Below are 57671 nucleotides of genomic sequence, written 5' to 3' on the forward strand. Positions count from 1 at the left end.
GCCTTCGCCATCGGGTTGCTGGTCGCCAACGTGCCGGAGGGGCTGCTGCCCACCATCACCCTCGCCCTGGCCGTGGGCGTGCGCCAACTGGCCCGCACCGGCGCGGTGGTGAAGCGGCTCAGCGCGGTGGAGACGCTGGGCTCCACCGACGTGATCTGCACCGACAAGACCGGCACGCTGACCGAGAACCGGATGCGGGTGGTCGCGGTCCGGGCCGCCGACACGCTGCACGACCCGGCGCCCGGGCCGGGCACCCGGCCGGAGCCGGCGCTGCACGCCTTGGCCGAGGCGGTGGCGGCGTGCAACAACGCCGACCCCGAGGGCGGCGACCCGACCGAGGTGGCGCCGCTGCGGTTCGCCGCCGACCTGGGCGTCACCGACACCGGGCATCCGGGCCGGCGCGCGCAGTTCACCTTCGACCCGAAGCTGCGGCTGATGTCCACGGTCGACGAGCGCGACGGGCGGCTCTGGCTGCACACCAAGGGGGCGCCCGAGGAGGTGCTGCGCCGGTGCGACCGGGTGCTCATCGCCGACGGCGCCGAGCGGCCGCTGGACGAGGCGTACCGCCGGGAGCTGGACGCGGCGGTGACCGCGCAGGCGGGTCAGGGCCGGCGGGTGCTCGGCGTGGCCCGCCGCCGGTTGGTCGCGGCGCCGGCGGGGCGCGCGGACGCCGAGCGGGAGCTGACCTTCCTCGGTTTCGTGGCGATGGTCGACCCGCCGCGGCCGGAGGTGCCGGAGGCGGTGGCCCGGTGCCACACCGCCGGCATCCGGATCATCATGGTGACCGGCGACCACGGGCTGACCGCCGCGGCGATCGCCCGGCAGGTCGGCATCGTCCGGGGCGAGCCCAGCGTGGTCACCGGCGACCGGCTCGACGCGATGTCCGGCGCGGAGCTGTCCCGGCTGCTCGGCGAGCGGCGGGAGGTGGTCTTCGCCCGGGTCTCCCCGGAGGCGAAGCTGCACATCGCCGAGGCGTTGCGGGCCAACCACGAGGTGGTGGCGATGACCGGGGACGGGGTGAACGACGCCCCCGCGCTGCGCCGGGCGGACATCGGGGTGGCGATGGGCCGCAGCGGCACCGACGTGACCCGCGAGGCCGGCACCATGATCCTCACCGACGACAACTTCGCCACCATCGTCGCGGCGGTCGCCGCCGGCCGGCGGGTCTACGACAACGTCCGCAAGTTCATCCTCTACATCTTCGCCCACGCCACCCCGGAGGTGGTGCCGTTCCTGATCTTCGCGCTCTCCGCCGGGGCGGTGCCGCTGCCGCTGACCGTGATGCAGATCCTCGCCATCGACCTGGGCACCGAGACGTTGCCGGCGCTCGCGCTGGGCCGGGAGCCGGCCGAGCCGGGGCTGATGGACCGGCCGCCGCGGCGGCGCAGCGACAAGGTGGTCAACGGGCCGATGCTGGCCCGGGCCTGGGGCTTCCTCGGGCTGATCTCGGCGGTGCTGGTGATGGCGGGCTTCTTCGCCGTCCTGCTGCGCGCCGGCTGGACGCCCGGCGCGCCGACCGGCCCGGGCAGCCCGCTGCACGACGCGTACCGGGAGGCCACCACGATGACATTCCTGGGGATCGTGGCCTGCCAGATCGGCACCGCGTTCGCCGCCCGCACCGAGCACGCGTCGCTGCGCCGGATCGGGGTGTTCAGCAACCGGCTGCTGCTCTGGGGCATCGCCTTCGAGCTGGCGTTCGCCGCGCTGATCGTCGGGCTGCCGCCGCTGGGGGAGGTCTTCGGCACCCGGCCGCCGGAGCCGGCGATGCTGGCGCTGCTGCTGGTCTTCCCACCGATCGTGTGGGGCGCCGACGAGCTGCGCCGGGCGGCACGCCGCCGACGCTGAGTGCTCGATTATATAAGCTGTGCCTGATATAACCGTGGGGTGCACGCCTTCGACGTACTCGGCGACCCGGTGCGCCGGCGGATCCTGGAGCTGCTCGCCCCCGGCGAGCTGACCGCCGGAGAGATCTGCGCCGCCGTCGGCGCCGAGTTCGGCATCACCCAGCCCGCCGTCTCGCAACACCTGCGGGTGCTGCGGGACAACGGTTTCACCACCGTCCGGCCGCAGGGCACCCGCCGGCTGTACGCGGTCGACCCCACCCCGCTGCGGGAGGTCGACCGCTGGCTGGACGGCTTCCGCCGGTTCTGGAGCCCGGCGCTGGACGCCCTGGCCACCGAGCTGGCCCGGGGCCGCCGCGAGCGGCGCGGCCGGCCCCCGACCGACGACTCCACCGACGACAGGAGAACACCATGACCGACGTGACGCACGAGATCAGCGCCGTCCGGCGCGCCCTGGGCCGCCGTACGCTGCCGGCCGGCGAGGCCCGGGTGCTGACCATCAGCCGCGTGTACGACGCGACGCTCGACGACATGTGGGACGCCTGCACCAACGCCGAACGCATCCCCCGCTGGTTCCTGCCGATCTCCGGTGACCTGCGGCTGGGCGGGCGGTACCAGTTCGAGGGCAACGCCGGTGGGGTCGTCGAGCGGTGCGACCCGCCGAAGAGCTTCGCCGCCACCTGGGAGATGGGTGACGACGTCAGCTGGATCGAGGTGCGGCTGCACCCGGTCGACGACGGGCGTACCCGGTTCGAGCTGGAGCACGTCGCCCACGTGGACGAGGAGCGGTGGGCGCAGTTCGGCCCCGGCGCGGTGGGCATCGGCTGGGAGATGGGCCTGTTCGGCCTCGGCAACCACTTCAAGGGCTCCGGCATCACGCCGGAGCAGGCCGCCGAGTGGATGGCGACCGAGGAGGCCCGGCAGTTCATCACCCGCTGCAGCGAGCAGTGGGTCGAGGCGGACATCGCCGCCGGCACCGACGAGGCGCAGGCGCGCGCGGCCGGGGCCCGCACCACTGCCGCGTACACCGGGCAGCCGGTGGAGTGAACGGCGTGGGCACGCCGACGGTGCGGCGTGCCCACGCGGCTCACGGCGCGTCACCGCCGTCCCGACCGGCCGTCTCCTCGCGCGAGGCTTTGCTCTGCTTCCGCGGACGCAACACCGCCCTGAACAGGGGCGATCCGCCGGGCGCGCACCCGGGGCGACCACCCCGGCGGCTACGGTGCGTGCCTGTTGCCGGGAGGGAAGCAGAGCAAAGGGCGCGCGGCCGGTGGTCGTCGCCGGACCGGCCCGCGCCCGACCCTGCTGGCCCCGGGACCACGCCCGGCCCGGCCCGCGCCCGACCCCGGCTCGCCCCCGGGACCACGCCGCCGGGCCGGCCCTCGCCCGACTCGGCTCACCCCGGGGCCACCGGTCCGGACCGCGCTCGACCCGGCTCACCCCGGGGCCACCCGTCCGGACCGCGCTCGACCCGGCTCACCCCGGGGTCACGCCGCCGGATCGGACCACGCCCGACCCGGCTCGTCCCCCGGGACCACGCCACCTAGCCGGCCCCGGGACCACGCCACCGAGCCGACCCCGGGACCATGCCGCCGGAGCCGCCGCGGGCGGGCGGACCGGGTGGTCAGCGGCGGCGGAGCGATGCGTCGAGCAGGGCGGGCGGTGCGTCGTTCTTCTCGTGCGCGGCGAGGTCGACGCCGGGGGCGACGATCCCGTCGATCGCGTCGAGCACGTCGGCGGGCAGCACGGTGTCCGCGGCGGCGAGCTGCGAGCGCAGATGGTCCAGGGTCCGGGGGCCGATGATCGCGCTGGTGACGGCGGGGTGGGCGGTGACGAACCCGAGCGCGAGCTGGATCATCGTCAGGCCGGCCTCGTCGGCGAGCGTCGCCAGCTTCTCGACGGCGTCGAGTTTGGCCCGGTTGGCGGGGACCTTGGTGTCGAAGCGCTGCGGCAGGAACGCCGAGCGGCTGGTGGTGACCTCCCGGCCCGCCCGGATCGCGCCGGACAGCCAGCCGGAGGCCAGCGGGCTCCAGGCCAGCACGCCCAGCCCGTACTGCTGGGTCACCGGCAGCACGTGGGCCTCGATCCCGCGCTGCAGGATCGAGTAGTTCGGCTGTTCGGTGACGTAGCGGCCCAGGTGGTGCTCCCGGGCGGCCCACTGCGCCTGCACGATCCGGTAGGCCGGGTAGGTCGAGGAGCCGAAGTAGCGGATCTTGCCCGCGCGTTGCAGGTCGGTGAGCGCGGACAGCGTCTCCTCGTCGTCGGTGCCCGGGTCCCACCGGTGGATCTGGTACAGGTCGATGTGGTCGACGCCCAGCCGGCGCAGGCTGCCGTCCAGGGCGGTGGTCAGCCAGCGACGCGAGGCGCCTCGACGGTGGGGCTCGTCGCCCATCGGCAGGCTCGCCTTGGTGGCCAGCACGACGTCGTCGCGGCGGCCGGCGACGGCCCGGCCGACCAGTTCCTCGGATTCGCCGCCGCTGTAGACGTCGGCGGTGTCGACCAGGTTGATCCCGGCGTCGAGGGCCGCGTCGACGATGGCGGTGACGTCGTCCTGGCCGGTACGCCCCAGCCGGCCGAAGTTCATCGCGCCGAGCGCCAGGGTGCTGGCCTGGACGCCGGTGCGGCCCAGGGTGCGGTATCGCATGACTGCTCCTTCGAGCGGGGTGGGAGCCCTGCGGCGTGGTGTCGCCGCGGGTGATCTGGCATCCTGAAAGCGGATCGCCGTTCCGTTACCAACATACGGAACATTGTTCCGCTTGCCAAGCCGAGTGACGGAGGTCGCCGAGCAGTGCCGCAGATCGACACCGGGTCGGGCTCACCCGCCCCGCGGAAACGGGCCGACGCCCGACGCAACGAGCAGAACCTGCTGGACGCGGCCGCCGCGGCCTTCGTCGCCGCCGGCGTCGACGTGCCGGTCCGCGACATCGCCGCCCGGGCCGGCGTCGGCGTCGGCACCATCTACCGCCACTTCCCCACCCGCGCCGACCTGATCGTCGCCGTCTACCGGCACCAGGTCGAAGCCTGCGCCGAGGCCGGCCCCGCCCTGCTGGCGGCCGTCGGCAGCCCGCACACCGCCCTGGCGCGCTGGCTCGACCAGTTCGTCGACTTCCTGGTCACCAAGCACGGCCTGGCCGAGGCGTTGCGGTCCGACGACCCCGCCTTCGAGGCGCTGCACGGCTACTTCGTCGACCGCCTCGTCCCGGTGTGTGCCGGGTTGCTCGACGCCGCGGTCGCGGCCGGTGAGATCCGGGCCGACACCGACGCCTACCAACTGCTGCGCGGCGTCGGCAATCTCTGCATCGGGGCGCGCGACGACGCCCGCTATGATCCGCGCCGCCTGGTCCAGCTCCTCGTCGCGGGGCTGCGCCGACGCCGGGACGAGCCCGCGACCAGGTAGCCTGGCGCGTCATGGCCGGCGTTGCGTACTCCCACTGCTCCTTCTGCGGCGTCGCCTACCCGGCGGGGGCGGCCTGGCCGCGGGTCTGCGTGGCCTGCGGGGAGACGGTCTGGCGAAATCCGCTGCCGGTCGCGGTGGCGCTGCTGCCGGTACGCACCGACGCCGGCCCCGGCCTGGTGGTGGTCCGCCGGGACATCGAGCCGGCGCGCGGCCAGCTCGCGCTGCCCGGCGGCTTCATCGAGTACGGCGAGGAGTGGTCCGACGCGCTGGTCCGGGAGCTGCGGGAGGAGACCGGCCTACGCGCGGACGCCGCCGACGCCCGACTGTTCGCGGTGCACGGGGCGCCGGCCGGCGGCACCATGATGATCTTCGGTGAGTTGCCGGAGCGGCCGGCGGCGGGGCTGCCGCCGTCGGCGCCGACCGAGGAGGCCACCGAGTGGCTGGTGCTCACCGCGCCGGTGGAGCTGGCCTTCTCCACCCACACCCGGGCGATGGCCGACTTCTTCGCCCGGCTGCCCTGACCCGGCCGGCCGCCCCACGAATCCGGCGGCCCTGACCCGGCCGGCCCGCCGCAAACCCGGCGGCTTTGACCTGCCGGCCGCCGCGGCCAGCGACCGGACGGCGGCCAGCTTGCCGGCCACCTGCGCGGGCGGTTCCCCCCAGGTCAGGTAGACGTCGCTGTGCCGCACCGCGACCGGCAGCGCGGCGGCCGACGAGCCGCCGAAGTAGACCGGCGGGACCGGGTCGGGCAGCCGGCTCAGCCGGGCCCCCTCGACCCGCAGGTGCGCGCCTTCGTGGTCGACCGTCTCGCCGTGCCACAGGGCGCGCACCACGTGCAGGAATTCGTCGGTGCGGGCGTACCGGGCGTCCTTGTCGAGGAAGTCGCCTTGACATCCTCCTCGTCCTAAAGGACGAGGATTCCCTCCACGCTGCGCGTGGGCCGCGCGACGTCCGGGTGGGTTACCGCTTCGCCGCGCGGTGCCGGGACGAGTCCCGGTCTTACCTGCGCTCCACGGTCGTTTGAGTTGTCCGCCTGTCCAGCGGCCAACACATTGATGGCGGCGTTGACGTCCCGGTCGTGGGCTGCCCCGCAGGAGCACTCCCACGCTCGGACCTTCAGGGCCATCTTGTCGTTGATGCGGCCACACCGCGAGCACATCCGGGTGGACGGGAAGAACCTGTCCACCCGGGCGAACGTGCGCCCGTAACGTGCCGCCTTGTACTCCAACATGTCGGTGAAGCTGGCCCAACCCGCGTCGTGCACGGACCTGGCGAGCCGGGTCCGGCCAAGACCGGCCACGCACAGGTCCTCGACGTACACCGCTTGGTTGTCGCGGATGATCCGTGTCGAGAGCTTGTGCTGCCAGTCTCGCCGGGTGTCGGCCACCCGGGCGTGCGCCATGGCGACCTTCACGACGGCCTTCTTGCGGTTGGCCGAGCCCTTCTGCTTGCGGGAGAGTGCCTGCTGCAATCGGCGAAGCGTGCGGGCCGCGCGGCGCAGGAACTTCGGCGCGGCCACCTTCGTGCCATCGGAGAGCACCGCGAAATGCGTCAGGCCCAGATCGATACCCACCTCGGACGCGGCCGGCGGCAACGGCCCGTCCGTGGTCTGCACGACGAACGAGGCGAAGTACCGCCCCGCCGCGTCCCGGATGATCGTCACGGACGACGGGTCCGACGGCAGCCTCCGGGACCAGCGGACCGCGAGATCACCGATCTTCGGCAGGCGCAGGCGGCCGTTGTCGAGGACTTTGAACCGGGAGTTCTTGGTAAACCGGATGGCCTGCCGGTTGTCCTTGCGCGACCGGAACCTCGGCGGAGCCGCCTTACGGCCTCTGCGCTTGCCCGAGATCGAGGCGAAGAAGTTGCGGTAGGCGGCATTCAGGTCCGCGAGGGCCTGCTGCAAGACCACGGCCGACACCTCGCCCAGCCACGCTCGCTCCGGGGTCGCCTTGGCCTGCGTGATGACCCGCTTGGACAGCTCAGCGTCCGAGACGTACTTCCCGCCCGCCTCACGGGCCCGCTGGCGCAGCCTGAGCCCGTCGTTGAACACCACCCGCGCGCACCCGAACGCCTTCGCCAGCGCCTCCTGCTGGCCGGGCGTCGGATAGACGCGGAACTGGTACCGAAGCTGCACATCGAACAGCCTCGCACTGCCCTATGACAGATTCCGGGAACGTCCATATCCGTCAGCCATGGCGCCTACACGCGGGCACTCGGACTGATATCCGACGTTGCCCTGCGGAGGCCGAAGAGGAGGATGGTGACATGGCGACGCGGACCGCGGGCGCCCTCGACCCGCTGACCCGGCTGCGGATGCGGGCGCTGCTGCGCCGGGTGCGCGCAAGCGCATCGCCGTCCCTCGCTCCCCCGCTCCCCCGACTTCGCCGCCCTGCGCCGCCGGCTGCTCGACCGCCTCGGCGTACCCGCCGCCTGACCACCGGAGCCCCCGATGACCCGTTGGACCCCCGACCCGACCTTCTATCCCTCACCCCGCGAGGCCGGCGCCGCGCCGGCCGAGAAGCTGGCCTACGTGGCCGCCTTCGACCGCACCGCCCAGCGCCCCGACGCCATCGCCGTGCTGGACACCGACCCCGACTCCCCCGACTACGGCCAGGTCGTCGGCTGGACCGAGCTGCCGTACCCCGGCGACGAGCTGCACCACTTCGGCTGGAACGCGTGCAGCAGCGCGCTCTGCCCGACCGCCCCGCACCCGCACGTGGAGCGGCGCTACCTGATCGTGCCGGGGCTGCGGTCGTCCCGCATCCACGTCATCGACACCCGGCCGGACCCGCGCGCCCCGCGGGTGGTCAAGGTGCTCGGGCCGGAGGAGCTGGCGAAGGGGGCCGGCTACTCGCGCCCGCACACCGTGCACTGCGGGCCGGACGGGATCTATCTCACCGCGCTGGGCGGCGCCGACGGGCAGGAGGGCCCCGGCGGGATCGCCATCCTGGACCACACCACGTTCGAGGTCCGCGGCGCCTGGGAGGCGGACCGGGGTCCGCAGTTCCTCGCGTACGACGCCTGGTGGCACCTCACCCAGGACGTGCTGGTCACCAGCGAGTGGGGCACCCCCGCCATGATCGAGGACGGCATCGTCGGCGAGCTGCTGCTCGGCCGGCGCTACGGTCACGCGATCCACTTCTGGGACCTGGCGAAGCGGCGGCACGTGCAGCGGGTCGACCTCGGCGACCAGTACCAGATGCCGCTGGAGCTGCGCCCGGCGCACGACCCGACGAAGTCGTACGGCTTCGTCGGCGTGGTGATCAGCGTCGAGGACCTGTCGGCGTCGGTGTGGCTGTGGCACCGCGACGGCGACGGCCCGGACGCCCCCTGGGCGGTGACCCGGGTGATCGACATCCCGGCCGAGCCGGCCGACCCGGCGGACCTGCCGGACCTGCTCAAGCCGTTCGGCGCGGTGCCGCCGCTGGTCACCGACATCGACCTGTCGGTGGACGACCGGTTCCTCTACGTCTCCTGCTGGGGCACCGGCGAGCTGCGCCAGTACGACGTGAGCGACCCGTTCCACCCGGTGCTCGTCGGCTCGGTGCGCCTCGGCGGCATCGTCGCGCGCACCGCCCACCCGGCCGCGCCGGACGAGCCGCTGGCCGGCGGCCCGCAGATGGTGGAGATCAGCCGGGACGGCCGCCGGGTGTACGTCAGCAACTCCCTCTACGGCTCCTGGGACGACCAGTTCTATCCCGACGGGGTGGGTGCCTGGCTGGCCAAGCTCGACGTCGACCCGGAGCGCGGCGGGCTCACCCCGGACCCGCGGTTCTTCCCCCGGGGCGAGCAGTTCCGCGGGTTGCGGGTGCACCAGACCCGGTTGCAGGGTGGCGACGCCAGCTCCGACTCGTACTGCTTCCCGTGACCGGGGCGACCCTGGCGACGCTGGCCGGGCTCGGCGCGTTCCACGGCCTGAACCCGGCGATGGGCTGGCTGCTGGCCACCGCCCGGGGGTTGCAGGAGCGCCGCCGGGCGGCGCTGCTGGCGGCCCTGCCGCCGATCGCCGTCGGGCACCTCGCCTCGGTGGCGGTGGTCGCGGCGCTGGTCACCGCCACCCGGTCGGTCACCGCCAGCCGGGCCCTCGCGGTGGCCGGTGGGGTGCTGCTGGTCGGGTACGGGCTGTGGCGGCTGCTCTCCGAACGGCACTTCCGCTGGGCCGGGATGCGGCTGTCGGCCGGGCAGCTGGTCGCCTGGTCGTTCCTGATGTCCTCGGCGCACGGCGCGGGCCTGATGCTGCTGCCGGTGCTGCTGGCCGGGCCGGCCCCGGCGGGCGGGCCGCACGCCGGGCACCTGGCCGCCGCCCCGGCCGGCGCCCTGCCCGGGTTGGCGGCGGCCGGGGTGCACACCGTCGCCATGCTCGCCGTCGCCACGGTGCTCGCCCTGGTGGTGTACGAGGTGCTCGGCGTGGGGGTGCTGCGCCGGGCCTGGTTCAACGTCGACCGGCTGTGGGCCGGGGTGCTGGTCGCCGCCGGGGTGGTGACGCTGATCGGCGCGAGCTGAGCTGCGGCGGGGACGCCCCGCCCGACCCGGCAACTCCCACTGGTTGAATAGGCGATGGCAGCGTCGCCGAACCGCAGGGAGGGCCGGGTGTCCCGTACGCCGTCGTGGGAGGAGGCCCGGCACGACGACCGGCGGGCCCGGCAGTGGCTCGCCGGCCGGGCCGACGGCCGGGGTGTGCCCCGGCAGGCGCTGCTGGAACTCGGCGCCGCGATGGGCGCGCTGGCCGCCGCCGCCCGGGAGCGCGAGCCGGTCGCCGTCACCGCGGACCCGGTCGGCGTCGACCCGGGCCCGGCGCCGATCGTCAAGCCGCTGCCCGAGGCGCTGTTCGACCGGCTGGACACCAACGCGGAGATGCGCTGGGCGGCGATGGCCGGCCAGGGGTACGTGGTCCCCACCGACCGGTTCTTCGTCCGCAACCACACCCGCACGCCCCGCATCGACCCGGACGACTGGCGGCTGAGCCTGTTCGGCAGCGGGCTGCGCGGCCGGCCCGGCCGGGACCGGCCGGTCGAGTTCGGCGTGGCCGACCTGCGGCGGCTGCCCGCCGAGCGGATCACCGCGCTGGTCGAGTGCGCCGGCAACGGCCGCCGGTTCTTCGACTCCCAGCAGGGCACGCCGGCGCCGGGGGTGGCCTGGGGCCTCGGCGGCGTCGGGGTGGCCCACTGGACCGGCGTACGCCTGTCGACCGTGCTGCGGCGGGCCGGGCTGACCGACGCCGCCGTCGACGTGCAGCCGGAGGGCCTCGACCCCGAGTACGTCACCGGCGGGGTGAACCTGGGCCGGGTCCGCCGCCCGCTGCCGCTGCGCAAGGCCCTCGACGACGTGCTGCTGGCGTACGCGATGAACGACGAGCCGCTGCCGGCCGACCACGGCTTCCCGGTGCGGCTGGTGGTGCCCGGCTGGATCGGCATCTCCTCGATCAAGTGGGTCGGCCCGGTGGAGGTCTCCGCCGCCCCGCTCTTCTCCCCCTGGAACACCCGGTTCTACCGGATGTTCGGGCCGGGCCACGCCGCCGCCGGGGACCCGCTCACCGCCCAGTCGGTGAAGAGCGCCTTCGCGCTGCCGTGGGACGCCCGCGTCCCGGTCGGCGCCGAGGTGCTGCTGCACGGCCGGTCGTGGTCGGGCAACGGCCCGATCCGCGAGGTGCGGGTCGACACCGGCGACGGCTGGCGCCCCGCCGACCTGGTCGCCGCCGACGCCGGCGGGCCGTGGCAGCGGTGGACGGCGGTGTGGCGGCCACCGGCGCCGGGTCGGCACCACCTGCGGGCCCGGGCCACCGACGTCACGGGCGCCGGCCAGCCGGACCGGGCCGCGCCCAACGCGCTGGGTTACCTCTTCGACGGCGTCGTCCGGCATCCGGTGACGGCGGTCTGACCCGGGCCCGGCCCGGGTCGGGTAAGGCCCGATGGGTGAGGGTGGTCATAACGACTGGACGATCACCGGGAAAGCTCCTAGATTTCTGGGCAGGTCATGAGCGCCAGCGCCAAGCCCCGGCTCGCTGGCCGGCAACCCTCCTCCACGGTGGGGTGCTCCGGGTGAGGACCAGGCATCGGCGGCACGCCGGTGCAAGCGTGGCCTGGTTCCCAGGTCAGCACAGCGACCACGGGAGAACCATGTCCAGCTTTGCTTTCCCGCCGTCCCGCGGCGTGGCCGCACCGCGCCCGGCTGATTTCACGCCGGTCAAGCGGCGGCACATCGACCTGATGCGGGTGTGCGGCGACGTCTGTCGTCGCCGCGCCGCACGCTAGTCGAACCCTCCCCTTCCTCGTACCGCTCGCAGCGGTGCGCCCTCGTCGGGCGCACCGTCGGTGGCGTGCGTCCGTGCGCCGCCCGATCATCCATCGGAGACACCCGTGCGATTCCTTCCTGCCCTGTCCAAGGTGGCCGCCCTCGGCGCCGCCGCCGTGCTCGCCGCCACCGCGCTGACCGCCTGCGGCGGTGACGACTCCGCCGCTTCCGCCGACAACCCGTACGGTCTGCTCCAGCCGGGCGTGCTGCGGGCCGGCACGCTCACCGACGCGCCGCCGAACGTGTACCTCAAGGACGGCAAGTTCACCGGCTTCGACAACGACCTGCTCACCGCCGTGGCCGGAAAGGTCGGCCTCAAGGTGGAGTTCGTCGGCACCGACTTCTCCGCGCTGCTGTCCCAGGTCAACAACCGCAAGTTCGACGTGGGCAGCTCGTCGATCACCATCACCGAGGCGCGGAAGAAGACCGTCGACTTCGGCAACGGCTACGACTTCGGCTACTTCGGGCTGGACGTGCCGGCCGGCTCGACCCTGACCGGCTTCGACCAGCTCGCCGGCAAGCGGGTGGTCGTGGTGCAGGGCACCGTGCAGGACGACTACGCCACCGGCAAGGGCTTGAACCCGGTGCGGGTGCCCGACTACAACGGCGCGCTCAACCAGCTCAAGGCGGGCACCGCGGACGCCTGGATCGCCCCGGCCGAGATCGGTGAGAAGTCCGCCGCGGACAGCGGCGGCAAGATCAAGGTGGCGGCGAAGGAGCTCAGCCCCGCCCCGACCGCGTACGCGGTGGCCAAGGGCAACGACAAGCTGCGCGAGGCGCTGAACAAGGGCCTGGACCAGGTGATCGCCGACGGCACCTGGACCAGGCTCCAGCAGCAGTACTACCCGGGCCGGCCGATCCCGGCCGACTTCACGCCGGGCAGCGGGACGGTGGCGGCGCCGTCGCCGTCGGCCGCTTCCTGAGGTACGGACGACACGAGCGGGGCGGTAGGAGAACACGATGGATCCGTTGAGCACCCTGTGGGAGACCTTCTTCGACTGGGACTCCATGCGCGAGGCGCTGCCCGAGATGCTGACGGTCGGGTTGCCGAACACGCTGATCCTGGCGCTCTCCGCCGCCCTGCTCGGTTCGGTGCTGGGGCTGCTGCTGGCGGTGGCCGGCATCTCTCGTACCCGGTGGTTGCGGTGGCCGGCGCGGGTCTACACGGACGTGTTCCGCGGCCTGCCGGCGGCGGCGACCATCCTGCTGATCGGGGTCGGCCTGGCGCCGTTCGGGATGCAGGTGTGGGGGCCGAACCCGTACCCGCTGGGCATCCTGGCGCTGTCGCTGATCGCGGCGGCGTACATCGGGGAGATCTTCCGCGCCGGCATCCAGAGCGTCGAGGCGGCGCAACTGGAGGGGGCGCGGGCGCTCGGCTTCTCCTGGGGCGAGGCGATGCGCCTGGTCATCGTCCCGCAGGGGGTGCGCCGGGTGCTGCCGGCCTGGGTCAACCAGCTGATCGCGCTGATCAAGGACTCCAGTCTGGTCTACTTCCTCGGCCTGCTGGCCAGCCAGCGGGAGCTGTTCCGGATCGGCCAGGACTACGCGGCCAACACCGGCAACCAGTCGGCGCTGCTGCTGGCCGGCCTCTGTTACCTGGCGCTGACCGTGCCGCTGACCCACGCGGTCAACGCGATCGACCGGCGGCTGCGGCAGGGCCGCGCGGTCACCGTCGCGGAGGAGGACGACGGTGGGCTGGCCGTGGCCGGCTCCACCGCGCTGCCGCCCGCCGCCCCGACCCGCAAGGAGCCGTGATGACCACCGCCACCACCGCCACCACCACGTCGGTCAGCCTCGCCGTCCGGGACGTGCACCTGGCCTTCGGCGCCAACAAGGTGCTGCGCGGCGCCAGCCTCGACGTCGCCCGGGGCGGCACGGCCTGCGTGATCGGGCCGTCGGGCTCCGGGAAGTCCACCCTGCTGCGGACCGTCAACCGGCTGATCGAGCCGGACGCCGGCGACGTGCTGCTGGACGGGCGCAGCGTGCTGGGCGACGACCCGGACGCGCTGCGCCAGCGCATCGGCATGGTGTTCCAGCAGTTCAACCTCTTTCCGCACATGACCGTGCTGGGCAACATCACGCTCGCCCTGCGGAAGCTGAAGAAGCTGGGCGAGGAGGAGGCGGTGCGGGTGGCCCGGGAGCAGTTGGAGCTGGTCGGGCTGGCCGCCAAGGCGGACTCCCGCCCCGGCCACCTCTCCGGTGGGCAGCAGCAACGGGTGGCGATCGCCCGCGCGCTGGCGCTGCGCCCCGAGGTGATGCTCTTCGACGAGGCCACCTCCGCGCTGGACCCGGAGTTGGTCAAGGGCGTACTCGGGGTGATGGCCGACCTGTCCGCCGCCGGGATGACGATGGTGGTGGTGACCCACGAGATGGGTTTCGCCCGGGAGGTCGCCGACACGGTCGCGTTCATGGACCGGGGCGTGGTGCTGGAGGCCGGTGAGCCGGCCGCCGTCTTCGAACGGCCGGAACACCCACGGCTGCGTCAGTTCCTGTCCCAGGTGCTCTGAGCGCCACCGCCTTCTATCCTCGTGGCGCGAGGGACAACCGACGGGGTGGTGACGATGGACCTGAGCGGCGTGGCGGCCCTGCTGCTGGACATGGACGGCACCCTCGTCGACTCCGACGCCGCCGTCGAACGGGCCTGGACGACCTGGGCCGGCGAGCACGACGTCGACCCGGCCGCCGCGCTGGCCGTCGCGCACGGCGCTCCGGCGCCGACCACGGTGCGTCGGCTGCGCCCGGACCTCGACGAGGCGGCCGTGGCGGTGGCCGCCGCCCGGCAGCTGGCGTTGCAGTACGACGACCTGACCGACGTGACCGCGCTGCCCGGGGCGGGCGACCTGCTCGCCGTCCTGGCCCGGCGGGGCCTGCCCTGGGCGGTGGTGACCAGCGCCGACACCCGGCTGGCCAAGGTGCGTCTGGCCGCCGCGGGCATCGACCCCCCGCTGCTGGTGACGGCCGACGACGTCGCGACCGGCAAGCCCGACCCGGAGCCGTACCTGGCCGCCGCCGCCCGGCTGGGCGTCCCGGCGACCCGCTGCCTGGTGGTGGAGGACTCGACGGCCGGGTTGGCCGCCGGGCGGGCGGCCGGTGCGCGCACCGCCGCGCTGCGCGGGCTCGACGGCGACCTGCGGCTGCGCGACCTGACCGAGCTGGCGCACCTGCTGTCCGGTGGCTGAGGAGATCGCGGTGCCGATCGACATCCGACCCCACTGGGTGCGGGTGCCGGAGGCCGACCTGATCGAGCTGCGGGGCCGGTTGGCCCGGACCCGCTGGCCCGAGGCGGCGCCCGCGCCGGGCTGGCGGCAGGGAATCCCGCTGCCGGTGGTGCGCGAGCTGTGCCGGTACTGGGCCGAGCAGTACGACTGGCGGGCCGCCGAGGCGCGGCTGAACGCCGTACCGCAGTACCTCGTCACGATCGACGGGCTGGCGGTGCACGTGCTGCACGCCCGCTCCCCGCACCCGGGGGCGTTGCCACTGGTCCTCACCCACGGCTGGCCCGGCTCCGTGCTGGAGCTGGTCGACCTGGTGGGGCCGCTGACCGACCCGGTGGCCCACGGTGGCACGCCCGAGGACGCCTTCCACGTGGTGCTCCCCGCCCTGCCCGGCTACGGCTTCAGCGGCAAGCCGGCCGAACCCGGCTGGGGCGTCGACCGCGTCGCCGGCGCGTGGGCCCGGTTGATGGCCGCCCTCGGCTACTCCCGCTACGGGGCGGCGGGCAGCGACTGGGGCACCAGCGTCTCCAGCGTGCTGGGGGCGGTGGACGCCGGGCACGTCGCCGGGGTCCACCTCGTACCCCCGCTGGCCGGTCCGGACCCGGCCGATGACCTCACCCCGGCGGAACGGCGGGCGGCGGTGGAGCTGCGGGAGCGGGCCCGGTCGTCGTCGGCGTACTCGGAGCTGCACCGCACCGCCCCGCAGACCCTCGGGTACGCGCTGCTCGACTCCCCCGCCGGGCTCTGCGCCTGGCTGGGCGAGAAGCTGCTCGGCTGGGCCGACCCGGCCGGCGGGCTCACCACCGACCAGGTCCTGGACCAGGTGACGCTGTACTGGCTGACCGGCACCGCGGCCTCCTCGGCGCGGCTGTACGCGGAGAGCATCGAGCAGGTCGCCGGCTGGATCAGTGGCGTTGACGCCGACCCGGTCCCGGTGCCGGTGGGCGCCTCGATATTCCCCGCCGAGCTGCCCCGGCCGTCGCGGCGGTGGGCCGCCCGCCGGTACCCGGACATCCGGTACTGGGCCGAGCACGCGCGGGGCGGTCACTTCCCGGCGCTCGAGGCACCCGACCTGCTGGTGGCGGACCTGCGGGCCTTCTTCCGGCTGGTGCGGTGAGCCGCCCCCGGCCGGGCCGGCTGTTGTGGCTGGCCGGCGCGGCGCAGGCGGCGGTGGGCTTCAGCGTGACGAGCCTCGGGGCGGTGCTGGTGCTGCTGGCGCGGGACGTGGGCGCGGCACCGGAGGACCTGGCCTGGCTGCCGTCCACCTTCGGGGCCGGTCTCGTCGCGGTCGCCGTGGCGGGTCCCTGGCTGTTGCGCGACGGGCACCGCCACTGCCTGTGGCTGGGCGGCGGCGCGCTCGGCACCGGCGCGGTGCTGCTGGCGCTGGCCGCGACCGTGCCGATGGCGGTCGCCGGGTCGGTGCTGCTCGGCCTCGGCGCGGCGGCCCTGGTGCTGGCCACCCCGGCACTGCTCAGCGGTCCGGACGCCGGCCGCCGGCTGAGCCTGGTGAGCGCCGTGGCCAGCACCGCCGCGCTGACCGCCCCACTGGCGCTGGCCGTGGCCGACCACGGTGGCGGGGACGGACGGCTGGCCCTGCTGGCGCTGACCCCGCTGGCCGCCCTGCTGCTCGCCGTCACGCCGCGGCACCACGGCACCCGTCCAGCCCGGGGCCGTCGGGCCGGCGCCAGGGGTCGGCGGCGCGGAGCAGCCGGACCACCAGCCGCGCGGGCCCGCCCGGCGGCGGGGCCCGGGGTTCCGCCCGGGGAAGGCCCCGCCGAGCCGCACCAACCCGCCGCGCGCGAGGTCCCGCCACCGGGACGCCCGGCCGGACCGTACGTCCGGGTGGCCGGGACCGCCCGGCGCGGGGACGTCGTCCGGCGGTGGAGCCAGGTGGTGCTCGCCGTGTCGGTCGAGTTCTGTTTCTCGGTGTGGGCCGTGGCACGGTTGCAGCAGACCGGCCTCGCCGTCGCGACGGCCGTGGCGTTGGCCACCTCGTTCCCGGCGGGGATGGCCCTCGGCCGGCTCGCCGCCTCCCGTGGGGCGCGTTCCGGCCCGCTGATCGCTGCCGGCGCGGCCGTCACCGCGCTGGGGGCCGTGACGGTCGCCGCCGCGGCGCGGCCTGGTTGGGCCGTGCTCGGGCTGGTCCTGGCCGGCCTCGGGGTGGCGGTGCTCTATCCGCTGACGCTGGCCGGGCTGATGGCCACCCCCGGGTTGTCCGCGCCGGTGGCGGCCTCGCTCGGGGCGCTGGCCTCCGGCACGGCGATCCTCGTCGCCCCCGCCGCGCTGGCCGCGCTCGGCCGCTCCGTCGGGCTCGGGGCCGCCTTCCTGGTCACGCCGGTCCTGCTGGCCCTGCTGCTCGGCCTGCGCCGGGCGGCGGGCGGGCCGACGACACCGGACCGGGCGGCCACCGGTCCTCGCCATTGACCCTGGTCCGACCGGTCGTCGCCACCGACTCCCGGTCCCACCGATCGTCGCGGCCGACGCCGGGCCGACCGGTCGTCGCCACCGGCCCCCCGGTCCCACCGGTCGTCGCACCGGCCCGCGCCGACCGGTCGTCGCCACCGGCCTTCGGTCCCACCGGCCGTCGGGGCCGACCGGTCGTCACCCGGGCCACCGGTCGGTGGCGGGTGCCCTAGGCTCGGCGGGTGCCCGCACGCCGGCACGGGGAGGACGGCATGGTGCGACGCGGCGCGGAGCCAGCACGGCGGGTGGCGGTGCTGCTGGCGCTGGCCGGCTCGGCGTTCCTGTTCAACACCACCGAGAACCTGCCGATCGGTCTGCTACCGCTGATCGCGGCCGACCTGGACGTGCCGCTGCCCTGGGTGGGTTGGCTGGTCGGCGGGTATGGGCTGACCGTTGCCGCCGTCTCGCTGCCGCTGGCCCGGCTGACCCGGGACGTGCCCCGGCGCGGGCTGCTCGCCGGGGTGCTCGCCGTGCTGGCCCTGTCCACCCTGGCCGGTGCGCTGGCCACCGCGTACCCGGTGCTGTTCGGCGCCCGGGTCGCCACGGCGCTGGCCCAGGCGCTGTTCTGGGCGGTGACCGCGCCGGTGGCGGTCGGTCTCTTCTCCCCCGCCGTGCGCGGGCGGGTGGTCGCGGTGATGTCGATCGGCGGCTCGCTGGCCGCCGTGGCGGGCGTGCCGGCCGGCACCTGGCTCGGCCAGCGCGACGGGTGGCGGCTGCCGTTCCTGCTGCTCGCCGGGGCCGCGCTGGCCGCCCTGCTGGTGGTGGGTGCGCTGCTGCCCGGCAGCGCCCCGGAGCGCAGCCACGGCGCGTACGCCTCGGCGCCGCACCGTGGCCGGTTCGCGCTGCTGCTGGTGGTCACGGCCGTCTCGGTGACCGGCATGTTCACCGCCTTCACGTACGTGACCCGGCTGCTCACCGGGGCCCCCGGGTTCGACGCCGGCGCGGTCGGCGCGCTGCTGGCCGTCTTCGGCGTCGCCGGCCTCGCCGGGGTGGCCCTGGTCGGCCGGATCGTCGACCGGCGGCCCCGGGCGGCGTTGGCGCTGACCGTGGGCGGGCAGGCGGCGGCACTGACCGGGCTCGGCCTGCTCGACCAGCGGGCCGCGGTGGTCGTGCTGCTGGCGCTGCTGGGCGGCACGGCGGTGCCGGTCTTCATGGTCACCCAGGCCCGGGTGCTGCACGTGACCCCGGGGCGCACCGAGCTGGGCTTCGCGGCCAACTCGGCGACCTTCAACGTCGGCATCGCGGCGGGCACGGTGCTCGGCGGGCTGATCCTGTCGGCCGTGGGCGTCGGGGCGGCCTTCGTCGTGGGCGGGCTGGTGTCGGCGCTCGCGCTGGCGGCGGTGCTGGCCGAGCCGGCGCTGACCGGCCGGCGGGCCGCCGTCGCCGCCGGCTGACCGACGCCCTGGCCGCAGGTCACGGGCACCCGCGAGGCGTCCGTCCTTTGTAGGGTGTCGGCACCTGATCACCTTCCCTGGAGCTGCCGTGGATCCCGCCGACACCCCGCCGTCCCGTCCCGCGCCGCCGCTGGGCGGTCCGCCCCGGCGGGTCGGCCGGCGCGCGTTGTTCGCCGGTGGCGCGGGCGCCGCGCTCGCCACCACCCTGCCCGGCCCGGCGGACGCGGCGGGTCCGCCGTCAGCAGCCGGCGTCGGCACGGGTGCGGCCGCCGTCGTGCGGGAGGCCCCGCTGAGTCTGCTGGACCCAGCGGTGGGCTGCCGCCTCGACGGCAGCGACGAGTGGGCGACGGTGACCACCGCGCTCACCACACTGCTGCCCGCCGGCGGCGGGGAGATCTATCACCCCGCCGGGCGGCTGGGGCTCGGCGCCGAACTGGTCCTGCCCAAGAACGTCACCTGGACCGGGGCGAACGTCGGCGGTTCGGTGATCTCGCCGGCCAACGGCTGGACCGGCCGGCTGGTCTCCACCGGCTTCCTCAACCACCTGCGCGGCGTGCAGTTCGACGGGCTGGGCACGTCCGGGGTGCTGCTGACCGTGCGCCGGGCCCGCACCCATCTCGGCAACCTCTACCTGACCAACTCGGGCAGCCACGGCCTGGAGTTCGTCGGCACCGACGCGAACAACAGCGCGCACGCCAACAAGGTCACCGACATCAACGTCATCGACTGCAAGGGCACCGGCGTGCTCGTCGCCGGCTGGGCGTACGACAACGAGTTCCTCAACACCTGGATCGGCCGGTGCCAGCGGGGCCTGCGGGTGCAGGACAGCGCGGGCTTCTTCGACAACCTGCACGTCTGGGGCTGCGTCGGCAACGGCGTCGAGCTGCGCAACAACGGCAGCCACAACCTGTTCCAGAACGTCTATCTGGAGAGCAACGGCGGCAACGGGCTGGACGCCTGGCAGGTCACCGGCACCCAGGTCGTCGGTGGGCGGCTGTGGCGCAACGCCGGCACCGGGGTCACCCTGGTGGCGGCGCCACGCACCCGGATCAGCGGGCTGGACTTCCACGAGAACACCCTGGAGGGGCTGCGCGGGTCGGACACCAGCCACTGCCAGGTGCTGGGTAACCAGTTCTACGACGAGCGGGCGGCGAGGAAGCAGACCCGACCGATCATCACCACGGGCAGCAGCAACCACTGGATCGTCAGCAACAACGTGATGCGGGCCGCCGACCACGCCGTCGGCGGGAAGTCGCTGGCCGGCGCGAACAACGTGGTGACCGGCAACATCGAGTGACCGGGGCCGCGTCGACCAGCCCCGGCAGCGCCGGGGCTCACTCCGGGGCGCCGGCCAGGTAGCCGCTGGCCTGCAACTCGAACAGCTCCCGGTAGAGGCCGTCGACGGCCATCAGCTCGTCGTGGGTGCCCCGCTGGACGAGCCGGCCGTGGTCCATCACGAAGATCTGGTCGGCGTGCCGGACGTTGGCCAGCCGGTGGGTGATCAGCACGACGGCCCGGTCGGGGCGGCGGCGCAGGTGCTGGAAGAGCGCGTGCTCGGCGCGGGCGTCCAGCGCGGCGGAGGGCTCGTCGCAGATCAGCAGCCGGGCGTCGCGGTAGAGGCCGCGGGCGGCGACCAGGCGCTGCCACTGGCCGCCGGAGAGCTCCTGGCCGTTCTTGAACTCGCGGTCGAGCAGGGTGTCGTAGCCGAACGGCAGGTCGGCGATCATGTCGTGCGCGGCGGCGGAGCGGGCGGCCCCCTCGACCGTGGGGCCCGGTTGTCCCTCGCGGCGGTCGTGCCGCCCGATGCGGATGTTCTGCCCGGCGGTGAAGGGGAACTTCCAGTATTCCTGGCTCATCACGGCGACCTGGGCGGCGATGGTGGCCGGGTCCAGCTCGGCGGTGTCGACGCCGTCCCACCGGATCGTCCCGCCGGTGGGACGGTAGAGGCCGGCGATGAGCTTGGCGAGGGTGGTCTTGCCGGAGCCGTTCTCGCCGACCAGGGCGACCACCTCGCCGCGCCGGATGGTGAGGCTCACCTCGTCCACCGCGGCGGTGTCGGTGTCCGGGTAGCGCAGGGTGACGGCGTCCAGCTCGATGGTGTCGAGGCCGCCGACCGGTCGGTCCGCGCCCTCGGGGACCCGTTCGGCGGCCCGGTCGAGGAAGTCCCGGTAGTCCTGGTAGTAGAGGGCGTCCTCGTAGAGGTTGTTGGTGGCGAACACCGCGATGCCGAGACTCGACCGGGCGGTCTGGAGGGCCAGCAGGGCGGTGGCCGCGGCGGCCAGCGCCACCACCCCGGTGAGCAGCAGCCCGGCCAGCACCGCGTAGAGGGCGAAGGCGGCGAGGCCGCCGATCGACATGCCGATCGCCCGGGTGACGCTCTGCTCGCGGGTCAGGCGCAGTTGCGCCCGGGTCTCGACGGCCATCATCCGGCGGTATTCGGCGAGCAGAAAGTCGCGCATCTGGTAGGCGCGGACCTCGGCGGCGGTGTGCCGGTTGGCCATCAGGTGCGCCAGCATCCACATCCGCCGGCGTCGGGTGATCCGGGCCAGCATGGCCAGGTATTGCCGGCGGGCCATCCGGACGGCGGTGACCGCCTCGGGCACCGCCGCGAGCAGCAGGCAGGGCAACAGCACCGGCTGGATCACGGTCACCGCCGCGGCGGTGGCGAGCACCCCGACCAGGCCGGTGATCAGGTTGACGGTGTGGTCGACGATGGACGCGGCCTCGGCCATCCCCCGGTCGCGGACCCGGTCCATCTCCTCGGCGAAGCCGGCGTCGTCGAAGGCGGCCAGCTCGACGGCCGTGGTGGCCTCGAAGAGCCGCAACTCCACCGCGTAGTTGATCTGCGGGATCAGCCGGGCCTGGGCCCATCCGGCGGCGACGGTGAGGGCGCCCTTGGCGGCCACCGCACCGGCGGCCAGCGCCAGCGCGGGCAGCGCGGCCCGGACCCGGTCCGGCGTGGGGCCGGCGGCGAACAGCTCCCGCAGCACCCCGGTGGTGGCCAGCAGGCCGAGGGTGGTCATCACCCCGGCGGCGAGGTTGAGCCCGATCGCCGCGGCGGTGTCCCGCCGGCTGGTCGCCCAGGCCAGGGTGACCGCCTCCCGGACCAGGTGCGGCAGGCGTCGGGCGACCGCGCGGAAGCTGGTGTGGGCGAACCGGGTGGCGTGGTGCATCCAGTGGCCGTCCTCCAGCTCGGGCAGCGCTATCCCGTCGTCCTCCGTGGGGGCGTCCGCGTCGGGGGCGCGGCGCGGGCCAATGACCGTCGCCATGGGTTCCTCCGGTGACCGAGGTGCGGGGCAGGGGCGAGCTTACTGTCCGCAGTCGAAGAGTGTCACCGGGTGAGCGGCGTGTCGTACAGGTGTCGCAACGGCGTGTCTCCGGCCACCCGGTGGGGCGGGTGCGCGGTGTCGCGTCGCGCCGGCCGCTGGCGGGTGGCAGGCTGGACGGCGAGCCGGTGGTGGAGCGCGAGGCGCCGCCGGCGACCCGTGGCGAAGGAGACGATCGACCCGATGGCCAGTGTGACCACCACCGACGAATGGCAGGCGCTGCGCAAGCACGCCGAGACGATGCGCGGCGCCCATCTGCGGGACCTGTTCGCCGCCGATCCGCGCCGGGGTGAGCGGCTCACCGGCGAGGTCGCCGACCTGCACGTGGACTACAGCAAGAACCTGGTCACCGACGAGACACTGGGCCTGCTCACCGGGCTGGCCGAGCGGGTCGGGCTGACCGACCGGATCGCGGCGATGTTCGCCGGGCGGCACATCAACTCCACCGAGGACCGGGCGGTGCTGCACACCGCGCTGCGGCTGCCCCGGGACGCGTCGCTGACCGTCGACGGGCAGGACGTGGTCGCCGACGTGCACGAGGTGCTGGACCGGATGTCGGCGTTCGCCGAGCGGGTGCGCTCGGGGCAGTGGCGCGGGCACACCGGGGAGCGGATCCGCACCGTGGTCAACATCGGCATCGGCGGCTCCGACCTGGGGCCGGTGATGGCGTACGAGGCGCTCAAGGCCTACCGGGACGCGGGGTTGAGCTGCCGGTTCGTCTCGAACATCGACCCGACCGACATCCACGACAAGACCCACGACCTCGATCCGGCGAGCACCCTGTTCGTGGTGGTCTCCAAGACCTTCTCCACCCAGGAGACGCTGGCCAACGCCGAGCAGGCCAAGACCTGGCTGCTGTCCGGGCTGGACGCCGACGACGACGCGGCCATCGCGAAGCACTTCGTCGCGGTGAGCACCAACGCGCAGCGGGTGGCCGACTTCGGCATCGACCCGGCGAACATGTTCGGCTTCTGGGACTGGGTGGGCGGCCGGTACTCGCTGCCCTCGGCGGTCGGGTTGTCGGTGATGCTGGCCGTCGGGCCGGACCGGTTCCGGGAGCTGCTGGCCGGCTACCACGCCGTGGACGAGCACTTCCGCAGCACGCCGGTGGAGCGCAACCTGCCGGCGCTGCTGGGGCTGCTGAACGTCTGGTACGTCGACTTCCTCGGCGCGCAGACCCACGCGGTGCTGCCGTACTCGCAGTATCTGCACCGGTTCCCGGCGTACCTGCAGCAGCTGACGATGGAGAGCAACGGCAAGTCGGTGACGCTGGACGGCACCCCGGTCGATTACGCCACCGGTGAGATCTTCTGGGGCGAGCCGGGCACCAACGGCCAGCACGCCTTCTATCAGCTGATCCACCAGGGCACGGTGCTGATCCCGGCCGACTTCATCGGGTTCAGCCGGCCCAACCACGACCTGGCCGACATGCACGACCTGTTCATGTCGAACTTCTTCGCGCAGACCGCCGCGCTGGCGTTCGGCCGGACGAAGGAGCAGGTGGAGGCCGAGGGCACCGACCCGGCGGTGGTGCCGCACCGGGTGATGCCGGGCAACCACCCGACCACCTCGATCATCGCGCCGAAGCTCACCCCGGCCACGCTCGGGCAGCTGATCGCCCTCTACGAGCACATCGTGTTCACCGAGGGCGCGATCTGGGACATCAACCCGTTCGACCAGTGGGGCGTGGAGCTGGGCAAGGTGATGGCGAACCAGCTCGCCCCGAAGCTCACCGGCGCGGCGCCGGACCTGTCGGATGTGGACTCGTCGACCGCGGCGCTGATCCGCCGCTACCGGGCCGAGCGCGGCCGGTCCTGAGCCACGCGCGACGGCGGCCGGGTCCTCGCGACCCGGCCGCCGTTTCGTGCGTACGAAAAGCTGGTCCAACCAGTTGACGGGTTGACGTGTCGGCCGTCACACTGCTGGCGTGGCCTTCGCCCCCGTCCCCCGCGCCTCCGTCTCCGACCACGTCTTCGCCCAGCTGCGCGACGCGATCGTCAGCGGCCGCTACCGCCCCGACGACCCGCTCCCCGGCGAGCGGGAGCTGGCCGGCGCCTTCGCGGTGAACCGGCACGCGGTGCGCGAGGCGCTGCGCCGCCTCCAGCAGCTCGGGCTGCTGCGGGTCAGCCAGGGCGGCGCCACCCGGGTCCTCGACTGGCGGGTGCACGCCGGCCTCGACCTGGCCCTGTCGCTGGCCCAGTCCGGCGACGTGCTGCCGGTGGAGAACCTGGTCCGCGACATGCTGGAGATGCGCGCCTGCATCGGCGTCGACGCGGCCCGGCTCTGCGCCGAACGCGCGCCGGACGAGCTGCGGCGCGGCCTCGTCGCGGTGGTCGAGGAGTTCGCCGCGCTCGCCCCCGACCTGCCCGCCATGGGCGAGGCGAACATCGCGCTCTGGCGCACGATCGTCAACGGCTCCGGCAACACCGCGTACCTGCTGGCGTTCAACAGCCTGGTCGCCGGGGCGGTGGCCGTCGGCGACGTGCCGCCGGAGCGCCGCGCCGCCGAGCTGCTGGACGTCGCCGGGCACCGCCGCCTGGCCGAGGCCATCGCCACCGGGCGCGGCGCGGACGCCGGCCGGGAGGCGTACGACCTGCTCACCGCCGCCCTCACCACCCCCACCACCTGAAGGAAGGCCGAGCATGATCCCCGCCGTGCTCTATGCCGTACCGGCGTTCCTGCTGCTCGTCGTCGTCGAGGCGCTGTCCTACCGGTTCGCGCCGGACGACGACGAACGCGGCTACGAACTGCGCGACACCGCCACCAGCCTCACCATGGGCGCCGGCAGCCAGGTGATCGGCTTCCCCTGGAAGCTGCTCACCATCGGCCTGTACGCCGGGCTCTGGTCGATCGCCCCGGTGCAGCTCTCCCCCACCAGCGTGTGGACCTGGGTGCTGCTGTTCTTCGCCGACGACCTGGCCTACTACTGGTTCCACCGGGTCCACCACGAGGTGCGCTTCTTCTGGGCCAGCCACGTGGTGCACCACTCCAGCACCTTCTACAACTTCTCCACGGCGCTGCGCCAGAGCTGGACGCCGATGACCTCGCTGCCGTTCTGGCTCGGCCTGACCCTGCTCGGCATCCCCCCGTGGATGATCTTCCTCCAGCAGTCGATCAGCCTGCTCTACCAGTTCTTCCTGCACACCGAGCGGGTCGGCCGGCTGCCCCGGCCGATCGAGTGGATGTTCAACACGCCGTCGCACCACCGGGTGCACCACGGCTCCAACCGGGAATACCTGGACCGCAACTACGGCGGCATCCTGATCGTCTGGGACCGGCTCTTCGGCACCTTCGAGCCGGAGGGCGCCACCGTCCGGTACGGGCTGACGAAGAACATCGGCAGTTACAACCCGCTGCGCGTGGCCACCCACGAGTACGCGGCGATCTGGGCCGACGTGCGCCGCACCCCGTCGTGGCGGCACCGGCTCGGCTACCTGTTCGGCCGTCCCGGCTGGCAGCCGGCCCGATGAGGCGGGCCTGGCCGGTGCTGTTCGGGCTGGTCGTCGCGGTCGAGCTGGCCGGCGTCGCGCTCGACCAGCCGGCGTTGCAGTGGGCGGCCAAGCCGCTGCTCGCGCCGCTGCTGCTGGTCCGGCTGCTCGCCGTACGCCGGCACTGGGACCTGGTGGCGACGGGCCTGGTGTTCGCCACGGCCGGTGACGTGGCGCTGCTGCTGCCCGGCACGACCGCGTTCCTGGCCGGGATGGGGTGCTTCCTCGGCACCCAGCTCTGCCTGCTGGCGGCGTTCCTGCGGCACCGGCGGCCGCCCGTTCCGGCCGTGGCCGGCTACCTGGCGCTGTGGGTCGCGGCGAACGCGCTGCTCTGGCCGCGGCTGGGCGAGCTGCGGCTGCCGGTGCTCGGCTACAGCCTGGCGCTGAGCCTGATGGCCGCCGCGGCGGCCGGGGTCTCCCGGCGGGCGGCGGCCGGTGGGGCGCTCTTCCTGCTCTCCGACGCGCTGATCGGCGCGGGCGCGGCCGGGCTGGCGCTGCCCGGGCGGGGGTTGGCGGTGATGATCAGCTACGTCGCGGCGCTGTACCTGTTGACCACCGCGTGGGCCGGGCGTGACACGCCTCGGCCGGTGGACGCGGCGTCGGCCTGGCAAGACGCCGAGCGCGACGACGTCCAGCGGGTCGTCAACGGTGCCAGGACGGAGTGACCGCGCCGCCGACCGATCCGCCGTCGACCGACCGGGACCGGTCCACGGCTCCGCCACGCGTCAGCTCAGCACCGTCGCGCGTCTACCGGGTTACCCTGGGCCACATGGACCCGATCCGTGCACTCCGCAGCTCGCGGGCGCCCTACGAGGCCCGCCCCGGGCGTCGAGCGGTCGTGGTCGATGACCTGAACGAGTTGCGGGGTCCCGTCACCGGGATCGTCGAGTTGCCCCACCGCCTGTTCTGGCAGCCCGACCGGCATGTCGACCTCGACCAACCAGGACTGCTGGCGTGGATGTACGAAACGGTTCTCACCGAGGCCGTCCACCCCGACGAACTACGCACCTGGCTGCACGGGTCCACCCTCACCCGACTCTGGCCCCAGCTGCACCTTCCTCGCGGCGTCCGGCGCACCTGGCAGGAGCGCCATCCGGGGCTACGCGGCCGGGACATCGCCGCCTGATGCCGCCCGCACCGGACCCGTTCCAAACCGCTGTGGCCCGTGTCGCGCTGGCCGCCGCCAGCCGTCACGGCTTCGCCCTGGCCGGCGGCCAGGCCCTCATCGCCCACGGCGTCGGCACCCGGCCCACCGAAGACGTTGACCTGTTCACCGACGTCGCCGGCGGCGTCCGCGCCGCCGCCGACGTGGTCCGCGTCGCCCTACTCGTCGCAGGCTTCGAGGTCGACACCATCGCCGACCCCAGCGAGCTGGACGAGGTCTTCTACGGCTTCGACCAGGAGATGACCGAGTTCGAGGTCCGGCGGGACGCGCAGGTCGTACGCCTGCAACTCGTACGCTTCGCCCGCACCACCAGCCCTGTCGTGCTCGACATCGGGCCGGTGCTGCACCTCGACGACGTCATCGGAACCAAGGTCGCGGCCATGATCACCCGGGCCCAGCCGCGCGACTACGTTGACGTCGCAGCAGTCCTCGACCGCTACAACCGGGGTGACCTGCTCACACTCGGCCGGCGCGCCGACCCCGATCTCACGGATGAAGAGATCCTCGACGCGACCCGACGGCTTGATCGGCTGCCCGACACCGCTTCACGCTCTACCGCCTCACCCCGGCGCAGATCGGCGTGGTGCGCAGCGCCTTCGCGGACTGGCCCCGGTGAGCCGACCCGTCGGCGACGATAGAAACCTATCAGCGCCGGCGTCGCCGCACCATCGGGTGGCCGGCCGACTGCGCAGCCGGGGGCCGATGGCCTAGCTTCGCCGGATGCCTGCACACGATGTCACCGCCGGCGCGGCGGGTGAGTGGACCCTCGGCGACACGACCGTACGCCGGATCGGCTTCGGCGCGATGCGACTGACCGCGAAGCCCGACGGCTCCCCCAGTGACCGGGACACCGCGATCGGCGTGCTGCGCCGGGCGCGGGAGCTCGGGGTGAACCACGTCGACACGGCCGCCTTCTATTTCTCCGCGCTGCGCTCGGCCAACGAACTGATCAACCGCGCGTTCGCGCCGTACCCGGACGACCTGGTGGTGACCACGAAGGTGGGGCCGGGCCGGGACCCGTCCGGCGAGTGGTTGCCGCTGGCCCGGCCGGAGCAGTTGCGCGGGCAGGTGGAGGAGAACCTGCGCCAGCTCGGGCGCGACCACCTGGACGTGGTGAACCTGCGACAGGCCGGCCTGGACTCGATCGCGGAGCACTTCGGGGCCCTCGCGGAGCTGCGCGCGGCCGGACTGATCCGGCACCTCGGCCTGTCCAACGTCCGGCCCGAGCACCTGACGCAGGCCCTTCAGATCGCCCCGGTGGTCTGCGTGCAGAACCGGTACGGCCTGGACCAGCGCCGCTCCGCGCCGCTGCTGCGCCGCTGCGGCGAGCTGGGCATCGCCTTCGTGCCGTTCTTCGCCATCACCGGCGAGGGACGGGAGGGCGGCGGGGTCGCCGACGACGCCGCGGTGCGCGCGGTGGCGGACGCGCGCGGGGCGACGCCGGCCCAGGTGCGGCTGGCCTGGACCCTGCACCAGGGGCGGCACGTGCTGGCCATTCCCGGCACCGGCAACCCGGAGCACCTGGCGCAGAACATCGCCGCGGGGGCGCTGCGCCTGTCGGAGGCGGACCTGGCCCGGCTGGACGAGGCGGAGGCTGGGCGCGCGGGAGCATGAGCCAGTCCTGCCGGGTGATGTCGCGGCCCCGCCAGCGGGGCTGCGGGAAGGGTCGGTCGGCGGCGATCACGGGTGGCGGCTAGCCCGCCTCCGCCGGTCGGGCCGACCCGGGTGGCAGGTCCCGCAGCAGGTCGGCGTGGGCGGCGCGGAGCCGGTCCAGCGCCGGATCACCGCCGGGGCGGGACCGGCGGTCCAGCTCGGCCCAGGCCTCGGCCAGGGCCGCGGTGACCGCGCGCAGCTCGGCGGCGTGCCGGCGGGCGCTCTGCCGGTGGGCCTGGTCGAGGCGGCGGGCCCAGCCGGCGGTGACGGCGGCGACCCGGTCGGCGTCGGCGCGGGCCTGTGCGCCGGTGCGGGCGGCGCCGGCGGGGACGATCGCGGCGACCGGCCGGTGATCGCGGTCGCGGGTGAGCACGGTGACCGTGTCGGTCAGCTCGGCGAGGGCGACGAGTTGGGTGAGCCGGGTGCGGGCCTCGCGCAGCGGCACGGAGCGAGGCTGGTCGGCGTGGTCGAGGGGGGCGGAGGCAACCATGCCGTCATGCTGCCCGAGGGGTACGACAATCGATGCCCGACCGTCCGGAGGGGACGGACCGCGTGGCCCGTCCCCTCCGGCGCGGGTCAGCTCGCCTGCAGGGTCACGTCGTCGATGACGAAGCTGGTCTGCAGGGAGGCGTCCTCCACCCCGGTGAACTTCAGGGTGACGGTCTGGCCGGCGTACGCGGCGGCGTTGAACGTGCGCAGCTGGTAGCCGCTGGCCCGGTTGAGGTTCGAGTAGGTGGCCAGGGTGGTGGTGCCGAGCTGCACGGTGAGTTTGTCGTAGGCGGTGGTGCTGGTCGTCTCGGCGCTGTCGATGTGCAGGTAGAAGGCGAGGGTGTAGGTCGCGCAGCCGGCCGGGACGGTCAGCGACTGGGACAGCGTGTCGGTGCGGCTGGTGCCGTACCCGTTCAGCCAGGCCTTGTAGGAGCCGGTGCGGGCCGGCTGGCTGGCCGAGTTGGTGATGACGCCCGAGCTGGCGGTCCACGGGGCGGTGCCGGACTCGAAGCTGCTGTTGCCGACGACCTGGCCGCCGGCGCAGCCGCCGGTGCCGGTGACGGTGAGGCTGTAGGTGGCGGTCCGGGTGACCGAGCCGGTGCCGGTGACCGTGAGGGTGAAGGTGCCGGTGGTGGCCGTGGACGAGGCGCTGACGGTCATGGTGGAGGTGCCGCCGGAGGTCACCGACGACGGGCTGAAGGAGACCGTCACGCCGCTGGGCGCGCCGCTGGCGGACAGGCTCACGGTCTGGGCGCTGCCGCTGGTGGTGGCGGTGCTGACCGTGGCGGTGGTGGCGGCGCCCCGGGCGACGCTGCCGGAGGTCGGGCTGACCGACACCGAGAAGTCGTTGGTGGGGGTGCCGGTGCCGACGGCGAGCTGCCAGATGGCGTACGCGATGCCGTCCGCGCTGCGGTTGAGGATTGTGGTGTTGATGTTGCTGGTGGTGTCGCAGGCGCGGTGGTAGCAGCCGTCGTACGCCGCCCCGGCGGTGCCGCCCCACTTGCTGGCCTGGGCGGAGGTCTTGGTGTAGCTGGCGCCGGCGGCGTACCCGGAGGTGGGGATGCCGGCGTTGTTGAACGAGTAGTCGTCGGAGCGGCCGGCGCCCTCGGTGTTCTCCTCCGGCTGGAGCCCGAAGGAGTCCCAGTACGCCTTCAGCGGGGCCGCCGTGGTGGAGGTGATCCGGTTGATGAAGTAGCCGCCGTTGGGCGAGCCCACCATGTCGAAGTTGTAGTAGCCCTTGATGTAGCCGCGCTGGGTGGTCGACAGCGAGTTGACGTAGTGCTTCGAGCCCTGCAGGCCCTGCTCCTCGCCGTTCCACCAGGCGAACCGCACCCGCTTGGTCATGCTCGGGTTCTGGCTGGCCAGCACCAGCGCGTTCTCCAGCAGGCTGGCCGAGCCGGACCCGTTGTCGTTGATGCCCGGGCCGGCGGCGACGCCGTCGAGGTGGGCGCCGAACATCACCACCTGGTCGGCGGGGCCCTGCGGCCACTCGGCGATCAGGTTGCTGCCGGGGTAGGTGCAGGAGGTGCAGTTCTGCTCGGTCACCGTGTAGCCGGCGGCCTGGAGCTTGCCCTTCACGTACGCGACGGAGGCGGTGTAGCCGGCGGAGCCGGCCCGCCGGTTGCCGCCGTTGCTGGTGGCGATGCTGTTGAACTGGGTCAGGTGGGCCTGGACGTTGGTGATCGAGATGTCCGGGGCGGCCAGGGCGGCCAGCGGTGCGGCCGCGGTGACCGGTTTCGCCGCGATGGTCGCGGAGGCTTGCGGCGCGGCCAGCGTCACCGTGGTGGTGGCGGCGACGACGGCGAGCGTGACACCCGCGGTCAACGTTGTGCGTCTCATGGGGCTCCTCGGTGCGGGGGTGGGTGTCCGGGTCCGACGATCCCGTTCCCGGGTGACGGGGCGGGTGGGGGTCGCCGCGGCTCGGGGGCGGCCACGGCGGTCGACCCGGGAAGCACACACTGACATGCATCGATCTGCGGGGTCAACAGTGGATTTTCCGGCCGCGCGCCGGCCACCACGGCAACCGGTAGACCCCGGCGGCCGCCACCGTCGTGACCGGTTAGGACCATCCCCCACCTGGGTAGATGTGCGGGCACGAACCGGTGCGGCACGGCACCCGGCGCGTCACCGGTCAACGACGAACCGACAAGGGAGCCAGGGGTGCCGAGGGTGCGGGAGTGGTGGCGGTCTGCGCGTGACCGGCTGCGGGGAAACTGGCGACCGATCGTGGAGGCGACGGTGGCGGCCACCGTCGCCTGGGTGCTCGCGGCCCGGGTGATCGGGCACCCCGACCCGTTCTTCGCCCCGAGCGCCGCGCTGGTGGTGCTCGGTGAGGCCCGGGGGCAGCGGGTCCGGCAGACGGTGGAGATGGTGCTCGGGGTCGCCGCCGGGGTGCTCGTCGCCGAACTGGTGGTGCACGCGCTCGGGCCCGGCTACACCACCATCTTCCTCGTCCTGCTGGCCACCATCGGGCTGATGGTGGCGCTCGGGGCGAGCAGCACCCTCACCGTGCAGGCGGCCATCTCCGCGCTGTACCTGGTGGTGGTCGCCGCGCCCAAGGGCGACTTCATGCCGTTCCGGTTCGTCGACGCGCTGATCGGTGGCGCGGTCGCGCTGGCCGTGAGCCAGCTCGTGTCGGTCCGCGACCCGATCGCCCCGCTGGCCACCGAGGCCCGCCAGGCGTACGCCGACCTGGCCGGCGTGGTCGACGACGTGGCGGCGGCGCTGGAGCGGTGCGACGAGACGGCCGCGCGGGCCGCGCTGGACCGCGCGCGGGAGGTCGACGGCTGCGTGGAACGGCTGCGGATCGCCGTGCGGGCCTGCGGCGAGGCGCTGCGGCTGCGGGTGCGCGGCCGCCGGCAGCTCGACCGGATCGACGAGGTCGAGACGACCGCCCGGCAGCTCGACTACGCGGCCCGCAACATCCGGGTGCTGGCCCGCGCCGGCGCCACCCTGACCCGCCGGCACACCGCCACCCCGGCCGAGCTCAGCGCCGCCATCCGGGCGCTCGCCGACGCGGTCCGCGCCGCCGGCGAGGCGCTCGCCACCGACCTGGCCGGTGAGGCGGCGGCGGAGCGGCACGCCGGGCGGGCCGACGACGCGGCGCTGGAGGCGGTGCGGATCGGCGCGCGGCTGCTGGCGGCGCACCCACCGCTGCCGCTCGCCATGATCGTCGGGCAGATCCGGGCGACCGCGATCGACCTGCTGCGCGGCACGCTGGGCGACGACGCGGCGGTGCTGGACCGGGTGGACGAGGCCCTCGGCCTGCCCAGCGCCGACCAGCCCACCCCGTTGCCGTGCCCGCCGGCCGACGAGCCGGACCGGGACGGCACCTGCCCTCAGCCCGCCGGGCAGCGGTCGGACAGCGCGTAGCGCACCAGCACCACGTCGTCGATCTGGCGTACCTCGGCCACCCGGGCGCGGCGGCCCGGATGCCACGGGAACCGCCCGTCGCCGACGAACCGGGGCGCCCGGCCGTCGCCGACGAAGAACGGCGCGAGCACCAGGTGCAGCTCGTCGGCGAGGCCGGCGGCGAGGAACTGGGCGTGCACCTGCGCGCCGCCCTCCACCATCAGCCGGCCCACCCCCCGGCCGGCCAGGTCGGCGAGCACCCGGGCGGGGTCGACCGGCTCACCGCCGTCGACCACCGTCGCCAGGTGCCCCAGGCGCTCCCGGGTCTTGTCCCACGCCGCGGAGCCGCAGTAGACGATCCGGTCGGCGTCGCCGACGGTGAAGAACCGGGCCGCCGGGTCCAGGTCGCCGCTGCCGGTCACGGTCACCTTGGTCGGCGACGGCGGCAGCCCGCGCGCCACCCGCAGCTCCCGGTGCCGGGGCGAGCGGACCAGCAGCCGCGGGTCGTCCCGGCGGACGGTGGCGGCCCCGACCAGGATCGCGTCGGCCTCCGCCCGGACCGCGTCCACCCGGTCGAGGTCGGAGTCGTTGGACAGCAACAGCCGCTCGTCGGTGGCGTCGTCGATGTAACCGTCGATCGACATGGCGCAGCTGAGCAGCACGTACGGGCGGCGGCCCACGGCGGACACCGCCGCTCAGCCGACGGTGGGCAGGTCGGCCACGTGCGCCCCGCGGCTGGCCTTCGCGGCCAGGTAGCCGGCGTTGGCCGGGGACAGGAACACCCCGGTCGGCACCTGACCGGTGACCGTCACCCCGTACCGGCGCAGCTGCTCGGACTTGTCCGGGTTGTTGGTCAGCAGCGCCGCCCGGCGCACGTCCAGCGCGGCCAGCATCTGCGCGGCCACCGCGTAGTCCCGCTCGTCCTCCTGGTGCCCCAGGGCCACGTTGGCCTCGTAGGTGTCCAGACCGGCGTCCTGCAACGCGTACGCGTCGAGCTTCGGGTAGAGGCCGATGCCCCGCCCCTCCTGACGCAGGTAGAGCAGGAAACCGCCGGCGTCGGCGATCCGCTCCACCGCCTCCCGCAGCTGCGGCCCGCAGTCGCAGCGCTGGCTGCCGAAGACGTCGCCGGTCAGGCACTCGCTGTGCGGGCGGACCAGCGGCGGCTCGCCGGTCCCCTGCCGCCGCACCGCGGCCGCGAAGTCACCCAGGCCGACCGCGAGGTGCTCCCGGGCGTCGACCAGCCCGTCGAAGGTGAAGACCCGACCGGTGGTGGCGTACCCGTCGGGAAACCGCAGAGGCACCGAGACCTGGGTACGGATGGTGGCAAGGGGCAGCGTGTGGTCCATGTGTCTCCTCCGTGCGGCGCCGGTGGCGGGGTCACCCGGCGCAAGGTCACATACCCACTCAACCACCGTTTCGCGCCTGTTGCCCGCCCCGCCCGCGACGGGGCCGCCAGCGGGTGGCCAGCACCACGGCGCCGGGCAGGCTCGCCACCAGCACCAGCGCCCCGTACACGGTGGCGGTGGCCACACCCTGGGCGGCGCTGAGGCCGGCGGCGCCGAACGCCCACGCCGCCACCCCCTCGCGCGGCCCGAACCCGCCGACGTTCGCCGGCACCGCCATGGCCAGCAGCGCCAGCAGGGTCAGCGGCAGCAGCTCGGCCAGCGGCGCGGTGGCCCCGGCGGTGCGCGCCGCCACCAGGAAGGTGACCAGATGCCCGCCGACCGCCACCGCGGAGGCCAGCACCACCCCGGCCCAGGTGCGCCGGGCGAGCACCCCGGCGCGCAGGTCGGCGGCGGCCACCCGCAGCGGCCGCAGCCAGCGGGCCGGGGCGCGCGACGGCGCCGCCCGGGCCAGCAGCACCGCGCCGAGCAGGACCACGGCCAGCAGCCCCAACACCACCGGCAGCAGCGGCCGCACCGGCGACGGGAAGGCCAGCAACACCGCCGCGGCCAGCGCCACCTGCACCACCTGCCCCGCAGTGCGCTCCCACACCACGGCCCGGACGCCCCGGCCGACGTCGCCCGCGTCGCGCCCGCTGCGCACCGCCCGGTGCACGTCCCCGAGCACCCCGCCGGGCAGGGTGGCGTTCAGGAACACCGCCCGGTAGCACTGCGCCACCGCCCCGACCAGCGGCAGCGGCACGCCGAGGCCGCCCGCGACCAGTCGCCACCGCCAGGCGCAGCAGACGGTGGTCAGCGCGCCGATGCCGAGCGCCGCGGCGACCGCCGGGGCGTCGATCAGGCGCAGGCCGTGCAGGAACGGGCCGACGCCCACCCCCCACAGCAGCCCGGCGAGCAGCACCAGCCCGGCGAGCGGGCGGACCGCGACGCGCAGGGCCCGCCCGATCCCGGGCCGCGCCGTGGTGGCGGGCACGAGCGCGGCGCACGTCGCTTCCAACAGGTCCTCCCCCAGCCGTACCGTCTCACCTACCGGTACGGGCCGGGACGCCGCCCGGTTCAGCCCAGGCCGACAAGAAGATCGTCGTGGCCCAGCTCCACCCGCAGCCGGCCGGCCGCGATTTGGTCCAGCCGCCGCCGGGCGTACGCCCGCGCGGGCCCGGCCAGCTCGGGCCGCTGCTCGCCGGCGGCGGCCAGCCAGCCGGTGAGCCAGGCGGTGATCAGTTCGCCGTCGTCCGGGCCCAGCCGCCACGGGCTGGGTCGGCGGCGCACGTCGACGCCCCGCCGGTCGAAGGCCGCCACGGCGGCGTCCACCGCGTCCGGGCCGAGCAGCCGGCGCCCGTCGACGGTGCGCCGCTGGTGGTCGTTGAACGCGGCGGCGAGCTCGGCGTCCAGCGGTTCCGCCGGGGTGAACGCCACCCGGCCGGTCACCGAGACCATCAGCAGCGTGGGGCAGCCGGCGCCGACGCACGCGTCGACCATCCGGTCCAGCTCCTCGGCGGTGAGCATGTCCAGCAGCGCGGAGGCGGTGATCAGGCCGGCGCCGGCCAGGTCGGCGGCGGTGAGCCGGGTCAGGTCGGCGCGTCGGGTGCGCACCTGGACCGGCGCGCCGTCGTCCGCGCGCAGCTCACCGGTGCCGGCGGCCCGGGCCAGCAGGGCGGCGTCCCGGTCGTACAGGGTCCACCGTTGCGCCCCGGGCAGCTGTGGAGCCAGCCAGCGCACCACCGACCCGACGCCGCAGCCCAGGTCGTGCACCGCCAGCGGGCCGGCGGCGGGCCGGTCCCGCAGCAGCGCCACGAACTCCGGTGCCCGGGCGGCCGCATCGGCGGCCTCCCGCAACCGCAGCCACGCCGCGAACTCGGCGGGATCGTCGTCGGTCATGCCGGTGCCACCTCCGTCAGGGCGTCCGCCAGGGACGCCGTGGTGACCGTCCAGTCGGTCAGGGTGCCGCGCCGGCCGCGCGCGGCGGCCCGCAGCGAGCGGCGCAGTGCGGCGTCGCCCAGCCAGTCGCGCAGCGCCCCGGCCAGCGCCGCCGGGTCCGCCGGAGGCACCAGCAGGCCCGGTCGCCGCCCGTCCGGGGCGTGGCCCACCGCCTCCGGCACACCGCCGACCGCGCTGGTCAGCACCGGCACGCCGCGGGCCAGGGCCTCGGTGAGGACCATCCCGTACGTCTCGGCGTGCGACGGCAGCACCAGCAGGTCGGCGGCGGCGTACGCGGCGGCGAGCCGCTCGCCGACCAGCGGGCCGGCCAGCCGCACCCGGTCGGCCAGTCCCGCCCCGGCCAGGCGCACGCGCAGCCGGTCGACGAACTCCGGCGCCCGGGTCAGCGCCCCCACCCAGGTGCACCGCCAGTCCAGCCCGGCCAGCTCGGCCAGCGCCTCGACCAGCACGTCGTGCCCCTTGTGCGGGGTGACCGCGGCGACGCAGAGCAGTTCCGTCCCGGCCGGCGAGCCGGGCGCCACCGCCGCCGGGTCGACCCCCGGGCGGGCCACCCGCACCCGGTCACCGCCCAGCCCGTACGCCTCGACGAGCCGGCGCCGGGTCCACTCGCTGGTGGCGACCACCACGGTGGCCGCCGCCAGGACCCGGGCCTCGGCCTCGTCGTCGCGCGGCAGGTGCACCAGCACCACCAGCCGCAGCCGGCCGGCGTGCGGGGTGAGCTGCGCCGGCGACACCGAGGCGAGCAGGCCGTCGAGCAGCACGGTCGCCCCGTCGGGCAGCGCGGCCAGCACCCCGGCCAGCGCCGCCCGGTCGGCGGGCGAGGGCCGGGGCCAGTCGCCGGGCACCGGGTGCTCCCGCACCGACCAGCCAGCCGCCGCCAGCCCCGCGCAGACCCGCCGGTCGTACGTGTTGCCGCCGCTGGGCATGGCCGGATCGTCCACCCCGGCCGGCAGCACGACGTGTACCCCCCGCGTCATAGGGTCCGGTCGTAGCTGGCCCAGGCGACGTGCGACTCGTGCAGGGTGACGGTGATGCCGGTCAGCCCCTGCGCCCCCGGGCCCAGGTCACCCGCGTCGATCCGGTCGGCGAGCCGGTCGGCGATGACCCGGGACAGCACCTCGGTGGTGGTGTTCACCCCGGCGAACGCCGGTTCCTCGTCGAGGTTGCGGTAGGTGAGCTCGCCCAGCACCGCCTTGAGCTGGTCGGTGGCCAGGCCGATGTCGACCACGATGCCGTTCTCGTCGAGGTCCGGCCGGCGGAACGTGGCGTCGACGACGAAGGTCGCCCCGTGCAGTCGCTGGGCCGGGCCGAACACCTCGCCTTGGAAACTGTGGGCGATCATGATGTGGTCACGCACCGTCACGCTGAACAAGGATCACTCTCCGTCGTAGGTGATGAGGTGGCAGAGCGCGGGCAGGCTGCCCGCGGTGAGCCGGGGAAGCACGTCGGGCAGCTCGCGGAACGCGGACCGGCCGGTGATGAGCGCGTCGAACACCGGGTCGGCGAGCAGCTCCAGGGCCAACGCCAGCCGGTCGCCGTACGTGCGGGAGGAGCGGCGGGCCGGCGCGACCATGCCGACCTGGCTGCTGCGTACGGTCAGCCGTCCCGAGTGGAAGGCGCCGCCCAGCGACACCTGCACCGGGCGGTCGCCGTACCAGCTCAGTTCCAGCACGGTGCCCTCCGGCGCGAGCAGGTCCAGGGCCTGCTGCAGACCGGCGGAGCTGGCGCTGGCGTGCACCACCAGGTCCCGCCCGCCGGCGGCGTCGGCCGGGGCGGCGAAGTCCACGCCGAGCGCGGCGGCGACCGTCGCCCGCTCCGGGTCGGTGTCCACCAGCTGCACCCGGACGCCGGGGAAGCGGGCCAGCAGGGCGGCCACCGAGCAGCCCACCATGCCGGCGCCGATGACGGTGACCCGGTCACCGACCAGGGGTGGCGCGTCCCACAGCGCGTTCACCGCGGTCTCCACCGTGCCGGCCAGCACCGCCCGCGCCGCCGGCACCGATTCGGGTACGGGGGTCACGGCGTCGGCCGGCACCACGTACGCGCTCTGGTGCGGGTGCAGGCAGAAGACCGTCCGGCCGCGCAGTTCGGCCGGGCCCGCCTCGACCTCGCCCACGCTCAGGTAGCCGTACTTGACCGGGGCCGGGAAGTCGCCGTCCTGGAACGGGGCGCGCATGGCCGCGTACTGGCTCGGCGGGACCGCGCCGGCGAAGACCAGGGTCTCGGTGCCCCGGCTCACCCCCGAGTAGCGGGCCCGGACCAGCACCTCGTCCGGGCCGGGCTCGGGCAGCCGCACCGGCCGGATCTCGCCCGCTCCGGGCGAGCGGAGCCAGAAGGCCTCGGCCTGTCGCGTCACCGCGCGTTCCTCCCTCGTCGGCATCCCGTCCGGGCCTTCGGGTTTCAGACCGAACCGTTCGGTCACGTTTCCCGTGTTGATGGTCAGGGTTTGTCGATCATAGTCACGGAGGAAGTGTGCGCACGGTTCGAAACAGCCCGGTCACCGGCCTGGCCGGCCAGTTCGTCCTGCTGGCGGTGCTCGCCGCGACGGTGGGGCTCGGCGTGGTGGGCTGGCTGGTCGGGCTCGCGCACGGCCTGGCGCAGTACGGGCTGCTGCGCCGCGGCCTGCGCCTCGACGGCGCCCCGGGGCTGCGACCGGCCGACCGGGTGACCCTCGCCCGGGCCGTCCTGGTCGGCGGGGTGACGGCGCTGGCCGCGGACGTCCTCGCCGGCGGTCAGGTGCCGGCCGCCGTGCCGGTGTCGCTGGCCGGGGTGGCGCTCGCGCTGGACTGGGTGGACGGCCAGGTGGCCCGGCGCACCGGCACCGCCAGCGCGTTCGGCGCCCGCTTCGACATGGAGGTCGACGCCTTCCTGATCCTGGTGCTCAGCGCGTACGTGGCACCGGCCGTCGGCGGCTGGGCCCTGGCGATCGGCGCCATGCGGTACGCCTTCGTCGCGGCGAGCTGGCCGCTGCCCTGGCTGCGCGGTTCGCTGCCGGCGCGGCAGTGGCGCAAGGTGGTGGCCGCCGTGCAGGGTGTCGCCCTGGTCGGGGCCGCCGCCGGCGTGCTGCCCGGCCCGCTGGACACGGTGCTGGTGGCGGCGGCGCTGGCGCTGCTCGTCGAGTCGTTCACCCGCGACGTGTGGTGGCTGTGGCGGCACCGCGCGGGCGCCGGTTCGCTCCCCCGCCCCGGTCACCCCGCACGGCCGCTCCCCCACTCGGCGACGGCCACCGGCCGACCGGCGACGTCCGCTGACCGGCCGGTACCGTCGGCGCCCCGGCCCAGTGCGCCAGCTGGCCGGCCCGGGGCGGTGGCGCCGGCCGCGCCCGGCACTCCGGCGCGGCACCCCGCGCGGCAGGCCGCCTGACCAAGCACACCCCTGCGACCAGGAAGAAGGCCGTGCGCCCCGACGCGACATCCGACACCCCCGAGGTTCCGGGACCGACCGACCGGGACACTGCCCCGGCGCCCGCAGCACGCCGTCCGGCCGACGTGGACGCCGACGGCCCGGACGGCGACGCGGAGCAGGCCGACCCGCACCACGACGCGGAACCGGCCGACCCGCACCACGACGCGGAACCGGCCGACCCGCACCGGGACACGGGAGAGGTCAGCCCGAGCGGCGGGACGGAGCACGCCGGGCGAAGCGGCGACTCGCAGCGGGCCGGCCGTGGTCGGCGCGTCGTGGCGGTGGTGACCACGGTGCTGGCCGCGCTGCTCGTGCTGGCCGCGCTCACCGCGCCGAACCGGATCGACGCGCTGCGTCCCGCCGCGTTCGTCCGTATCCCGCTCGAGGCGCTGCTCGCCGCCGCGCTGCTGCTCGCCCTGCCCCGCCGGGCCGGCCGGGTGGTGGCCGCGCTGGTCGGCGCGGCGCTCGGCCTGCTGGCCGTGCTCAAGCTGCTCGACATGGGGTTCTTCGCGGCCCGGGCCCGGCCGTTCGATCCGGTGCTGGACTGGGCGATGCTGGACGACGCGCTGAGCTTCCTGGGCGACTCCGTCGGCCGGCCCGGCGCGATCGCCGCCGCCGTGGCGGCGGTGCTGCTCGCCGCCGGGCTGCTGCTGGCCAGCGCCCGTTCGGTGCTGCGGCTGACCCGATTGGCCCGCCGGCATCGCGCCGCCGCCACCCGGGTGGTGGCGACGCTGACCGTCGTGTGGACGGTCTGCGCCCTGTTCGGTGTGCGGACCGCGCCCGGGGTCGCGGTGGCCGACGCCAGCGCCGCCGCCCTCGTCCAGGATCGCGTCACCGGTGTGTGGGCGGGCCTGCACGACCGGGCGGATTTCGCCGCCCGGATCGGGGTGGACGCCTTCCGGGACGTCCCGGACGACCGGCTGCTGGCCGGGCTGCGCGGCAAGGACGTGGTCGTCTCGTTCGTGGAGAGCTACGGGCGGGTGGCGGTGGAGGACCCGCGGATCGGCCCGGGCGTGAACCGGGTGCTCGACGACGGCACCGCGCGGCTACGCGCCGCCGGCTTCGCCGCGCGCAGCGGGTGGCTGACCTCGCCGACGGCCGGCGGTGGTAGTTGGCTGGCGCACGCCACCCTGCTGTCCGGGTTGTGGGTCGACAACGAGCAGCGGCACACCGATCTGCTCGCCACCGACCGACTCACCCTCAACGGGGCGTTCCAGCGGGCCGGCTGGCAGACCGTCGGGGTGTTGCCGGCCGCCACCCAGCCCTGGCCGCAGAAGCGGTTCTACACCTACGACCGTTACTACGACGCGGAGCGCCTCGGCTACCAGGGGCCCAAGTTCAGCTACGCGCCGATGCCCGACCAGTACACGCTGGCAACCTTCCAGCGGCTGGAACGGGGCCGGCCGGGACACGCTCCGCTGATGGCGGAGATCCCGCTGGTGTCCAGCCACACCCCGTGGGCGCCGCTGCCCCGCCCGCTGGACTGGGCGCAGGCCGGTGACGGCGCGGCGTACGTGGGCATGCCGGCGCACGGCGAGTCGCCGGAGGCGGTGTGGCAGGACCCGGCGCGGGTCCGGTCGGCGTACGGCCGGTCGATCGAGTACTCGGTGGGCGTGCTGATCTCCTGGATGCAGCGGTACGGCGACGACGACCTGGTGCTGGTCTTCCTCGGCGACCACCAGCCGGCGCCGATCGTCACCGGCCCGGACGCCGGCCACGACGTGCCGATCACCGTGGTCGCCCGCGATCCGGCGGTGCTGGACCGGATCGCCGGTTGGGGTTGGCAGGACGGCCTGCGGCCCGGGCCGGACGCGCCGGTCTGGCCGATGGACACCTTCCGGGACCGCTTCCTCACCGCGTTCGCCCGCTGAGCAACGGTCGTCGGAGCCGATCGGCGCCGGCAGCCCGCGCGGCCTCGACCGCCCCGGGCCCGACGGTGCCCCAGACTGGCCGGCTGCCGGTACCCCCTCGCGTGCCCTGCCAACTTGATGTCGTAAACGAATCAGGCGGCCACGCTCGAACGCGTCGAGACGGGCAATGACCCTTCGCGTCAGCACGTATGCGCAGGTCACGAGGCAGGCCCGAGCACCGCCCGATGCCATCGACAACCATCGTGATTCGTTTACGACAGCAAGTTGGTAGGGCGCGCGAGGCACCGGCCCCCCGGAGTGACATCGACCGCAATCGTTGAGCTTGGCGCGATCATTGTCGTCAGGGCCGGGGAGGCACCGGCAGCGCTCGGGCGCACAGCGGCCAGCGATGTGCTTGCCGGCACCCACCGGAGCAGGCCCCACGCCCGCGGCACGGCCAGGTCTCACCGGCGGGTCAGCCGGCGAGCAGGGCGTCGGCGCGGACCAGGCGCTCCAGGTCCGGCGTGGGGCGCACCCCCAGCTCGCGGTCCAGGGTCGCCCGGAACACCTCCAGCCGGCGCACCGCCTCGGCGTAGTTGTGTTCGCCGAGGTGCGCGGTGATCAGCGCCCGGGTGGCGCTCTCCCGCAGCGGCTCCAGGTGCACGGCGGTCAGCGCCACCTGAATCGCCTCGCCGAAGCGACGTTCGGCGGTGAGCCGGGTGGCGAGCGCCTCCAGCGCGGACAGCCGCAGGTGTCGCAGCCGTTCCCGCTCGGCGAGGACCCAGTCGTCGTACCAGCCGGGCAGCAGTTCGCCGCCGAGGACATGGCCGGCGCGCAGGTCGACGGCCGTACCGTCGACCAGCCGGCCGGCGGTGGCGGCGAGCACCGCGACGTCGGTCTCCACCGTGTCGGAGAGCGCCAGCCGTTCCTCGCCGGTGACCAGCGGCACCGGGGTCAGCCGGTGCAGCCGCCACAGCGCGGTACGCAGGTTGGCGCGGGCCCGTTCCTCGCCGGAGTCCGGCCAGAGCAGGCCCGCCGCCTCGGCCCGGGCACGTTGCGGGTGCACGGCCAGCAGGGCGAGCAGTCGGCGCACGCTGTGCGGGGTGGGCAGCGACCGGCCGTCACGGTCGAGCGCGAAGCCGCCCAGCAGCCGCAGGTGGTACGGGACACGTTGCGTCGCAACCATGGGGAGCCCTTCGGTGATCCCGCCTCGGGCCTCCCACGTTCCGCCGAGCGCCGACCGCCGGTCAACGCTGTGTCGCGACCATGACCCGGGCTGCACCCGAACAGGTGCGCCGGCTCACCCGTTCAGCGCAGCCGGGTGAGGGTCTGCGCGTACGCCGTCCACTCCGCCGCGTCGCCCATGGTGGCGCCGACCTGGTTCTCCTTCATGATGGAGACCAGCTTCTCCGAGGATGTCTTGGCCAGCGCCCCGATGGTGTTGATCCCGGCCTTGACCAGCGCCTGCCGGGCCCGGGTGGGTACCGCGGTGAGGGTGGCGACGTCGCCGTCGGCGACGCTCTGCAGCGTGGTGTCGACGCCGAGCGCGGCGGCCACCGCGGCCGGTGCGCCGGTGGTGGTGCGCACCATCGCCGCCTCCCGCTCGCCCAGCTCCAGGACCATCCGGTCGAGGTTGTCGTAGACCCCGTCGGCGGGCAGCGTCCGCAGCACGTCGCGCACGGTCCGCCCGTCGGTGAGGATCTCGTCGCCGAAGACCCGGACGAACTCGTCGACCCGCACCTGCTGGGGAAAACGCCGCCGCGGGTCGTCGCGCTCGAACAGGTAGCGGTTGAGTTGGGCGGCGCCCTTGAGCTTGGTGCCGGCGACCGCGTCGACCCCGACGGTCTCCACCGCCGGCAGCACGACGGTGCCCTGTTTGGTCTGCCAGACGCTCACCTTCTTGTCGAGGAACATGGTGGTGCCCATGTAGCGGCCGAAGTCCAGCGCCGCGAGGGGGTAGTTCGGGTACCTGTCGACGACCAGCGGCCCGCCGGTGATGGGGCCGGAGTCGTGCGTGGCGGCGTTGAGCCGGTTCAGTTCGGCGCGGATCTCGTCGAGCAGCTTGCGCAGGCTGACCCGCATGGCGGCCAGGCAGGAGAACGCCTTGGCCACGTCGGTGCCGAGGTGGTCCAGGTCGTGTTCGATGCGGTGGAAGCGCTCGTTGAAGCCCAGCTCCCCGGTGGTCTGCCCGGCCTGCACCACGTCCTCGCCGTCCACCCAGTCGGTGTGGGTGAACGTCCGGACGAACGGCGGCGGCGCGCAGGACGGCTCGACGGCCGGGAACGACTCGGCGTAGTTGAAGACCCGCTTGGCGCTGCCGACGTTCTCGAAGATCCAGGAGGAGACCAGGACGCTGGCCTCGGACTTGTCGATCCCGGCCTTGGTGAAGGTCTCGTAGAGCTGGCCGACGGTCAGCCCGTCGTAGTTGATCTCGATGGCCATGGTGGTCCTCTCAGAGCTGGTCGTACACGCCGCGCTGTCGGCGCTGCCGGTACTGGCGGAAGGTGCGGGCCACGGCCGGGCGCAGCGGCTCGGCCGCCCCGTCGCCGTCGAGGTCGACGTGGTCGCGGCGCAGGGCGTACGTGTTGACCTCCACCCCGAGCGGGCAGACCCGGGTGAGGACGTTCATCAGCCGCTCGTACTGGGCCAGGGTGAGCGCCACCCCGTCGGGCAGTTCCACCCGGAACTCGTACGGGTCGGTCAGGCCGGTACGCACGTAGGAGAGCGCCACCACGGCGACCAGGCCGGGCGCGGTCGGCCGGAGCACGGTGCGGCTGCCCACCGCCTTGATCTCGCCCGCTCCCCCGCCCAGCCCGACGGTGTACCAGCGGAAGCCGGTGGCCCGCCGCTCGGACAGGTTGATCCCGGCCTCCGGCAGACCGATCACGCTCACCACCAGCAGCACCCGGTTGCCGCTGTCGACAAGCGGCAGCACGGCGGCGAGCCGGTTGTCCCGCAGCACCCCGACCAGCCGGGCCAGCCGGTCCACCGCGGCCGGCTGGTTGGCGACCAGGCCGGCGGCGAGGGCGGCGGGCAGCTCGACGGTCTCCACCAGTTCGTCCGGCAGTTGGTTCAGCGCGGCCACCACCGGCCCGGGGTCGCCGACGGCGGGCAGCCCGGCGGCGGCGAGGGCCAGCAGCACCGGCTGGCCCGCCGGTCGGGTGGGCACGGTGGCCCAGCGGGTCCGGGCCTGCGCGTCGGTCAGCCCGGCCCAGGCGGTCTCGCCGGCCCCGGTCCAGGCCGCTGCCGCGTCGGCCAGCCCGCCGAGCAGCAGCGCGTTGCCGCCCGGGTCGCCGGGGGCGTGGAACCGGGCCTGCACCGGCGTGGCGGCCTGCACGGCGGCGGTGGTCGGGGCGGTGACGGCCAGCCCCCGGGTGGGCAGGTGGGACAGGTAGAGGGTGGCGCTGTCGACCCGGTGCGCGGTGGGCAGCCCGCAGGCGCGCCACAGCCAGGCCGCCTCGGGGTCGGCCGCGGCGGTGGGCACCCCGGCCGCCCGGGCGGCGACGATCAGCGCCTCGGCGGTGGCGTCGGTCGTCACCGCCCGGCCGGTGTTCAGGATCCGGCCGCGCAGGTCGGCCAGTTGGGCGGCGGTGGGTGGGGTGACGTTCACCCCGAGGCCGAGCTCGTAGCGGCTGCCGCCGGCGTCGTCCTGGGCCCGCTTGACCTGCCAGGTCACGCTCGCGCCGAGCGCCCGGCAGACCCGGCCGGCCCGGTCCAGCGCGACCGCCAGCGGCGGCGCGACGCCGTGCGCGCTGTCGAAGGCGTACGACTGGCGCAGGCTGGCCCGCAGCGCGGTGATCTCGGCCAGCCGCCGGGCGGGCAGCGCCCGGGCGGCGTGGGTGGTGTTGTTGGGCGGGGTGTTGGCCGGCAGGATCAGCCGGTCCCGGCGCAGCTGGGCGAGGAAGTTGGTGCGGTGCTGGGCGCCGCCGACGGCGACCAGGGCCACCGCCACGGCGAACTGGTCGTCCTCCTCGCGCAGGGTGAACCGGGCGCCGCCGGGCAGGTCGGCGAAGAGCCCGGTGTTCGGGTCGGTCGGCGCGCCGGGGCCGTTCAGCAGCCGGCGTACGGCGCCGGGGGTGGGCAGCAGGAACCGGCGGTACAGGCCGAGCCGGGCGGCGTACGCGGCGTCGGGTTCCCGGCCCGGGTCGGGCAGCCGGCGGGCGTAGACCTCGCCGGTGGCGACGTCGTGCACCAGCTCGTCGATGAACCGGGGCACCCCGACGTCGGCGCCGATGCGGTCCAGCGCGTCGCGCCGGGCGTGCCCGAGCGTCCGGTAGGCGTGCACCTCGCGCAGCGCGCGGCGCAGCCGGTTCTTCTCGTACGTGGCCGCGTACAGCAGCCGGCCCAGGTTGCCCTCGACGACGGCCAGCTCCACCAGGTCGCGGGCGGCGGTGCCGGTGACCGCGGTGAAGGCGCCGTTCTCGGCGGCCCGCTCCACCCGCACGGTCACCCGGAAGGCGGGCACCAGCGGTTCGGCGGCGGTGTCCGGGGCGAGCACGGGCACCGACGCGCCGGCCGCCGACCAGGGGGCGAACACCCCGGCGGGCAGTTCGCCGCCGCCGTCGGGGGTGACCCGGACCCGGACGGTCTCCTCGCCGAGGTCGCGGCGCAGCACGGCGGTCAGCAGCGGGTGCCGGCTGGTCCAGTCGACGTCGGCGGTGCCGTCGGCGCCCAACGGCACCACCACCCGCCGCACGGTGCCCGCCCAGGGGCCCTCCAGCTGGTCGACGAGGTTGCGGTCGACGGACGGGTCCGCCCCGTCGACCGGTACCCGCAGGTCCGTCATGCTCACCTCACACGATCCGGAACGGCCGGGGGGCGTCCCGGTCGACGTAGACGGGCACCTGGTTGGCGGCGAGCACGGCGTTGGCCCCGACGGCCAGCCGCTGCACGCCGTCGCCGGCGGGCGCGGTGGCGGTGACCACGCTGGCCGAGTCGGCGGGGAACCGGACCAGCCGCAGGTCCCGTACGTCGGCGACGCCGGGCTCGTTCATCAGCGTCCAGATCACCTCGGCCACCCGGACCGGTTCGCCGAACGGCAGCTCGTCGACGTAGCGGCGCAGCCGGGCGTGCAGCCGGGCCCGCAGCTCGGCGGCGGCGGTGGAGGCGTTCACCGCCTCCTTCGAGCCGGTGGGCAGCGGCAGACCCCGGATCACCAGGTCCGCCTCGACCCCGATGTCCACCTCGTCGGCGCGTTCCACGGCGGCGAAGACGCCGACCGGGCGCAGGTCCTCGATGACCGACTCGACGGCGGCCTGCAACCCGTCCGGGCCTTCCCAGATCGCCGCGGCGGTGGGCGCGACCAGCACCGAGAAGTAGTACGGATTGCCCAGGTCACGTTCGGTGCTGAAGACCCGTTCGATGAAGTTGAAGTTGCCGAAGATGGACTGGTTGAGGTCCAGCCCGCCGCGGCCGTCGAAGACCTGCACCTGCCGTACGCCGGGCACGGTGGTCACGGCCAGGCCGATCGCCTCGGAGGTCCACACCGAGCGGGGCGCGGCCAGCAGCAGCTGCCGGTAGCGGGCGTCGCTGACCTGGAGTTCGCCGCCGGTGAGCGGGGTGGTGTGGGTGATCTGGACGAGTTCGGCGCCGGCGGCCTGCTCGGCGTCGTCGAGGTCGGTCAGCAGGGTGTCGGCCCGGTTCCACCGGTCGATGCGCTGCTCGGGGCGGGCCGGGTCGAGGTTGTGCGAGGGGCCGGGGTGGAAGGCGGCGACGGCGGGGCTGCGCTGCGGGGCGGCGGCGGTGAGCACCACCGTCTCGTCCAGCGCCACGTGGTGCCCGCCGGGGGTGGACAGCCGGGCGCCGCGGGGCAGGGTGATCCCGGTCCGGCCGGTCGGCAGCGCCCCGGCCAGCTTCAGCGTGACGGTGCCGCGGGCCTGCAGGTGGGGCCGGGGGATGCCGAGGTCCTCGCCGAGCCGGGTCAGCCCGTCGCCGACGGCGGACACCGCGTAGGTGTTGTCGTAGACGGCGCCGCAGGTGGCCCAGAGCCGGGCGTCCTCCAGGGCGGTGAGTTCGAAGACCTTGCGCAGCACCGAGCCGGTGGTGAGGTCGACGTCGTCGCCGAAGAGCAGCCGGGCGGTGGCCAGCTTCTCGGCGAGCAGCCGGGCGAAGGACTTGGGTACGAAGCCGGTGTCGACGATGCCGAAGCCGGCGGAGCCGGTGGTGCGCAGCGCCTCGGCGTCGACGGCGAGCACGTCGGCCGGTTCGGTGGGCAGGATGGGCTCAGACACTGGGCAGCTCCCCGAGTCGCACCGCGAGCCGGTCGTCGGTGATGGTTTCGAACTGGACCTCCACCCGCAGGGTCCGGGAGGCGCGCAGCGCCGGGTCGGCGGTGGCGCCGAGCCGGCCGTCGTCGAGGTTCACGTCGACGATGCGGCGGATCCGGGGGTCGCGGTGCAGCAGGGTGATGACGGCGACCCGGACCTGCTCGCGGATCAGCACCGGTTCGAGGTTCTCGGCGAGGGCGTTGAGGCCGTCGAAGCCGTACTCGGCGTCGAAGACGTTGGCGCCGCGCAGGGTGGTGAGCGCGACCGCGAGGGCCTGGCTGACGTTGTCCGGGCCGCGGACCAGGTCCAGGGTGCGCCCGTCGGGTCCGGTGGTGAAGGAGATGTCGCGGGCGATGTCGATGCCGGGCAGGGTCTCGGTGAAGGCGAGTCCCCAGCCGAGGTAGCGGTTGCGGGCGGTCTCCCGTTCGCGTTCGGTGCGGTCCATCTCAGACCGCCGTCAGCTTGCTCTGCCCGGCGCTGAAGGACAGCTTGGGTTGGCTGCCGGCGGTGCTGCCGGTGCTGGTGTCCAGCGCGACCCCGACGCCGTCGACCTTCAGTTTGCCGGCGGGGCCGCCGACGGAGGCGACCGCGAGGCACTTCACGCTGGAGGTGTTCGGGTCGTCCGGGGTGGTGCAGGCGGAGACCGACTTGCCGCTGATGCCGTCGAGCCGGACCACCGGGACCCCGTCGACGGTGAGCCGGGGCCGGCCGGCGGGGCTGACCTTGCCCTGCCCCGGGCAGGTGATGCCGCTCGAGGTGATGAGGACCTTTGCCACGGCTGCTCCTCAGTGGACGTTCATTGATCCGCTGACGTGGACGTCCACGTTCGCGGCGGTGAGGTTGATGTTTCCGCTGCCGGCGTCCAGGTCGATCTGTTTGCCGGTGATGGTGATCGACCCGTCCTGCTTGAGGACGATCTTCGAGCCGCCGCCGGCGTGCTCGATGGTGATGCTGTCCGCGTCGCCGGCCCGGGCCGGCCGGTGGCCGCGGCCCTGGAGTTTGGCCCGGCCCACCCGGACGGTCAGCTCGCCGAGCTCGATCACCCGGTTGCCGTCGCCGTCGGTGAGGTCGTGGGCCACCTTGCCGGCGTGGTCGGCGGGGACCGCGCCGTCGGCCACCGACGACCGGTCGCCGGTGGCCACCCCGACGGGCAGCGAGAGCCACCAGTCCCCCGGTTCGGAGACCGGCGCGTGGCCGGAGGGCCAGAGCGCGCCCACGTCGACCGGGTCGTCGGGCCGTCCGTTGCGGTAGGCCAGCGCCACCCGGGTGCCCGGGTAGCGGGGCAGGACCAGGCCGCAGCCGCCCCAGGCGAACGGGGTGAGGTAGCTGACGCCGGGCAGTGGGGTGGGTTGTTCCCGGCGGGGCGGCAACCGGCGGGCGCCGTTGGGCCGGCCGTCGGGGCGGACCAGCCCCTCCCACACGGTCTCGGTCTGGGCGGGCGGCTCGACCGCGCCGGAGGCGTTGGTGGCCACCGCCCGTACCTCGCCGACCTCCAGGCCGCGGGCCTCGCCGGTGGCGGCGCGGGCGGCCCGGCGGACCGCCTCGGCGGCGGCGGTGCCGGGTGACCCGGCGCCGGCGGCCGGTTCCGCGCCGGCCGCCGGGGTGGCGTCGGACCAGGTGTCCCAGGCGCCCGCGCCGGTCGCCGGGATCTGGACGCCGTGCACCTCGGTGGCGAAGCCGGCGGTCTTGGACAGTTGGTGGCGCACCGAGCTGACGTAGAGCAGCTTGGCGCCGGGCCCCAGCTCGCCGGTGGACGGGGCGAACGGGGCGGCGAACGAGCCGAGCAGCGCGGCGCCGACGGTGCCCAGCGTGGTGGCCTCGTTGCCGGGCGGCGGGTCGAAGCGGACCACGTCGCCGGGCTTCAGGTCGGGGCGGCCCTTGCAGGTGAGCGTCCACGCCGGCTTGGCCGGGGCGGCGCCGCCGGCGGTCTCGGTGGCGGCGTACGGGTCGGCGCCGCGCGGCTCGTCCTCGGTGCACTCCAGCAGGCCGGTGGCGAGGGTGAGTGGCTTCGGTTCGCCCTCCGGGTACGGGATGGGCCGCGCGCCGACGTGCACGGTGCCGTCCCGGATGAGCAGCATGGACCGGCCGAACCGGTTGCGGGCGTGGGCGAGCGCCTCGCCGATGCGCTCCAGCGCGGCGGTGTAGAGCAGGCCCTGGCCGAGGACGACCCGTTCCGCGCCGGTCGCCTCGCCGGTCGGGCGGGTCATGGTGCCGTCCGGGTTGGCCTCCCAGGTGGTGAGCGACACCCGGGTCCGCTGGCCGATGGCGGTGACCGCCGCGGTGAAGTTCTCCGCCTCGAAGCGGGTGGCGACCCGCTGCCCGAGCCGGGCGTACGCCTGCTCGACGAGGGTCAGCTCGGTGTCGTACGTCTTGTCGCCGGAGATCCGGCGGATCTTCTTGACCCGCAGCACGGCGACGAGCGACTCGTGGAGTTCCTCGGCGGACGGTCCGGCGTTGAGGCCGACCAGGTTGGTGAAGAACGCGCCGACGCTGGTGTTGGCGTCCCGCCAGTACAGGTGCAGCTTGGCGACCAGCGGGGCGTCGCCGGCGCGCAGCAGGGCGAAGTGCTCGTCGGTCAGCCCCTCGATGGTGATCTTGTAGGCGCCGGGCCGGAGCCCCTCCTCCAGGGTGGCGTCGATGGCGGCGTAGTAGCTGCTGCTGGAGAGGGTCAGCGGCAGCGGCGCCAGGCCGGCCGGCGTCTGCCGGTGGAACTCCAGGGTCCAGCCCGCGTCGTTGCCGACCGCGCCCTGCTTGACCTGGCTCGACTGGAACGGGGTGAGTGTCATCGCACGACCCTCCGCAGCTTCTTGTCCAGCAACAGGTGGTGGTACCGAAGCCGGGCGGCGCCCTGCTCGGACTCGATGCGCTGGGCCGGTGGCCGCCGGCGCCAGACGAACACGTTTATCGGCGAAGGGCCGAACTGGTCGACCGCGACGTCGGCCGCCCGCCAGCCGATCGCCAGCCAGGAGCCGTAGTCACCGGAGCCGCGTACCGTCCCGGCGGTGAGGTGCCAGCCCAGCACCACCACCTCCAGCGGGCCGCAGCGGCGGCGCAGGCCGGCCGCGAGCGGCACCGACCCGAGGATGCGGGTGCCCTGGCGGACGACCAGCCGCAGCGGCACCCGGGCCCCGAGCGCCGGCAGCGGCCGGGGGGTCGGGACCGGTCGGGGGGCCGACTCGTCGGCGGAGGTGGTGACCACGGCGAGCGGGTCGGCGGCCAGCCACTGCCGGGCCAGTCCGGTGGGCAGGATCAGCACGGCGTGCGCGCCGACGCCCAGGTCGATCCGCTGCGGCAGGCCGGCGGTGAGCGGCCGGCGGACCTCGGTGAAGCCGGCGGGCAGCCCGGCCGGCGCCTCCGGCAGCAGGTAGCGCTCGATCGGGAAGCTCATCACGACCCCAGTCCGTCGGCGAGGGCGCCGACCCCGATGCTGGCCACGTCGAGCAGCTTGCCGAGCAGGCTGGGTCGCGGCACGTGGGCCATGGTGAGGCTGACGTCGAGCACGTCGCGGCGGGCGGCCGAGGCGGAGACGGTCAGCGACTGCACCTGCATGTCGGTGCGGATGGTCATCGAGGTGACCAGGATCAGCCCGCCGAACCGGCCGCCCGAGTACGCGGCCAGCGCGGTGCCCCGCTTGCTCGCCTCGGCCATCGTCTCCAGGGCGAGCTTCCAGGCGTACCGCTCGCCGCCGACGAAGACGCCGGTGAGGGTGACGGTGTCGTCGTGGGTGGCCACGATCGCCTTGTGCGCGGTCGAGCCGATCGGCGGCAGGTGGTAGGTCTGGGACAGCGATATCGCGGTGACCGCCCAGAGCGGGACGGGTAGCACACCGTCGCTGATCACCGCCGACGGCACCGTGCCGTACTTCATGAAGCTGCTGGTGAAGCCCATCGTCAGCGCCCTCCGGGGTTGGGCCATGGCACGGCGGTGCCGGTCGGTTCGACGGCCATGCCCAGGTCGCGCAGTGCCTTGGTGAGTTCGGTGACCTGGCCGGCGGCGCTTGTCACCCGCAGCCGCAGCCGCCGGTCCTCCAACGCCTGGGCGATCCGGGCCGGTCGGCCCGCCGCCGGGCCGGTGCGGTTGATCCGGTCGATCTCCGCGGCGGCGTCGGCCATCCGTTGGATGGCGTCGAGCACCCGCGGGTCGGGGACGAACGCCGGGTCGCGGGCGCGCAGGTCGTCCAGGACACCGCGGAAGGTGGCCGCGTCGGTGCGCAGGTTGGTGGCCAGGTTGTCGGTGAGCGAGGTGACCGAGGAGACCCCGCTGGCCCGGTGCGACTTGTCGTCGATGAGCCACAGCCAGCCGTCGTGACCGATACCGATCAGGTCGATGCCGCGCTCCCGGACCTGGGCGTCGGGGCCGCGCAGGAAAGCCTCGACGCTGCTCAGCGAGAAGGCGGCGGTGTACTCGCCGACCGCGGCCCGCCCGTAGTGGGTCATCTCGTGCCGCACGTACGCCCGGAAGGCGCCCGCGTCGTCGGCGGCGCCGCCGCCGCGCCGGAAGTTGCGCCACAGCTCGGTCAGCGCCGCCGGGTTGTGCGCGGCGACCTGCTGGATGAGCCAGACGTCGCCGTTGGCCACCACCGCCCGCAGGTCGGCGTCGTCGATGCGGGCCAGCGCCTCGGCGAGCCGGGTCGCGTTCATCTGCGCCGCGGTGTTGCGGGCCCGCCCCAGCTCGTCGAGCGCCCCGCGCAGCCGGGCCAGTTCCTCGGCGGTCATCCGGCCGGCGAGGGCGGTCTCCAGTTGCGCGGTGGCCTGCCGGGCGGTGGCCTCGGACTCGGCGGACACCCGCTGCCACACCCGCCGGGGGTCGAGTTCGGACGCGCGGCGCAGCGCCGCCGCCTGCTCCGGGGGCAGCCGGCGGAACGCCGCGGCCAGTTCCGCCGCGGGTTCGACGTGCCGGCCGCCGGCGCCGCCGTCCGGCATGCCCTCGAACTCGCGCAGCAGCGACCGGGCGTAGGACGCGGCGTCGTCGTACAGCGGCAGCGGGCCGTCCCCGACGATCGCCTCCCGAGGGCCGGACAGCTCCCGCATCTCGGTGTTGAGCTGCTCGAAGTACTCCCCCAGGGTCTCCATCCGGACGCCCTCGGGCAGGTCGCCGCCGTCGAGCACGTGGTCGAGGATGGCGGCGATGTTGTCCCGCAGCACCTGGATGCGTTCCAGCCGGGCGGTGGCGTTGCCGATGTGTAGGTCGCCCACGTCGTCGACGACCCGCCGGATCATGAACTCCAGCAGGGCGCGGGAGCGGGGCTCGCCGCGCTCGCTGTGCTCGGCCAGGGTGCGCATGAACCCGCGCAGCCGGGGGTGGGCGTCGGCCGCGGCGCGCACCGCCGACGCGTCCAGCATCCGGCCCACCCGGTACCGGCGCGGCGGGGTCACGGTCGCACCACCGGGGCGCGGACCGCCCCGGCCGGGCCGCTGGCGGCCCGCTCCTGGTCGAGCACCATCAGGATGAACCGGGCGCCCTCCGGCCCGCCGACGGACTGGGTAAGCATGGCCTCCCGCTCGATGTGGGCGAGCACCGGTTCGAGGGCCTTCTGGATGATCCGGCCCAGCACCTCGGTCATCAGGATCTCGGTGATGAACGCCTGGAGCAGGTCGCGGGAGGCGGCCTCGATGATCTGCCGGCTGATCCGCCGGGCCACGTACCCGCGGGCGGCGCGCAGGCCGGAGCGGAGCCCGGCGCGCAGGGCGACCCGGCCGCCGCGCGCGACCGCGCCGCCGATGGTGCCGGCCTCGGGCACCAGGGACAGCGCCAGCCCGAGGTACGCGGCGAACAGCTCCGCCTCCACCTCGGCGCGGGTCAGCACCAGCTCCGGGTCGAGCATCGAGCCGTAGAGGCGTTCCCGTTCCCTGGCGTGCCGCACCTCGTTGGCGGCCACCGCCACGCCGGCCAGGAAGCCGAGTGGCGGGCAGAGCACCGACAGCAGCACGATGCCCACGTTGAGCCCGAAACCGATCAGCTCCTCTCGGCCGAGTTCCGCGCTGAACAGCGCGTCGATGCCGAGGGCGTAGAACGAGTCGCCGGCGAAGAACTCGCCCAGTTCCTGGTGCACCACCAGGTGGACGCCCTGCAGGGCGTAGCGGCTGCCGGGGACGGTGGCGGAGGGGATGTTGTCCCGGATCCGGCTGGCCCGGAAGGCGAACATGGCGTCGGCGCGGGCCTTGCCGATCATCTCGGTGTTGTTGTCGCTCATCTCCCTGAGCAGCCGGCGCAGCTCGCGGCGGATCGCGGTCGGGTCGGTGCGGAACCGCCAGATCACGTCGGGCAGGTTGGTGACCTGCTTGACCAGCGGATCGATCCCCTCCGCCTGGCCGCGCTGCATCACCATCGCCTGTTCGAGCTCGGACTCGGTCCACATCACCCCGTGCGAGTCGCGGATCCGGGTGACCCCGCCGGTGGTGACGATCTCGTCGGCGGCGCCGGGGGTGGTGAACGCCGACTCGGCCGCGAGGAACGCCCCGGACAGCGCCCGGGCGGCGCCGAACCAGGCGGTGGCCGGGTTGGCCGCGGAGGCGGCGGCGACGGCGCCGCCGGCGTACCCGGTGTGGTCCTGGATCCAGGTGGCGGTGCCGTGCCGGCGCAGCAGGTCCCGCAGCCGCTGGAGTTCGACGTAGCCGGAGAGTTGGGAGACCAGCAGCCGTTCGAAGATCGGCGCGTACCGGTCGAAGTTGGTGATCCGGGCGTTGATCCCGGTGCGGGAGCTGAGCAGCAGTTGCAGCAGCATCGCCTGGCTGCCGGTGACCAGGATCTGCCCGACGGCCGACTCGGTGGCCGGGGTGAACTCGTGCAGGAAGTGCAGGTCCCAGGAGGCCGGGGAGTCGATCCAGCCGCCGCGCACCTTGGCCCAGTGCTCCGGCTGCTCGTAGGTGCGCATCACGGCCAGGGCGAGCTGGTGCAGCTTCGGCACCACTCCGGCCAGGTGCCGGAGGAACTGCACGGCGGGCGAGGCGACCGGGCGGAAGTTCAGCGATCCCAGCGCGCCGTTGCCCTCGGGGGTCGGCTGGGTGAACCCGTCGCGCTCGGTCACGCTGATGTACGCGCTGATCGAGGCGGCCCGGTCGAACAGCGCCTCGGCGGCCTGGAGACAGAAGTTCGCCGGGTACTGGCAGATCTTGCCCATCTGGAGCCGGAACGCGATGTCCTCCATGACCCGGCGCAGCCCGTCGCCGGCCGGGCCCAGGTCGGTCAGGGACGGTTCGCCGTTGAACGCGGCGCAGCCGCGCGGCTCGCCGCGGGGCAGGCCGGGGCGGCGGACCACCGGGAACCGGCTGGCCTCCTGCTCCGGCGGGGCCGGCGGCGCGGGGGGCGCGGTCGGGTCGTAGACGAAGGACCCACCACCGGAGCCGCTGCCGATGCCGACGCTGGGGCCGCCCGCGCCGCCGGAGTCGCCGTCGCCGCCACCCGCGCCGCTGCCGCCCGCGCCGGTCGCACCGCCGGTCCCGCCCGTGCCGCCCGTGCCGCCGGTCCCGCCCGTGCCGCCGGTGCCGCCGGTCCCGCCGGTGCCGCCCCCACCGCTGCTGGCGGCGTCCCCGCCGGCTCGCCGGCGCGGGCCTTCCACGGTGACCGGCAGCAGGTTCGCGGTACCGGTCCAGTGCAGGCCGGCGTCGGTGCTCTCGGTGCTGACCAGCATCATGAACGACCCGCCGAGGCGGACCACGACCAGCGAGGTGGGCGCGGTGCCGCCGGTGCCGGCCAGCACCCCGTCGACCCGCCGGACCACCTCGGCGTCCACCGCGGCGTCGACCCGCCGCTGGTACTCGTCGTTGCTGGTGGTCTCGCCCTGCGGCTGGGCCCGCATGACCCGGGCCCGGATGTCGGGGCCCATCAGGTCGGCGGTGGCGGCGACCAGGGCGGCCCGGTCGGTGATGGGTTGGCGGGTGGCGGTGCCGGGCACCGCGGGCGGGTCGGACGGCCGTTCCTCGAAGGGCGGGACCCGGCCGGGGACCAGGACCAGCTCCCCAAAGCCGGGGAAGGAGAAGGTCGTCCACGGGGTGGTGAAGATGACCACCGCCCAGGCGGGGTGACCGGACCGGTCGGTGGTCTTGACGATGATGCCGCGCGGCGCGTCGGCGGGCAGCGGGCCGAACTGCCGGACCGCCTCGCGGATCACGTCCATCAGGTGATCCCGCAGGTAGCCGGCCGGGCGGAGCACCCAGTCGTGCACCACCGGGACGACCACTGCCGGCTCGTCGCTGAAGTCGATCACCTCGGGCGCGCCGCCGCCCTGGTAGGACGGGATCTCGTAGGTGCGCAGCAGGGCGCTCTCCCGGGCCGGGTCGGCCACCTCGGCGGCGGGCTCGCTCAGCGGGAGCACCACGCCCTCGGGCAGGCCGGGATCGAGCCGGGCCGCGTCGACCGCGTCGGCGACCACCGCGCGCAGCCGGGCCTCGAGGTCGCGCCGGGCCGGCCCGGGCACCCCGGCCGCGGCGTCGCCCGTCCAGGTGAAGACCGGGTCGAGGGTACGCACGCCGAGGTAGCCGCCGCGCGGCTCGATCGCCTCCCGGCGGGACCGGTCCAGGGCGCGGGCCAGCGCCAGGGCCAGCGCCTCGGCGACCTGGTCGGGGCGGTGCGCCAGCGACCGCGGGTCGAGGCGTACCCGCACGGGGATGCGCACCTGCACCGGCACCGGTCACACCCGCCCTTCGAGGTGTTCGGCGAGGCGGCTGAGCGCCAGGTCGGCGAGGGCGTCCGGGTCCAGCTCGACGCCGGCCGCCACCACCTCGATCTCGACCGGGAAGTGGTACGAGATCGTCGCCCGGTCGTCCTCGGCCACCCGCTCGGCCTCGGCCTCGCTGCCGGCGGCGGGCAGCACCAGTTCGCCCGCGTGCACCAGCGCCAGCCCGGTACGCGTCACCCGGGCCGCACGTGCCTCACCGGTCGCCACCGGCGTCCTCCCTCCGCTGTGGACGGCTCACCGGGGCAGCGTCGACTTGTCGCCGACCTTCGGGTCCACCTCGGCGCCGAGGCTGAACCCGCTGAAGGTGGCGGCCGGCGCGCCGGAGATGGTGGCGGTGCTCGGGGTCGCGCTGGTGATCAGGCAGTCGCGCAGCACGAACGACGAGAACGACCAGTCGTCGCCGGTGTGCTCCAGCAGCGAGATGTCGAACAGTTGCCCGTCGAGGGCGAGTTTGGTGAGCCGGCCGGCGACGTCCCCGATCGCCTTCACCGTCATGGTGAAGTTCATCGTCACCGGGGCGTAGATGGCGCCCATGTGGGTCACCTCGCACGAGTGCAGCGCCTCGACGTTGAGCGAGAACGACGGGGTGAACGAGTCGATCGGGCTGATCAGGAACGTGTCCGAGTCCTTCGTGTACTGGACGGCGAGTCGGGTCTTCCACTCCATGGCGGGTTTCTCCTCAGAACTTGGCGACGAGCGTGACCAGCAGCCGGCTCACCGCGGGCCCGTAGGTGACCGTGACGACCAGGTCCACCGTGCGGTCGGCCCGGGCGGCGGTGACGATCGCGTTGTCGGTGGTGTCCCGGGCCGACTCCGGCAGGCTGAGGATGTCCAGCACCGGGATCTGCACCGTGTAGTCGTCGATCACCGCGGACCGCTTCAGCGGGCCGAGGATCCCCTCCACCTGGGTCTTGAGCAGGGTCATGCCGGGCTTGGTGATCCGCGCGTCGCCGATCAGCCCGATCAGCCCGGCGCGCAGCATGAACTTGATCTGGTCGAGGGTGCGGACCAGGTCCACGTACATCAGGCTGGCATCGGTGGTGAACAGCCGGCCGTCGGCGAAGTGCAGGCTCTCACCGACGATCATGTCGGGGTCGATCAGCGGCACGATGTCCGCCTCGGAGAGGCCCTTGATCTCGGCCGGGCTGTACTGCCGGGCGATCGGGACGGCCAACCCGCGGACCTTCTTCAGCACGATGCTGTAGTGCACCGGCAGCCCGGCCACCGCGGCCATCGCGGCGGTGGCGGCGTCGCCGTCGACGCCCCGGGCGGCGACCATCATCATCCGGCTGGTGCTGCTCTTGAGCCCGGCGACGGCGGCCACGGTGTCCGCCACGTAGGTCGGGCTCTTCGTGGCGGCCGGGTCGGTCATGGCGAAGCCGATCCGGGCCTGCCCGGCCGCCGACATCGACTCCACGTGCGCCTTGAGCGCGTGCAGGCCGGTGGGCGGGTTCGCCCCGGCGGCCGGGTTGCCGACGGTCGCCTCGTTGGCCAGCGACACCATGGTGACGTCGTCGGCGGCCTCCAGGCCACCGAGCGCGGCGGCGTAGTCGTCGCCGGAGACCTTGACGCCGTACACCTTGGCCGGGCGCGGGTCCTGCGACAGCGCCAGCTCCAGCGAGTTGTAGAGGGCGTTGCGGACGACGTTGCCGGCGTTGCGGCGGGCGAAGTTGGTGACCGCGTCGTCGAGGGTCTCGATCCGCACCGGGGTGTTGGCCGCGGCGGCGCCGCCGTCGGCGTTCGCGGGGGCCTTGCCGACCACGGCGACGACGCCGGGTGAGCGCTGCGCCAGCGGCGGCGCCGGTGGCACGATCCTGACCTCGATGTACGGGAAAGCTGCGGTTACTGGCACGGGTCCTCCCAGCGGATGCGGTGCTCTGGTCTTCGGGTGGTCAGGGCCCGGGCGCGGGCACGGCGGCCAGTCCGACGCCCTCGGTGGCGAGCCACCGGCCGGCCCGGGCGTACCGGTCGGCGCGCCGCTGCTGGGGGCTGCCGGTCTCGCCGCCGGGCCAGGCGGTGTCGTCGAACGTGGTGTCCGGCACGATCCAGACGGCGA

At 74.6% G+C, this 57671-nt stretch carries 52 protein-coding genes, 2 pseudogenes and 1 riboswitch (2 of these 55 only partly in view); of the genes and pseudogenes, 26 read left to right on the forward strand and 28 right to left on the reverse strand.

Annotated elements, in window-relative coordinates:
* The 3 genes in view from K7640_RS00860 to K7640_RS00870 are tightly spaced (at most 39 nt apart) and all read left to right on the forward strand, a layout consistent with a single transcriptional unit that may run on beyond the window.
* A protein-coding gene (locus K7640_RS00860) for a cation-transporting P-type ATPase (RefSeq protein WP_308042384.1) crosses the window boundary here: on the forward strand, positions 1–1845 show its 3' portion. 930 nt of this gene lie to the left of the window's left edge; the window shows 1845 of its 2775 coding nt (coding positions 931–2775); its start codon lies beyond the left edge, outside the window; its stop codon occupies positions 1843–1845.
* Positions 1846–1884: 39 nt separating this feature from the next.
* Entirely contained in the window at positions 1885–2256 is a 372-nt protein-coding gene (locus K7640_RS00865) for a helix-turn-helix transcriptional regulator (protein ID WP_222952705.1), read from the forward strand.
* A complete protein-coding gene (locus K7640_RS00870; protein ID WP_222952706.1) occupies positions 2253–2888 on the forward strand; it encodes an SRPBCC family protein in 636 nt (211 codons plus the stop codon). The genes K7640_RS00865 and K7640_RS00870 overlap by 4 nt, the downstream gene beginning before the upstream one ends.
* A 577-nt stretch (positions 2889–3465) precedes the next feature.
* On the opposite strand, the gene K7640_RS00875 is transcribed toward K7640_RS00870, so the two are convergent.
* Positions 3466–4485: an aldo/keto reductase gene (locus K7640_RS00875; RefSeq protein WP_222952707.1), complete on the reverse strand. Its 1020-nt coding sequence runs from the start codon at positions 4483–4485 to the stop codon at positions 3466–3468.
* A 153-nt stretch (positions 4486–4638) separates the two neighbouring features.
* On the opposite strand from K7640_RS00875, the gene K7640_RS00880 reads away from it, so the two are divergent.
* Positions 4639–5238 (forward strand): TetR/AcrR family transcriptional regulator, encoded by a 600-nt coding sequence (locus tag K7640_RS00880; RefSeq protein ID WP_222953107.1) that lies wholly within the window; start codon positions 4639–4641, stop codon positions 5236–5238.
* An 11-nt stretch (positions 5239–5249) separates the two neighbouring features.
* On the forward strand, positions 5250–5759 hold the full coding sequence (locus K7640_RS00885) for an NUDIX domain-containing protein (RefSeq protein WP_222952708.1): 510 nt from the start codon (positions 5250–5252) through the stop codon (positions 5757–5759).
* Between the two features lie 48 nt (positions 5760–5807).
* Here K7640_RS00885 and K7640_RS00890 read toward each other — a convergent pair.
* Positions 5808–6125 (reverse strand): annotated as a pseudogene (locus K7640_RS00890) (LLM class flavin-dependent oxidoreductase); the annotation flags it as partial.
* A gap of 17 nt (positions 6126–6142) precedes the next feature.
* A complete protein-coding gene (locus tag K7640_RS00895; protein ID WP_222952709.1) occupies positions 6143–7375 on the reverse strand; it encodes an RNA-guided endonuclease TnpB family protein in 1233 nt (410 codons plus the stop codon).
* Between the two features lie 315 nt (positions 7376–7690).
* Between K7640_RS00895 and K7640_RS00900 the strand changes: the two genes are divergently transcribed.
* From K7640_RS00900 to K7640_RS00950, 11 genes are all read left to right on the forward strand, one after another.
* Positions 7691–9109: a selenium-binding family protein gene (locus tag K7640_RS00900; protein WP_222952710.1), complete on the forward strand. Its 1419-nt coding sequence runs from the start codon at positions 7691–7693 to the stop codon at positions 9107–9109.
* Positions 9106–9744, forward strand: coding sequence for a hypothetical protein (locus tag K7640_RS00905; protein WP_222952711.1), 639 nt, complete (start codon positions 9106–9108; stop codon positions 9742–9744). The genes K7640_RS00900 and K7640_RS00905 overlap by 4 nt, the downstream gene beginning before the upstream one ends.
* 87 nt (positions 9745–9831) lie before the next feature.
* Positions 9832–11118 carry a sulfite oxidase gene (locus K7640_RS00910; protein WP_222952712.1) on the forward strand — a complete coding sequence of 429 codons (1287 nt, stop codon included), beginning with the start codon at positions 9832–9834 and terminating at the stop codon, positions 11116–11118.
* 92 nt (positions 11119–11210) lie between these two features.
* Positions 11211–11322: riboswitch (SAM riboswitch) on the forward strand.
* Positions 11323–11597: 275 nt separating this feature from the next.
* Positions 11598–12455, forward strand: coding sequence for an ABC transporter substrate-binding protein (locus K7640_RS00915; protein WP_222952713.1), 858 nt, complete (start codon positions 11598–11600; stop codon positions 12453–12455).
* Between the two features lie 37 nt (positions 12456–12492).
* Entirely contained in the window at positions 12493–13287 is a 795-nt protein-coding gene (locus K7640_RS00920) for an amino acid ABC transporter permease (RefSeq protein WP_222952714.1), read from the forward strand.
* Complete coding sequence (locus K7640_RS00925) at positions 13287–14039, forward strand: amino acid ABC transporter ATP-binding protein (RefSeq protein WP_222952715.1); 753 nt, start codon at positions 13287–13289, stop codon at positions 14037–14039. Before K7640_RS00920 ends, K7640_RS00925 begins: the two co-directional genes overlap by 1 nt.
* Positions 14040–14093: 54 nt before the next feature.
* Positions 14094–14711 (forward strand): HAD-IA family hydrolase, encoded by a 618-nt coding sequence (locus tag K7640_RS00930; RefSeq protein WP_222952716.1) that lies wholly within the window; start codon positions 14094–14096, stop codon positions 14709–14711.
* A 10-nt stretch (positions 14712–14721) separates the two neighbouring features.
* Positions 14722–15864: an epoxide hydrolase gene (locus K7640_RS00935; RefSeq protein ID WP_308042386.1), complete on the forward strand. Its 1143-nt coding sequence runs from the start codon at positions 14722–14724 to the stop codon at positions 15862–15864.
* Entirely contained in the window at positions 15861–17171 is a 1311-nt protein-coding gene (locus K7640_RS00940) for an MFS transporter (RefSeq protein ID WP_222952717.1), read from the forward strand. The genes K7640_RS00935 and K7640_RS00940 overlap by 4 nt, the downstream gene beginning before the upstream one ends.
* A 221-nt stretch (positions 17172–17392) precedes the next feature.
* Complete coding sequence (locus K7640_RS00945) at positions 17393–18604, forward strand: MFS transporter (RefSeq protein ID WP_222952718.1); 1212 nt, start codon at positions 17393–17395, stop codon at positions 18602–18604.
* Between the two features lie 88 nt (positions 18605–18692).
* Complete coding sequence (locus tag K7640_RS00950) at positions 18693–19901, forward strand: right-handed parallel beta-helix repeat-containing protein (protein ID WP_222952719.1); 1209 nt, start codon at positions 18693–18695, stop codon at positions 19899–19901.
* Between the two features lie 37 nt (positions 19902–19938).
* On the opposite strand, the gene K7640_RS00955 is transcribed toward K7640_RS00950, so the two are convergent.
* A complete protein-coding gene (locus tag K7640_RS00955) occupies positions 19939–21873 on the reverse strand; it encodes an ABC transporter ATP-binding protein (RefSeq protein WP_222952720.1) in 1935 nt (644 codons plus the stop codon).
* A gap of 240 nt (positions 21874–22113) precedes the next feature.
* On the opposite strand from K7640_RS00955, the gene pgi reads away from it, so the two are divergent.
* The 7 genes and pseudogenes from pgi to K7640_RS00990 all read left to right on the forward strand — a co-directional run bounded on the left by pgi (position 22114) and on the right by K7640_RS00990 (position 28197).
* Positions 22114–23748, forward strand: coding sequence for a glucose-6-phosphate isomerase (pgi, locus tag K7640_RS00960; RefSeq protein WP_222952721.1), 1635 nt, complete (start codon positions 22114–22116; stop codon positions 23746–23748).
* Between the two features lie 109 nt (positions 23749–23857).
* Positions 23858–24559, forward strand: coding sequence for a FadR/GntR family transcriptional regulator (locus tag K7640_RS30680; RefSeq protein WP_222952722.1), 702 nt, complete (start codon positions 23858–23860; stop codon positions 24557–24559).
* Positions 24560–24572: 13 nt separating this feature from the next.
* Positions 24573–25400, forward strand: coding sequence for a sterol desaturase family protein (locus K7640_RS00970; protein ID WP_222952723.1), 828 nt, complete (start codon positions 24573–24575; stop codon positions 25398–25400).
* Complete coding sequence (locus K7640_RS00975) at positions 25397–26083, forward strand: lysoplasmalogenase (protein WP_222952724.1); 687 nt, start codon at positions 25397–25399, stop codon at positions 26081–26083. Before K7640_RS00970 ends, K7640_RS00975 begins: the two co-directional genes overlap by 4 nt.
* 104 nt (positions 26084–26187) lie before the next feature.
* Positions 26188–26544, forward strand: coding sequence for a hypothetical protein (locus tag K7640_RS00980; protein ID WP_222952725.1), 357 nt, complete (start codon positions 26188–26190; stop codon positions 26542–26544).
* A pseudogene (locus K7640_RS00985) lies at positions 26544–27199 on the forward strand (nucleotidyl transferase AbiEii/AbiGii toxin family protein). Before K7640_RS00980 ends, K7640_RS00985 begins: the two are co-directional and overlap by 1 nt.
* Before the next feature lie 104 nt (positions 27200–27303).
* Positions 27304–28197, forward strand: coding sequence for an aldo/keto reductase (locus tag K7640_RS00990; protein WP_222952726.1), 894 nt, complete (start codon positions 27304–27306; stop codon positions 28195–28197).
* Between the two features lie 79 nt (positions 28198–28276).
* On the opposite strand, the gene K7640_RS00995 is transcribed toward K7640_RS00990, so the two are convergent.
* Positions 28277–28726: a type II toxin-antitoxin system Phd/YefM family antitoxin gene (locus K7640_RS00995; RefSeq protein WP_222952727.1), complete on the reverse strand. Its 450-nt coding sequence runs from the start codon at positions 28724–28726 to the stop codon at positions 28277–28279.
* An 86-nt stretch (positions 28727–28812) separates the two neighbouring features.
* On the reverse strand, positions 28813–30564 hold the full coding sequence (locus K7640_RS01000; protein WP_222952728.1) for a M28 family metallopeptidase: 1752 nt from the start codon (positions 30562–30564) through the stop codon (positions 28813–28815).
* A 321-nt stretch (positions 30565–30885) separates the two neighbouring features.
* Here K7640_RS01000 and K7640_RS01005 point away from each other — a divergent pair, with 321 nt between their 5' ends.
* Positions 30886–32097 (forward strand): FUSC family protein, encoded by a 1212-nt coding sequence (locus tag K7640_RS01005; RefSeq protein ID WP_308042388.1) that lies wholly within the window; start codon positions 30886–30888, stop codon positions 32095–32097.
* On the opposite strand, the gene K7640_RS01010 is transcribed toward K7640_RS01005, so the two are convergent.
* The 7 genes from K7640_RS01010 to K7640_RS01040 form a co-directional block, all read right to left on the reverse strand.
* Positions 32064–32756 carry a dihydrofolate reductase family protein gene (locus K7640_RS01010; RefSeq protein ID WP_222953110.1) on the reverse strand — a complete coding sequence of 231 codons (693 nt, stop codon included), beginning with the start codon at positions 32754–32756 and terminating at the stop codon, positions 32064–32066. The genes K7640_RS01005 and K7640_RS01010 overlap by 34 nt on opposite strands.
* A gap of 15 nt (positions 32757–32771) precedes the next feature.
* Complete coding sequence (gene ribA / locus K7640_RS01015; protein WP_222952729.1) at positions 32772–33422, reverse strand: GTP cyclohydrolase II; 651 nt, start codon at positions 33420–33422, stop codon at positions 32772–32774.
* Between the two features lie 58 nt (positions 33423–33480).
* Positions 33481–34452: a lysylphosphatidylglycerol synthase domain-containing protein gene (locus tag K7640_RS01020; protein ID WP_222953111.1), complete on the reverse strand. Its 972-nt coding sequence runs from the start codon at positions 34450–34452 to the stop codon at positions 33481–33483.
* Positions 34453–34535: 83 nt separating this feature from the next.
* Entirely contained in the window at positions 34536–35357 is an 822-nt protein-coding gene (locus tag K7640_RS01025; protein ID WP_222952730.1) for a methyltransferase domain-containing protein, read from the reverse strand.
* Positions 35354–36394 (reverse strand): glycosyltransferase family 4 protein, encoded by a 1041-nt coding sequence (locus tag K7640_RS01030; RefSeq protein WP_222952731.1) that lies wholly within the window; start codon positions 36392–36394, stop codon positions 35354–35356. The genes K7640_RS01025 and K7640_RS01030 overlap by 4 nt, the downstream gene beginning before the upstream one ends.
* Positions 36391–36789: a 6-carboxytetrahydropterin synthase gene (locus tag K7640_RS01035; RefSeq protein WP_222952732.1), complete on the reverse strand. Its 399-nt coding sequence runs from the start codon at positions 36787–36789 to the stop codon at positions 36391–36393. The genes K7640_RS01030 and K7640_RS01035 overlap by 4 nt, the downstream gene beginning before the upstream one ends.
* 3 nt (positions 36790–36792) lie before the next feature.
* The gene (locus tag K7640_RS01040) at positions 36793–37773 is read right to left on the reverse strand and encodes a zinc-binding alcohol dehydrogenase (RefSeq protein ID WP_222952733.1); all 981 of its coding nucleotides are present in this window, start codon (positions 37771–37773) and stop codon (positions 36793–36795) included.
* 116 nt (positions 37774–37889) lie between these two features.
* Between K7640_RS01040 and K7640_RS01045 the strand changes: the two genes are divergently transcribed.
* A complete protein-coding gene (locus K7640_RS01045) occupies positions 37890–38780 on the forward strand; it encodes a CDP-alcohol phosphatidyltransferase family protein (RefSeq protein WP_222952734.1) in 891 nt (296 codons plus the stop codon).
* Positions 38781–38812: 32 nt separating this feature from the next.
* Positions 38813–40693 carry a sulfatase-like hydrolase/transferase gene (locus tag K7640_RS01050; protein WP_308042390.1) on the forward strand — a complete coding sequence of 627 codons (1881 nt, stop codon included), beginning with the start codon at positions 38813–38815 and terminating at the stop codon, positions 40691–40693.
* A gap of 454 nt (positions 40694–41147) precedes the next feature.
* On the opposite strand, the gene K7640_RS01055 is transcribed toward K7640_RS01050, so the two are convergent.
* The 15 genes from K7640_RS01055 to K7640_RS01125 all read right to left on the reverse strand — a co-directional run.
* Complete coding sequence (locus tag K7640_RS01055) at positions 41148–41858, reverse strand: BTAD domain-containing putative transcriptional regulator (protein WP_222952735.1); 711 nt, start codon at positions 41856–41858, stop codon at positions 41148–41150.
* Between the two features lie 122 nt (positions 41859–41980).
* On the reverse strand, positions 41981–43114 hold the full coding sequence (locus tag K7640_RS01060) for a hypothetical protein (protein WP_222952736.1): 1134 nt from the start codon (positions 43112–43114) through the stop codon (positions 41981–41983).
* Positions 43115–43124: 10 nt separating this feature from the next.
* On the reverse strand, positions 43125–45458 hold the full coding sequence (locus K7640_RS01065) for a hypothetical protein (protein ID WP_222952737.1): 2334 nt from the start codon (positions 45456–45458) through the stop codon (positions 43125–43127).
* 7 nt (positions 45459–45465) lie between these two features.
* The gene (locus K7640_RS01070; protein ID WP_222952738.1) at positions 45466–46902 is read right to left on the reverse strand and encodes a baseplate J/gp47 family protein; all 1437 of its coding nucleotides are present in this window, start codon (positions 46900–46902) and stop codon (positions 45466–45468) included.
* Positions 46895–47383, reverse strand: coding sequence for a hypothetical protein (locus K7640_RS01075; protein WP_222952739.1), 489 nt, complete (start codon positions 47381–47383; stop codon positions 46895–46897). The genes K7640_RS01070 and K7640_RS01075 overlap by 8 nt, the downstream gene beginning before the upstream one ends.
* Position 47384: 1 nt before the next feature.
* Positions 47385–47714: a hypothetical protein gene (locus K7640_RS01080; RefSeq protein WP_222952740.1), complete on the reverse strand. Its 330-nt coding sequence runs from the start codon at positions 47712–47714 to the stop codon at positions 47385–47387.
* Positions 47715–47723: 9 nt separating this feature from the next.
* On the reverse strand, positions 47724–49724 hold the full coding sequence (locus K7640_RS01085; RefSeq protein WP_222952741.1) for a hypothetical protein: 2001 nt from the start codon (positions 49722–49724) through the stop codon (positions 47724–47726).
* The gene (locus tag K7640_RS01090) at positions 49721–50326 is read right to left on the reverse strand and encodes a hypothetical protein (RefSeq protein WP_222952742.1); all 606 of its coding nucleotides are present in this window, start codon (positions 50324–50326) and stop codon (positions 49721–49723) included. Before K7640_RS01090 ends, K7640_RS01085 begins: the two co-directional genes overlap by 4 nt.
* Entirely contained in the window at positions 50326–50853 is a 528-nt protein-coding gene (locus K7640_RS01095; protein ID WP_255607725.1) for a hypothetical protein, read from the reverse strand. The genes K7640_RS01090 and K7640_RS01095 overlap by 1 nt, the downstream gene beginning before the upstream one ends.
* On the reverse strand, positions 50829–52313 hold the full coding sequence (locus K7640_RS01100; RefSeq protein WP_222952743.1) for a hypothetical protein: 1485 nt from the start codon (positions 52311–52313) through the stop codon (positions 50829–50831). Before K7640_RS01100 ends, K7640_RS01095 begins: the two co-directional genes overlap by 25 nt.
* Entirely contained in the window at positions 52310–55564 is a 3255-nt protein-coding gene (locus tag K7640_RS01105; RefSeq protein WP_222952744.1) for a hypothetical protein, read from the reverse strand. The genes K7640_RS01100 and K7640_RS01105 overlap by 4 nt, the downstream gene beginning before the upstream one ends.
* A gap of 3 nt (positions 55565–55567) precedes the next feature.
* Positions 55568–55822, reverse strand: a complete 255-nt coding sequence (locus K7640_RS01110) for a hypothetical protein (RefSeq protein WP_222952745.1) — start codon at positions 55820–55822, stop codon at positions 55568–55570.
* Positions 55823–55849: 27 nt separating this feature from the next.
* Positions 55850–56281, reverse strand: coding sequence for a hypothetical protein (locus tag K7640_RS01115; protein WP_222952746.1), 432 nt, complete (start codon positions 56279–56281; stop codon positions 55850–55852).
* A 13-nt stretch (positions 56282–56294) separates the two neighbouring features.
* Positions 56295–57467, reverse strand: a complete 1173-nt coding sequence (locus K7640_RS01120; protein ID WP_222952747.1) for a hypothetical protein — start codon at positions 57465–57467, stop codon at positions 56295–56297.
* 40 nt (positions 57468–57507) lie between these two features.
* On the reverse strand, positions 57508–57671 hold the 3' portion of the coding sequence (locus tag K7640_RS01125; protein ID WP_222952748.1) for a hypothetical protein. Its footprint extends 787 nt past the window's final position; only the last 164 of its 951 coding nucleotides appear in the window; its start codon lies off the right edge, out of view — the gene reads right to left on this strand; it ends in the stop codon at positions 57508–57510.

It is taken from the genome of Micromonospora sp. PLK6-60, from assembly GCF_019890675.1.
Classification (GTDB): domain Bacteria; phylum Actinomycetota; class Actinomycetes; order Mycobacteriales; family Micromonosporaceae; genus Micromonospora.

Bases quoted from the DNA above. Each gene is read 5' to 3' on its own strand.
- K7640_RS01115 (WP_222952746.1), bottom strand. From the start codon at position 56,281: ATGGAGTGGAAGACCCGACTCGCCGTCCAGTACACGAAGGACTCGGAC.
- K7640_RS00920 (WP_222952714.1), top strand. From the start codon at position 12,493: ATGGATCCGTTGAGCACCCTGTGGGAGACCTTCTTCGACTGGGACTCC.
- K7640_RS00900 (WP_222952710.1), top strand. From the start codon at position 7,691: ATGACCCGTTGGACCCCCGACCCGACCTTCTATCCCTCACCCCGCGAG.
- K7640_RS01085 (WP_222952741.1), bottom strand. From the start codon at position 49,724: ATGACACTCACCCCGTTCCAGTCGAGCCAGGTCAAGCAGGGCGCGGTC.
- K7640_RS01065 (WP_222952737.1), bottom strand. From the start codon at position 45,458: ATGACGGACCTGCGGGTACCGGTCGACGGGGCGGACCCGTCCGTCGAC.
- pgi (WP_222952721.1), top strand. From the start codon at position 22,114: ATGGCCAGTGTGACCACCACCGACGAATGGCAGGCGCTGCGCAAGCAC.
- K7640_RS01090 (WP_222952742.1), bottom strand. From the start codon at position 50,326: ATGAGCTTCCCGATCGAGCGCTACCTGCTGCCGGAGGCGCCGGCCGGG.
- K7640_RS00885 (WP_222952708.1), top strand. From the start codon at position 5,250: ATGGCCGGCGTTGCGTACTCCCACTGCTCCTTCTGCGGCGTCGCCTAC.
- K7640_RS00925 (WP_222952715.1), top strand. From the start codon at position 13,287: ATGACCACCGCCACCACCGCCACCACCACGTCGGTCAGCCTCGCCGTC.
- K7640_RS01055 (WP_222952735.1), bottom strand. From the start codon at position 41,858: ATGGTTGCGACGCAACGTGTCCCGTACCACCTGCGGCTGCTGGGCGGC.
- K7640_RS01095 (WP_255607725.1), bottom strand. From the start codon at position 50,853: ATGGCCCAACCCCGGAGGGCGCTGACGATGGGCTTCACCAGCAGCTTC.
- K7640_RS01075 (WP_222952739.1), bottom strand. From the start codon at position 47,383: ATGGACCGCACCGAACGCGAACGGGAGACCGCCCGCAACCGCTACCTC.
- K7640_RS00955 (WP_222952720.1), bottom strand. From the start codon at position 21,873: ATGGCGACGGTCATTGGCCCGCGCCGCGCCCCCGACGCGGACGCCCCC.
- K7640_RS01000 (WP_222952728.1), bottom strand. From the start codon at position 30,564: ATGAGACGCACAACGTTGACCGCGGGTGTCACGCTCGCCGTCGTCGCC.
- ribA (WP_222952729.1), bottom strand. From the start codon at position 33,422: ATGGACCACACGCTGCCCCTTGCCACCATCCGTACCCAGGTCTCGGTG.
- K7640_RS00990 (WP_222952726.1), top strand. From the start codon at position 27,304: ATGCCTGCACACGATGTCACCGCCGGCGCGGCGGGTGAGTGGACCCTC.
- K7640_RS00870 (WP_222952706.1), top strand. From the start codon at position 2,253: ATGACCGACGTGACGCACGAGATCAGCGCCGTCCGGCGCGCCCTGGGC.
- K7640_RS01025 (WP_222952730.1), bottom strand. From the start codon at position 35,357: ATGACCGACGACGATCCCGCCGAGTTCGCGGCGTGGCTGCGGTTGCGG.
- K7640_RS00995 (WP_222952727.1), bottom strand. From the start codon at position 28,726: ATGGTTGCCTCCGCCCCCCTCGACCACGCCGACCAGCCTCGCTCCGTG.
- K7640_RS00930 (WP_222952716.1), top strand. From the start codon at position 14,094: ATGGACCTGAGCGGCGTGGCGGCCCTGCTGCTGGACATGGACGGCACC.
- K7640_RS01060 (WP_222952736.1), bottom strand. From the start codon at position 43,114: ATGGCCATCGAGATCAACTACGACGGGCTGACCGTCGGCCAGCTCTAC.
- K7640_RS00980 (WP_222952725.1), top strand. From the start codon at position 26,188: ATGGACCCGATCCGTGCACTCCGCAGCTCGCGGGCGCCCTACGAGGCC.
- K7640_RS01030 (WP_222952731.1), bottom strand. From the start codon at position 36,394: ATGACGCGGGGGGTACACGTCGTGCTGCCGGCCGGGGTGGACGATCCG.
- K7640_RS00875 (WP_222952707.1), bottom strand. From the start codon at position 4,485: ATGCGATACCGCACCCTGGGCCGCACCGGCGTCCAGGCCAGCACCCTG.
- K7640_RS00975 (WP_222952724.1), top strand. From the start codon at position 25,397: ATGAGGCGGGCCTGGCCGGTGCTGTTCGGGCTGGTCGTCGCGGTCGAG.
- K7640_RS00970 (WP_222952723.1), top strand. From the start codon at position 24,573: ATGATCCCCGCCGTGCTCTATGCCGTACCGGCGTTCCTGCTGCTCGTC.